The organism is Lysinibacillus sp. NPDC097231 (assembly GCF_044761885.1).
Lineage (GTDB): Bacteria > Bacillota > Bacilli > Bacillales_A > Planococcaceae > Lysinibacillus.
In genome coordinates, this window is sequence record NZ_JBIWDH010000030.1 from 1 (window position 1) to 57,671 (window position 57,671).

46 protein-coding genes, 3 pseudogenes and 1 riboswitch (1 of these 50 running past the window's edge) are annotated in these 57,671 nt (G+C 36.7%); of the genes and pseudogenes, 35 read left to right on the forward strand and 14 right to left on the reverse strand.

The genetic code is table 11. The annotated features are described in order from the left end of the window. Window positions 1-116: 116 nt before the first annotated feature. Window positions 117-560 carry a hypothetical protein gene (locus ACIQXF_RS16650; RefSeq protein WP_402784816.1) on the forward strand — a complete coding sequence of 148 codons (444 nt, stop codon included), beginning with the start codon at window positions 117-119 and terminating at the stop codon, window positions 558-560. Between the two features lie 625 nt (window positions 561-1,185). On the opposite strand, the gene ACIQXF_RS16655 is transcribed toward ACIQXF_RS16650, so the two are convergent. Continuing rightward, window positions 1,186-2,193 (reverse strand): sensor histidine kinase, encoded by a 1,008-nt coding sequence (locus tag ACIQXF_RS16655; protein ID WP_402784819.1) that lies wholly within the window; start codon window positions 2,191-2,193, stop codon window positions 1,186-1,188. Further along, the gene (locus ACIQXF_RS16660; protein WP_402784930.1) at window positions 2,190-2,852 is read right to left on the reverse strand and encodes a response regulator transcription factor; all 663 of its coding nucleotides are present in this window, start codon (window positions 2,850-2,852) and stop codon (window positions 2,190-2,192) included. The genes ACIQXF_RS16655 and ACIQXF_RS16660 overlap by 4 nt, the downstream gene beginning before the upstream one ends. Window positions 2,853-3,077: 225 nt before the next feature. Here ACIQXF_RS16660 and ACIQXF_RS16665 point away from each other — a divergent pair, with 225 nt between their 5' ends. From ACIQXF_RS16665 to ACIQXF_RS16675, 3 genes are read left to right on the forward strand one after another with little or no spacing between them, the layout of a single operon-like run. After that, window positions 3,078-3,845 (forward strand): ABC transporter ATP-binding protein, encoded by a 768-nt coding sequence (locus tag ACIQXF_RS16665; RefSeq protein ID WP_402784822.1) that lies wholly within the window; start codon window positions 3,078-3,080, stop codon window positions 3,843-3,845. Beyond that, the gene (locus ACIQXF_RS16670; RefSeq protein ID WP_402784825.1) at window positions 3,832-5,832 is read left to right on the forward strand and encodes an FtsX-like permease family protein; all 2,001 of its coding nucleotides are present in this window, start codon (window positions 3,832-3,834) and stop codon (window positions 5,830-5,832) included. Before ACIQXF_RS16665 ends, ACIQXF_RS16670 begins: the two co-directional genes overlap by 14 nt. Window positions 5,833-5,848: 16 nt before the next feature. Beyond that, window positions 5,849-5,992, forward strand: coding sequence for a hypothetical protein (locus ACIQXF_RS16675; protein ID WP_402784828.1), 144 nt, complete (start codon window positions 5,849-5,851; stop codon window positions 5,990-5,992). A gap of 217 nt (window positions 5,993-6,209) precedes the next feature. On the opposite strand, the gene ACIQXF_RS16680 is transcribed toward ACIQXF_RS16675, so the two are convergent. The 4 genes from ACIQXF_RS16680 to ACIQXF_RS16695 all read right to left on the reverse strand — a co-directional run bounded on the left by ACIQXF_RS16680 (window position 6,210) and on the right by ACIQXF_RS16695 (window position 10,264). Next, window positions 6,210-7,604, reverse strand: a complete 1,395-nt coding sequence (locus tag ACIQXF_RS16680; protein ID WP_402784831.1) for a nucleoside recognition domain-containing protein — start codon at window positions 7,602-7,604, stop codon at window positions 6,210-6,212. Next, window positions 7,576-8,301 (reverse strand): FeoB small GTPase domain-containing protein, encoded by a 726-nt coding sequence (locus tag ACIQXF_RS16685; protein WP_402784834.1) that lies wholly within the window; start codon window positions 8,299-8,301, stop codon window positions 7,576-7,578. Before ACIQXF_RS16685 ends, ACIQXF_RS16680 begins: the two co-directional genes overlap by 29 nt. After that, on the reverse strand, window positions 8,298-8,558 hold the full coding sequence (locus ACIQXF_RS16690; protein WP_402784837.1) for a FeoA family protein: 261 nt from the start codon (window positions 8,556-8,558) through the stop codon (window positions 8,298-8,300). Before ACIQXF_RS16690 ends, ACIQXF_RS16685 begins: the two co-directional genes overlap by 4 nt. Window positions 8,559-8,956: 398 nt before the next feature. Continuing rightward, window positions 8,957-10,264 (reverse strand): hypothetical protein, encoded by a 1,308-nt coding sequence (locus ACIQXF_RS16695; RefSeq protein WP_402784840.1) that lies wholly within the window; start codon window positions 10,262-10,264, stop codon window positions 8,957-8,959. A gap of 918 nt (window positions 10,265-11,182) precedes the next feature. Between ACIQXF_RS16695 and ACIQXF_RS16700 the strand changes: the two genes are divergently transcribed. The 4 genes from ACIQXF_RS16700 (at window position 11,183) to ACIQXF_RS16715 (ending at window position 18,932) form a co-directional block, all read left to right on the forward strand. Next, window positions 11,183-16,618: a DUF8202 domain-containing protein gene (locus ACIQXF_RS16700; RefSeq protein ID WP_402784843.1), complete on the forward strand. Its 5,436-nt coding sequence runs from the start codon at window positions 11,183-11,185 to the stop codon at window positions 16,616-16,618. Between the two features lie 197 nt (window positions 16,619-16,815). Then, window positions 16,816-17,229 carry a type VII toxin-antitoxin system MntA family adenylyltransferase antitoxin gene (gene mntA, locus ACIQXF_RS16705; protein WP_402784932.1) on the forward strand — a complete coding sequence of 138 codons (414 nt, stop codon included), beginning with the start codon at window positions 16,816-16,818 and terminating at the stop codon, window positions 17,227-17,229. Window positions 17,230-17,409: 180 nt separating this feature from the next. Further along, complete coding sequence (tnpA, locus tag ACIQXF_RS16710) at window positions 17,410-17,808, forward strand: IS200/IS605 family transposase (protein WP_402784846.1); 399 nt, start codon at window positions 17,410-17,412, stop codon at window positions 17,806-17,808. A gap of 11 nt (window positions 17,809-17,819) precedes the next feature. Beyond that, the gene (locus ACIQXF_RS16715) at window positions 17,820-18,932 is read left to right on the forward strand and encodes an RNA-guided endonuclease TnpB family protein (RefSeq protein ID WP_402784849.1); all 1,113 of its coding nucleotides are present in this window, start codon (window positions 17,820-17,822) and stop codon (window positions 18,930-18,932) included. Window positions 18,933-19,228: 296 nt separating this feature from the next. Here the strand turns inward: ACIQXF_RS16715 and ACIQXF_RS16720 are convergent, their stop codons facing one another. The 4 genes from ACIQXF_RS16720 to ACIQXF_RS16735 all read right to left on the reverse strand — a co-directional run bounded on the left by ACIQXF_RS16720 (window position 19,229) and on the right by ACIQXF_RS16735 (window position 22,292). Then, the gene (locus tag ACIQXF_RS16720; protein WP_402784934.1) at window positions 19,229-20,044 is read right to left on the reverse strand and encodes a histidine kinase; all 816 of its coding nucleotides are present in this window, start codon (window positions 20,042-20,044) and stop codon (window positions 19,229-19,231) included. 3 nt (window positions 20,045-20,047) lie between these two features. Beyond that, window positions 20,048-20,554, reverse strand: a complete 507-nt coding sequence (locus ACIQXF_RS16725) for an ATP-binding protein (protein WP_402784852.1) — start codon at window positions 20,552-20,554, stop codon at window positions 20,048-20,050. Next, complete coding sequence (locus ACIQXF_RS16730; protein WP_402784854.1) at window positions 20,539-21,243, reverse strand: sensor histidine kinase; 705 nt, start codon at window positions 21,241-21,243, stop codon at window positions 20,539-20,541. The genes ACIQXF_RS16725 and ACIQXF_RS16730 overlap by 16 nt, the downstream gene beginning before the upstream one ends. A 605-nt stretch (window positions 21,244-21,848) precedes the next feature. Beyond that, window positions 21,849-22,292, reverse strand: a complete 444-nt coding sequence (locus ACIQXF_RS16735) for a hypothetical protein (RefSeq protein WP_402784857.1) — start codon at window positions 22,290-22,292, stop codon at window positions 21,849-21,851. Between the two features lie 116 nt (window positions 22,293-22,408). On the opposite strand from ACIQXF_RS16735, the gene ACIQXF_RS16740 reads away from it, so the two are divergent. Continuing rightward, window positions 22,409-23,563: a response regulator gene (locus ACIQXF_RS16740; RefSeq protein WP_402784860.1), complete on the forward strand. Its 1,155-nt coding sequence runs from the start codon at window positions 22,409-22,411 to the stop codon at window positions 23,561-23,563. Between the two features lie 89 nt (window positions 23,564-23,652). Here ACIQXF_RS16740 and ACIQXF_RS16745 read toward each other — a convergent pair whose 3' ends face one another. Both ACIQXF_RS16745 and ACIQXF_RS16750 read right to left on the reverse strand, forming a co-directional pair. Continuing rightward, complete coding sequence (locus ACIQXF_RS16745) at window positions 23,653-25,245, reverse strand: S-layer protein (protein WP_402784863.1); 1,593 nt, start codon at window positions 25,243-25,245, stop codon at window positions 23,653-23,655. Between the two features lie 339 nt (window positions 25,246-25,584). Further along, window positions 25,585-25,686, reverse strand: a pseudogene (locus tag ACIQXF_RS16750) (methyl-accepting chemotaxis protein); the annotation flags it as partial. A gap of 125 nt (window positions 25,687-25,811) precedes the next feature. Here ACIQXF_RS16750 and ACIQXF_RS16755 point away from each other — a divergent pair. From ACIQXF_RS16755 to ACIQXF_RS16800, 10 genes are all read left to right on the forward strand, one after another. Then, window positions 25,812-26,048, forward strand: a complete 237-nt coding sequence (locus ACIQXF_RS16755) for a hypothetical protein (protein ID WP_402784866.1) — start codon at window positions 25,812-25,814, stop codon at window positions 26,046-26,048. A gap of 110 nt (window positions 26,049-26,158) precedes the next feature. After that, the gene (locus tag ACIQXF_RS16760; RefSeq protein WP_402784869.1) at window positions 26,159-27,088 is read left to right on the forward strand and encodes an AEC family transporter; all 930 of its coding nucleotides are present in this window, start codon (window positions 26,159-26,161) and stop codon (window positions 27,086-27,088) included. Window positions 27,089-27,217: 129 nt separating this feature from the next. After that, a riboswitch (TPP riboswitch) is annotated at window positions 27,218-27,332 on the forward strand. Window positions 27,333-27,557: 225 nt separating this feature from the next. Further along, the gene (thiC, locus tag ACIQXF_RS16765) at window positions 27,558-29,336 is read left to right on the forward strand and encodes a phosphomethylpyrimidine synthase ThiC (RefSeq protein ID WP_402784872.1); all 1,779 of its coding nucleotides are present in this window, start codon (window positions 27,558-27,560) and stop codon (window positions 29,334-29,336) included. Between the two features lie 293 nt (window positions 29,337-29,629). Then, window positions 29,630-31,213 (forward strand): ABC transporter substrate-binding protein, encoded by a 1,584-nt coding sequence (locus tag ACIQXF_RS16770; RefSeq protein ID WP_402784936.1) that lies wholly within the window; start codon window positions 29,630-29,632, stop codon window positions 31,211-31,213. 18 nt (window positions 31,214-31,231) lie between these two features. Beyond that, complete coding sequence (locus tag ACIQXF_RS16775; RefSeq protein ID WP_402784874.1) at window positions 31,232-32,485, forward strand: nitrogenase component 1; 1,254 nt, start codon at window positions 31,232-31,234, stop codon at window positions 32,483-32,485. After that, window positions 32,485-33,765 carry a nitrogenase component 1 gene (locus tag ACIQXF_RS16780; RefSeq protein WP_402784877.1) on the forward strand — a complete coding sequence of 427 codons (1,281 nt, stop codon included), beginning with the start codon at window positions 32,485-32,487 and terminating at the stop codon, window positions 33,763-33,765. The genes ACIQXF_RS16775 and ACIQXF_RS16780 overlap by 1 nt, the downstream gene beginning before the upstream one ends. 15 nt (window positions 33,766-33,780) lie before the next feature. Further along, window positions 33,781-34,542: a nucleotide-binding protein gene (locus ACIQXF_RS16785; RefSeq protein WP_402784879.1), complete on the forward strand. Its 762-nt coding sequence runs from the start codon at window positions 33,781-33,783 to the stop codon at window positions 34,540-34,542. 13 nt (window positions 34,543-34,555) lie between these two features. Then, window positions 34,556-35,500, forward strand: a complete 945-nt coding sequence (locus tag ACIQXF_RS16790; RefSeq protein ID WP_402784882.1) for an ABC transporter permease — start codon at window positions 34,556-34,558, stop codon at window positions 35,498-35,500. Continuing rightward, window positions 35,493-36,314, forward strand: coding sequence for an ABC transporter permease (locus ACIQXF_RS16795; RefSeq protein ID WP_402784885.1), 822 nt, complete (start codon window positions 35,493-35,495; stop codon window positions 36,312-36,314). The genes ACIQXF_RS16790 and ACIQXF_RS16795 overlap by 8 nt, the downstream gene beginning before the upstream one ends. A gap of 28 nt (window positions 36,315-36,342) precedes the next feature. After that, window positions 36,343-38,181, forward strand: a complete 1,839-nt coding sequence (locus tag ACIQXF_RS16800) for a dipeptide ABC transporter ATP-binding protein (RefSeq protein WP_402784888.1) — start codon at window positions 36,343-36,345, stop codon at window positions 38,179-38,181. Between the two features lie 170 nt (window positions 38,182-38,351). Here the strand turns inward: ACIQXF_RS16800 and ACIQXF_RS16805 are convergent, their stop codons facing one another. Together ACIQXF_RS16805 and ACIQXF_RS16810 are read right to left on the reverse strand one after the other, a co-directional pair. After that, on the reverse strand, window positions 38,352-39,857 hold the full coding sequence (locus tag ACIQXF_RS16805) for a catalase (protein ID WP_402784891.1): 1,506 nt from the start codon (window positions 39,855-39,857) through the stop codon (window positions 38,352-38,354). Window positions 39,858-40,376: 519 nt separating this feature from the next. Beyond that, on the reverse strand, window positions 40,377-41,831 hold the full coding sequence (locus tag ACIQXF_RS16810; RefSeq protein ID WP_402784894.1) for a helix-turn-helix domain-containing protein: 1,455 nt from the start codon (window positions 41,829-41,831) through the stop codon (window positions 40,377-40,379). Window positions 41,832-42,011: 180 nt separating this feature from the next. Between ACIQXF_RS16810 and ACIQXF_RS16815 the strand changes: the two genes are divergently transcribed. From ACIQXF_RS16815 to ACIQXF_RS16890, 16 genes and pseudogenes are all read left to right on the forward strand, one after another. Beyond that, window positions 42,012-42,152, forward strand: a complete 141-nt coding sequence (locus ACIQXF_RS16815; protein WP_402784897.1) for a hypothetical protein — start codon at window positions 42,012-42,014, stop codon at window positions 42,150-42,152. 25 nt (window positions 42,153-42,177) lie between these two features. Continuing rightward, window positions 42,178-43,692 carry a histidine ammonia-lyase gene (hutH, locus tag ACIQXF_RS16820; protein WP_402784900.1) on the forward strand — a complete coding sequence of 505 codons (1,515 nt, stop codon included), beginning with the start codon at window positions 42,178-42,180 and terminating at the stop codon, window positions 43,690-43,692. Window positions 43,693-43,997: 305 nt separating this feature from the next. Beyond that, the gene (gene hutU, locus ACIQXF_RS16825; protein ID WP_402784903.1) at window positions 43,998-45,668 is read left to right on the forward strand and encodes a urocanate hydratase; all 1,671 of its coding nucleotides are present in this window, start codon (window positions 43,998-44,000) and stop codon (window positions 45,666-45,668) included. Continuing rightward, window positions 45,665-46,936, forward strand: a complete 1,272-nt coding sequence (gene hutI, locus ACIQXF_RS16830) for an imidazolonepropionase (RefSeq protein WP_402784906.1) — start codon at window positions 45,665-45,667, stop codon at window positions 46,934-46,936. Before hutU ends, hutI begins: the two co-directional genes overlap by 4 nt. 196 nt (window positions 46,937-47,132) lie before the next feature. Then, the gene (locus tag ACIQXF_RS16835) at window positions 47,133-47,849 is read left to right on the forward strand and encodes a GntR family transcriptional regulator (protein WP_402784909.1); all 717 of its coding nucleotides are present in this window, start codon (window positions 47,133-47,135) and stop codon (window positions 47,847-47,849) included. A gap of 153 nt (window positions 47,850-48,002) precedes the next feature. After that, the gene (locus ACIQXF_RS16840; RefSeq protein ID WP_402784912.1) at window positions 48,003-48,779 is read left to right on the forward strand and encodes a transporter substrate-binding domain-containing protein; all 777 of its coding nucleotides are present in this window, start codon (window positions 48,003-48,005) and stop codon (window positions 48,777-48,779) included. A 29-nt stretch (window positions 48,780-48,808) separates the two neighbouring features. After that, window positions 48,809-49,465, forward strand: coding sequence for an amino acid ABC transporter permease (locus ACIQXF_RS16845; protein ID WP_402784915.1), 657 nt, complete (start codon window positions 48,809-48,811; stop codon window positions 49,463-49,465). Next, window positions 49,462-50,184, forward strand: a complete 723-nt coding sequence (locus ACIQXF_RS16850; protein ID WP_402784918.1) for an amino acid ABC transporter ATP-binding protein — start codon at window positions 49,462-49,464, stop codon at window positions 50,182-50,184. The genes ACIQXF_RS16845 and ACIQXF_RS16850 overlap by 4 nt, the downstream gene beginning before the upstream one ends. Window positions 50,185-50,293: 109 nt before the next feature. Next, a complete protein-coding gene (locus tag ACIQXF_RS16855) occupies window positions 50,294-51,280 on the forward strand; it encodes a hydroxyacid dehydrogenase (RefSeq protein ID WP_402784920.1) in 987 nt (328 codons plus the stop codon). Between the two features lie 21 nt (window positions 51,281-51,301). Beyond that, a complete protein-coding gene (gene dapA / locus ACIQXF_RS16860; RefSeq protein WP_402784922.1) occupies window positions 51,302-52,189 on the forward strand; it encodes a 4-hydroxy-tetrahydrodipicolinate synthase in 888 nt (295 codons plus the stop codon). A gap of 57 nt (window positions 52,190-52,246) precedes the next feature. After that, window positions 52,247-53,794: an L-glutamate gamma-semialdehyde dehydrogenase gene (pruA, locus tag ACIQXF_RS16865; RefSeq protein WP_402784924.1), complete on the forward strand. Its 1,548-nt coding sequence runs from the start codon at window positions 52,247-52,249 to the stop codon at window positions 53,792-53,794. A gap of 182 nt (window positions 53,795-53,976) precedes the next feature. Next, entirely contained in the window at window positions 53,977-54,777 is an 801-nt protein-coding gene (locus tag ACIQXF_RS16870; protein WP_402784926.1) for an NUDIX domain-containing protein, read from the forward strand. An 83-nt stretch (window positions 54,778-54,860) separates the two neighbouring features. Continuing rightward, a pseudogene (locus tag ACIQXF_RS16875) lies at window positions 54,861-55,414 on the forward strand (cysteine hydrolase family protein). Window positions 55,415-55,460: 46 nt separating this feature from the next. Continuing rightward, window positions 55,461-55,805 (forward strand): annotated as a pseudogene (locus ACIQXF_RS16880) (hypothetical protein). A 22-nt stretch (window positions 55,806-55,827) separates the two neighbouring features. After that, entirely contained in the window at window positions 55,828-56,442 is a 615-nt protein-coding gene (gene nadD, locus ACIQXF_RS16885; protein WP_402784928.1) for a nicotinate-nucleotide adenylyltransferase, read from the forward strand. A gap of 428 nt (window positions 56,443-56,870) precedes the next feature. After that, window positions 56,871-57,671, forward strand: the beginning of a protein-coding gene (locus tag ACIQXF_RS16890) for an SLC13 family permease (protein ID WP_402784938.1). Its footprint extends 1,053 nt past the window's final position; 801 of the gene's 1,854 nt are visible here — the first part of the coding sequence; it begins with the start codon at window positions 56,871-56,873; the stop codon falls past the right edge of the window.

Genomic DNA, 57,671 nt, shown 5'->3' on the forward strand with positions numbered 1-57,671 from the left:
TTTTGGCTACCGAAATGATGCCCATCTTTTCCTCCGTTTACGTTTGGAAACAGGTCATTGATTTTGTCATCCCCAGATTTTGGTGATGAGCCAAATATGTATATCAAAAATCTGGAGTGGCATTCAGATCAGCTACATTAATGGGGAATATATCGGTTGGGAATATCCATTCTTATCGAGAGCTTGAGTTTATGTACCAGCTTGCAAACGCAGGAGATGATGTGAAGTTCTACTATGCAGTTCGAGTAAACGTTGTTCCTGATGATTTAACGGCAGAAGAAATTATTTTTGCAGGTGAGCATGCTGACCAAATTGCTGCAGGACAAGCTGTTCCTGGCATTGCAAACGGTATTTCGGTTGCAGGCACTGGAGTACCTGAAAATTCATCGGATAACTCCCAAAGATCAATATTAACAACAAAGTCTACTAATGCGAATAAAGTATTTATGGAAGGAGACCGTATTTACTTTGCTACAGTCGATAAGTACGGTAATATTTCCCAAGGTGTGCTAGATACAGATGACCAGCAGAAATATATTAAAATTGTAAGAAAGCCTTAAATAGAGTGTAAGATATTCATAAAAGCACCAGTTCTTTTTATAGGACTGGTGTTTTTACATGCATTAACGGGTAGTAGATTTTCTGTACAAAAAGTGAAGTTGATAAAAGACTTCCAACTCAAAATTTAGCGAAAGTAAGAAACCACCTCTTTTCGATAAATATTCAATTTCTAACATAGCCAGGAATAAGACAGTTGCTAAACTAAAATTTGAAAATAATTTTAACTTAATGTATAAACCAAGATCTCTAGAAATACAAACAGCGTATAAAGATTTAATAGAATAGTTAAATAATGGAATATTTTGGAATTACAGAATTTATATATAGGAAAGAATGCGAAAGTCCTGAGGATATGATATTTCTAGTTTTTATTTTAAAATGGGAGAGTTTTTAGCTTTACTATATAGTTTTTCAGGAGGAAGATAATGTTATTGGATCCGGGTTTAGAACCTCTAATCTTATCATTAGGTCTTTTTATTATATCTATTACGTTTAATAGTGTGACTCTTTATTGAGTTAAGACGATAAGTGATTTTTAAAGAATTATTTAAAAGCATTATGATGTACTTATTAAAATTTTTTTCTTAATTTAATATAATATGTCATCGTTAATACTATATTGTTTTATTGAAATATTTTCAGTTTATCAGGGAAGTATATTTTCAATATAGTACCAATGTTTTCCTGAGAATCTACACCTATTTGTAACCCTAATTTTTGGGACAAAATTTTACAAATATACAAACCCATTCCGGTTGATTTAACATAGTTCCTTCCGTTAGTTCCTGTGAATCCTCGATTGAAAATTCTTTCAATATCAGCTGCTGCTATCCCTATACCGTTGTCTGATATTAACAATAAAGTACCGTTCTCGAGCTTCTTTGCAATAAAAGATATTTTTAGTGAACTATGTCGATACTTAATAGCATTATCTATTAACTGTTTTAAGATAAAAACGATCCACTTTGAATCAGATGTGACTTTCAAATCAAGGTTATCCTTATGTATGTTACCATTAGCACGAATAATACTTAGTGATAGTGATTTAATGGCTAAATCAACAACGGTTTCTAGAGTAAATGTTTCAATTCTATAATCCTGATTTAAAGTACTACTTCTTGCATAATATAAAGTTTGTTCAACATAACCTTCAATCTTTAATATTTCTTCTTGTATAAGGATATTTTCAGTCGTTTTATGATTGCTTAAAATTAACTTTAGAGCAGTAATAGGTGTTTTTATTTCATGCACCCATAATTCAATATAATCGTTATAATCACGTTGAGAATTTTTTAGTGAAAAAATACAATCGTTCATGTCTTTTGTTGCTTCTTTCAGGATGTTGTAGAATAGTTTTCCTGAGAAAAAGGGGGGTTCTTCTACAATATCTGCAATATATGTTTTTTCTTTTATTTGTTTTGAAATATTTTTTATCTCATCATAATATTTTTTTAATTGATAGTATTCAATACCTAATGGTATGAAGAAGAAAAAAAGGGAAATTAAATTAATTACTATTACTAAACTTCCATTTTCATTATACAAGTAGAAAATACAAGAAATGATAAGCAATGAAAGAAGGTGAAATAGTATTGATAACTGTTTTTCCTTTAGGAATTCGATTAAATTCATAATTGATAACCTTGTCCTCTCTTAGTTAGTAAGTACCTTTTCAAACCAATGGATTCCAATTTGCGTCTTAACCTCGAAATATTAACATTTAAAGTGTTTTCATCAACGAAATCACCATTCTGCCAAAGTTCATTCATTAATTCATCTCTAGAAACAACATTACCTTTATTCAACATTAGAAGACGAAGAATACATAATTCGTTCTTCGTAAGTTCTATTTCTACTTCGTTATAAATTGCCTTGCTTTTTAAAACTTCCAGAGTCAAATCTTTATACGTAAGAAGAATGCTTTTGGAAATTTCATATGTTCTTTTTAAAACAGATTGAATATGGGCCAAAAGAATTTGTAAATCATAGGGCTTTGTAATAAAGTCATCTGCACCTATTTGAAGACTTAATAGTTCATCGAAGGAAGTATCGCGGCTAGTCACTATAATAATGGGAACTGATGACGACTTACGAATCTCTCGACATACTTGGAAACCGTCTTTAAAAGGAAGGTTGAGGTCTAAAAGTATTAAATGAGGCATGCTTTTCAATGCATCTTCTTCGATGCTTGTAAAATCTTCACTGCTTATGCACTGATATCCATATCTAGATAGGAAATCAAAAAGTTCCTTTCTGATAATGGGATCATCTTCGATTATGAATATTTTCATCATACATTCTCCTCAGTAAAAATTCATTCTTCATGTTAATGATAACTCAATAACTGAATGTAATGCTATAAAATTACCCAATTAGGGGATATTATAGTGTGATATCAGAAAACTTACAAAACGGTAATAAAATGATATAAAGACCGATATTTCATAAATTTGTTTAATGTTAATCTAATAGTAAGTGATGGATAGGTAGTCCATAAAAGGGGGAGTTGGAGATAAGTGAATACAATATTAAGAGTTGAAAATATTGAAAAAGTATATGGGAATAAAGGAAATGTGACACATGCATTAAAAAATATTTCATTTGAGGTGCAAAAAGGTGATTTTATTGCCATCATGGGGCCAAGTGGAAGTGGCAAGTCGACCTTGCTTAATTGTATTTCAACCATAGATACTACAACAGCAGGTCATGTATATATAGATGGTGAAGATATTACAAAATTAAAGGGCAATAAATTATCAAAATTCAGAAGTGAAAAATTGGGGTTTGTTTTTCAGGAATATAATTTACTTGATACATTAACTGCATTTGAAAATGTGTCTTTGGCGTTATCTATAATCAATTATCCAGTAAGTAAAATTGAGTCCGAAGTCGATAGAATTGCCGCTGCATTAGATATAAAAGAAGTATTATACAAGTATCCATATCAAATGTCAGGAGGGCAACAACAACGAATTGCAGCAGCTAGAGCAATTGTAACTAGGCCTACTTTGTTATTAGCAGATGAGCCGACGGGAGCTCTTGATAGTAAGTCTGCAAAAATGTTATTAAAAAATTTAGAAATTTTAAATCAACAACAGGAAGCTACTACTTTAATGGTTACTCATGATGCTTATAATGCTAGTTTTTGTAGAAGAATTATTTTTCTAAAGGATGGTCAAATTTTTAATGAACTCATAAGAGGAAACGATGATCGTAGAACTTTCTTTAATCGGATTATGGAGGTTGTCGCACTGCTAGGAGGAAATATCAATGATGAATTTTAAATTGATATATAAAAATGTGCGCAGAAGTATTAAAGATTATGTTATTTATTTTCTGACTCTTGCTTTAGGTGTTAGCTTATTCTATGCTTTTAATTCAGTTTCATCTCAACCTGCTTTAAATGATTTAAATTATTCAATGGAGGTTTTTGGTGATGCGCTAGTTTTATATATAGGACTATTAACGAAATTTATTGCCATTATTTTTGCTTTCCTTATTATATATGCAAATCAATTTATAATGAAGCGAAGAAAAAAAGAGATGGGTGTCTATATGACATTGGGGATGAGCAAATGGCGGATATCCTCCATTTTTGTGGGTGAGACCTTTTTAGTAGGCTTATTTGCTTTAATTATTGGTCTTTGGCTAGGATTTTTAATGTCACAAGTAATTTCAATACTAGCTTTAAAAATGTTTGTAGGAAATGCTGTTGGATATAAACTATTGTTATCTATAGAAGCTATAAAAGAAACAATATTAAGCTTTTCTATTATTTTCATTATAGTGGCGCTCTTTAACACACGTAATATTATGAATATTAAACTTATCGATTTATTAATTGCAAATCGGAAAAATCAAGAATTAAAAGTACATAACAAATGGGTAACAGGTATTCTTTTCTTATTGGCGATTATTTCTATATTTTTTGGAGTGTTATTGTTATTTAAGTATGGGCTTGATAAGGATTGTCTAACGGGAATAGTATCCCTTCTTGGTGTAGGTATTGTTTTGTTTTATTATACAATTTCTGGCGTGATGATACTTTTAGTCAAAAAAAATAAGAAATTGTATTTTAGAGAGTTAAATTCATTTTTATTTCGACAATTTGGTAGTAAAATGCAAATAAATTTTCTCGTGATGAGTATCTTATGCGCATTACTGACTGCTTCACTTGTCGTACTAGGAACAGGATTTAGTGTTACGAGTTCAATGAATAAACAAGTTACCTCGGCAACTCCATTTGATCTTACAATTGCTCAACCGTATGACGATAACATAGGTATTCTAGAAAGAGCGGAACAAGATGGCATTCCACTTAAAGAAAATCTTAATGATTACGCTGAAATAATGTTATACAATACCGGTTTAACATACGGAGATTTGTTTAAAGGGCAGCAAATAGAACTATCTGACTTAGAACAAGAAATACTTATGTCGCAAGTTACTTTTATAACTGAAACAGATTACAATCAACAACTGGAATTATTAGGGGAAAGGCAGATTCAATTAGAGGAAAACAATTACATTATTAATGCAAGCTATGAACGTTTTATAAAGTATATACAGTATTTCCTCAACAATGTGGGGAAAGTTTCGATAGGAGACAATGAACTAATTCCTGCAGACAAAAATGTATTTGATAATATTATTTACTTAACAAATTCGACAATGGCAAATGATGTAGGGACAATAGTTGTACCAGATGAAATGGGCAGTTTAATGAATTCAGATAGTTTTTTACTAAATGGTATATTTTCCTCGCAAGAAATTGAGGGAAAGGTCTATAAAGTAATGAATAATAAATGGATTGAGAAATCTTTGGATGGAAGCATATATTATGTAACTAAAAGTGTGATACAAGACACATATTTCGGAGTATTTGGTGTAGTAGCTTTCATTTGCAGTTACCTAGGAATAATATTAATGATTGTCACCTTATCAATACTAGCATTACAACAACTAACAGAAACACAAGATAACAAGGAAAGATATATGACGTTATCAAAAATTGGTGCAGATAAAAAAATGATTAACAGGTTGTTATATAGACAAATTGGGTTTTATTTTATTTCACCTTTAATTTTGGCTAGTATATTATCAATATTTACTACTAAAGTCGTGTTGGAGAAATTAGAACCATTTTTTGAAATCTCAATTAAACAAAATATGTTTGTCAGCTTTGGAATTATACTATTACTTTATGCAATATATTTTATTGCGACTTATCAAAGTGCAAAACAAGTAATCGTAGACGGGAGACTTAAATAATGAAGGAGAAGATGAAATGACTGAATTATTAAGAAGTTTAGGATTATCAGAAGGGATTGCTGAAACTATAAAATGGTGGATACCATATCTAAGTTTTATAATGATAATTATTATCTTTACAGTCTTAATTAGAGTTATTCGTAAAAAGAAAAAAAGCTGAGAATGTAATGTTACGATAAAGTACACACGATTTATATAACCATATAGTACCCAGTCTATATTGGATACTATAGTAAGACGTCTCAAAAGTCCTTTGAGGCGTCCTCCTTTTTATAAAACATCCGATTAGATAGAGAAACGCTATTTTATTGAATACCTAATGTTTAATAAACGCAAACTTCATAGAAAAAAGAGGGATTTTTAATACAGCCCCTCTATCATACCCAACCAAACGCTCGAGCAATTGTCGCTGTTAGCCAAGTCACGCCAATAGCAATAACAGTTGGAATTAAAAACGACATAAATGTCCATTTCTTACTCTTTGTTTCCTTATAAATATTGACTAAAGTTGTTCCACAAGGGAAGTGTAGCAGAGAGAACAACATCATATTTAAAGCTGTTAGCCAAGTCCAGCCGTGGTCAATAAACACTTGCTTTAGCTTCGATAAATCTTCAATTTCTAACATAGCTCCTTGCGATAAATACGCCATAATCAGGATAGGAATAACAATTTCATTGGCTGGTAGCCCAAGAATAAAGGCAGCCATAATAAAGCCATCCATTCCAAGAGCCTGACCAAACGGTTCTAAAAAGTTTACAAAGTGCATGAGGATACTCGTATCGCCAATGTAAATATTGGCGAATACCCAAGTTAAAATTGAGGCTGGTGCTGCAACGATCACGGCTCTTTTTAATACATTCCATGCTTTATCAACACTTGCTCTGAAAATCGTATTCCAGAACTTTGGTCTTCGGAATGGTGGAAGCTCTAATGTGTAGTGAGTAGGGACACCCTTTAAAGCTGTTTTAGAAAGAACCCAGGAAACAGATAATGTCACAATGACGCCCAACAGGACAAATCCCATTAAAATGGCCGCTGTTACAAATGTACCTGTTGCACCTGAAAAACCAGTTACCATAAATAATGATGCTAATAAAATAAGTGTTGGCCATCTCCCGTTGCAGGGAACAAAGTTGTTCGTTAAGATAGCTAGCATTCTTTCGCGAGGAGATTCTATAATTCTCGTTGATAGAATAGCAGCAGCATTACAGCCAAAGCCCATCGCCATTGTTAACGATTGCTTCCCGTGACCACCTGCTCGTTTAAATAAGCGGTCCATGTTAAATGCGACGCGTGGTAGATAACCGTAGTTCTCTAGTAAAGCGAAAATCGGGAAGAAGATAGCCATTGGCGGTAACATAACACTAATAACCCAACCTGTACCTCTAAAAAGCCCAAGCACTAAAATACCATGTAGCCATTCTGGTGCGTGTATTGCTTCAAAAAGAATTGTTAGCTTACCTTCTAGATAGCCAAATAAGCTTGCTATCATATCTGATGGTACATTTGCGCCAGCAATAGTAATGTAAAAGACAGCCCCAAGCAAGAGAAGCATAATAGGGAATCCCCACAGGCGGGACGTGAAAATGTCATCTAATTTATCGGATCTGTACATTGCAGAGTTCTGCGATACTACTTTTTTACATAAAGATTTGCTTTTAGTATAAATATCGCTAACGATTTCATCTCGAATATCCTCATTCGAAACTTCTTTTACTTCAGCTAAAATGTCCTTTAATAAACTATGATTTAACACTGACTGGGACCCCATTTGTTATCACCTCGCGCTGTCTATTATTGTTATGATTTTGCAGTTTTAAGATCAATTCCTCATCACCGTCAAGTAAGCGAAGGGCAACCCATCTCGATGGATAGTCATCATTAAAATATCCTTTTAATTTCGGTTCTATCTTCGTAATGGCTTCCTCAATGTCTTTCGAATATGTCATACGATATGGAGTCGTAATAATCTGCCCGTTCACTAATTGACTTAATGTGTCCAGCAATTGATTAATCCCTTTTTTATTTCTTGCTGAAATTTTGACGACAGGGACACCTAACTCACGAGCCAACTTTTTTTCATCAATTCGGATACCCTTTTTTTCAGCTTCATCAATTAAATTGATACAGATAATAACATTATTAGTCATTTCTAATACTTGCAGTGCAAGATTTAAATTTCTTTCCAATGATGTTGCGTCAAGTACAACAATGGTTGCATCTGGTTGGTCAAAGATAATATAATCCCTTGCAACTTCTTCATCTGCTGAATTGGAAAATAGAGAATAGGTACCAGGTAAATCCACGAGTACATATTGTTCACCATTATGCTCAAAAGATCCTTCGGCATGAACAACCGTTTTTCCCGGCCAGTTCCCCGTATGCTGCTTTAATCCTGTTAATGTATTAAATAATGTGCTTTTACCAGTGTTTGGATTTCCTGCTAAGGCTATTTTATTTACTCTCACTTTGTATTCCCCCTCACAATTTCGCCCCAAATTTTAGAGCTTTCATCATTTCGCAATGCAATGGTCGTATTGCTTACTCGATAAGCAACAGGATCTCCTAAAGGACTTTTACGAAGAACAGAGATTTCTGCTCCTTTCACAAAGCCTAAATCTAGTAATCTTCTTCTTAAAGGACCCTCAATTTTAATCTCTTTTATTAAAAAACTATCTCCAAACGAACTTTCAGAAAGTGGTTTTAATGTTTTTTTTATGTGCATTTTTTATTCCTTTCATTAATAATCTTTCCTTATAATTAAAATGTTTCTCTGAGGAAACTTTATTAAAGCATATGCCTTGTTTATGACGATTGTCAATGGTTTTCAGAAATTTTCAGAAATTTTTTAATAAATGCGATAAAATATGGAAATGTGTTCTTTGTGTAAAATTCGGTCATTTGGACCAAAGAATGTTGTAAGAAGGGAAAAATCTTGTAGGGTAAAGTTGTCGATGTAAATGTATGAAATAGTCCGTATTATGATGTATTAATGTAAGTAGGATTTCGTTACAGGTGCCCTTAGAAACTTTATGCAATTACAGAGGATTGAGAGAAGTGGGCAGTTAAATGTACAATAAAAACCCTCTACAAGGTTGCAGAGGGTTAAGATTCTTCTCAGGGTTAATTTCTAACAATCTGGAATGTACCAGATGTAGTCGTTTGAATAAAAAGTCGATTTCCGCTTACTGTGTATTCAGCTGGCGTTCGCTTACCGCGTTCACCGATTTGGGTGATGGAGGAGTTGAATGGTAATTTCTCCATAATGATTTCCATATTCGCCTCGAAAATAACTGGTTCTTTATTTAAAGTTGCTTGGAAATTGATACGATTCCCTTTTTGAGTAATTTGAATATCCATTACACCAGAATCTTCATTAATTAGCGTACTTAGCGGTGGAATAATAACAGTCATGTTGGATTTTGTTGTTAAAACGAAACGTTCTGAGTTATTTTCAGAATCAGCAACATTAATTTTAGCTTTATAGGTATTTCCACTTTTAGTCATAGCCGTAGTTTTACCAGGTACAGCTGCCGTATCCGATAAAATTGGTGTTTTTGTTGCGTTTCCTTTAGTCGGTAGCTTATATTTTCCGTTTACATAGTCTACTAATGTCCAAACATTTGGTACAAGCTGCTGCTGAATAGGTGTTAAAGCTTCAAAAGCTGTTTTAGCTGCCTGTACATCTAGAGCAGTGGACGTTTTAGATGATAAAGCTGCAATAGCATTTTCTACTTCCTTAGCTGCTACCTTATCTTTTGCAACAAGCTGTTCAGCATCAAGTAACAACTGCTCGATTCCAAAAGGTAACGAGATGTTGTTTGAATATTTTCGTAAGACATTAAGCTCGGCTCTAGCCTCAGCTACATCTTTATGGAAGTTAATGCGAGACGAGTTTAACAATTTGATTTTATTGACCACTTTATCGGCAGAAGTATTTGGCAAGATAGAAGACGTCAATATTTTTTGCGTTTGTGCGCTCACAAAGGTTTTTTGTGCAGCATTCAATATATTATACAAATCTCTTGTTTCTAAGACATTTTGATAATAGTTAACAGAAGTAGAGTCAACAGAAGCCAATTTCTCTTCAATTTGTGCTGCAAGCTTACGATATGCGATTCTCGTCTGTTGATGATTTGACAGTGTTGCATAATTCGTCACGTATTGTTTTTCGGTTTCCGTCAATGCATTGTAGGCTTTAAGGGCTGCTTCTAAAGATGTTTGGAATGAAGCGGCTGTATTATTAATATTTGAAATAAGCTGAACAACATTCGCGACATTCGAGTTGTAAGTGTTCGCAACATTGTATATGTAAGCAGTATTTACATGTCCCGTGATATCAGCTGCTGATGCCGATGTAGTAGGCGCACTATAAATAAGCGAAGGAACAGCAACTAGTGCGAGTAATGCTAGTCTATTTTTGTTTTTCATAGTATGGGAAAACCTCCTATTGGAAAAGTTTGATGACGAATCATAGGGATTAATATCTTAAAATGAAATTTTTGTGCAGAAAATGCCAAATGACCTGTCTGAACGAGAATCTATCCCAAGATATGGTGATAAACCAATTTTATCATAGCTTAGGATTTTTTTATGTATATTTTGGGTGAATAGGTAGATAGGGTGTATGATTTTTTATCGATTGTGTGTCTTATGTACTTAAAGTGTAAAAAAACTAGCGGAAATTTAGTGATATAAACAGGTAATGTGTTGGCGAAGGAACAACGACATGCCTGTTTTTTTATTGCTTAAATTGAGTTCGTTTATGAATATTGCTGCAGTTGCAATGAAAGCTCCTCTGACAAATTATTGTTGTAAAGGTTTTGTATATGTCGATTTTCTATAGTTAAGTATGAGGGAATCTGTCGGAAAGACTGGAGTTCTTGTTGAAGAATTAAAGATGACGTTAACAAGAAGAGAGGATGAGTTGAAGAATTATATAAAATCCCATGAAACTTTTAAAAAGATTTAGAAGTAAGGAAGTAACAAAAGTGGTGAAACATTTTCACTAGATAAGGAATGCGTGCCTGCCTTGATTGATCAGACATACTACTGATAATCAGGCTACCCTTTAGAACTAAAAGTAGAAAGAAATTATTTTGAATGGTAAAGCTTATGGCGATTAATATGACGCTTTGAAAATGTAAAGATGTTCATATTTGGAGTAAGTAATTAAAAGAACAAGGTTGAAGGGAACCAGCAAATCGTTTTTCTTCGTCAAATGGATCACGCGCTAAAGTTAGAAGAAGTCGATAATTTCTCAATAAGAAAGTGGAATCACCTTATAAACGGGAAGAAATCTGTGAGTATGGAATTTCTATATGCTTTCGTTAGAAGGAGTGAACAAAGATGAAATTAAAATTTCAAAGAATGATATCTTTTTTTGTGGCAGTCGTTTTGATATTAACGATGATACCCTATCATCCTTTAGAAGTAAGAGCAGCGGATGCGCCAACACTTAATCTTGGTACCCCTGTTAAATTATCTGAAAAAGTCTATCAACTATCAGATGCTGAATTTGATAAATCAGGTGTCGTTAATGAAGTGGGCGGTTACTTTACCGTATCCGTAAATAATGGAGTAACAGCTGTTGGATCTCTTCCGAGCGGTATTACTGAGTTGACTAACGGCATAACAATTAGTGGTGTAGTTACAGATGAATCTACAGAAACCAATAGAGTATTTAATTTTTCAAGTGGAACCACTTATGAAAACATTCAAAATGTGATTCAAAATATGGTATTTACAAGTGATTTAGGAGTGACTCAACATGTTACAGTAACTGTAGTGCCAGGCGCACCATTGGAAAATGGAAAAACATCTATACGTACCTACAATGGACGTCATTTCGTATATGTGGAAAGATTGACTACAATGACTTTTAAAGATGCTGTAGAGATTGCAACGAGTAATAACGGTCATCTCGTAGAGCCTGCGAAAGATAAACCTGCGGAAATGTTAGATATCACCAAATTGTTTAAAGAATTTGCTACAAGCCCGTATAAAGACAACTGGAATTTTATTAGCTTTATAGGAGCGACTAAAACAACAGCACAAAATTGGGACAGTCCTAAAGGTACCAATACAAAGTATATATCAAACGGCGAGCTAACAGGTCTTGAGTCGACAAGCAACTATGTGTCTAATGGAGGCTATTCACATCTTACACTTCTATTAGACGAAATTAATAACAAAATAGGTTATTTAGGCGTTGAGAATACACATGGTGGCTCTAGTTCGTATAAAGATCCGGGGGTTATTGTCGAGTATAATTCAGGGGCCATTGAAATCATCACTGCTACTAAAGATTTAATACTTGTTGATAAAACAGCACTTAGCAATAAAATCACAGAAGTAGAAGATTTAACAAAAACAGACTACACGCCAAACAGCTGGACAGCATTACAAAACGAATTAGAAGCAGCGCTGGCTGTTTTCGATAACCCAAATGCCGAACAAGCAGAAGTTGATGCAGCATTAACGGCTTTAAATAATGCTAGACAAGCATTGCAACCATTTGAAGTAAAAACACCAGGCGGAATTGATTCAAATAAACTATCTTTATGGGTAAAAGCAGACAGTACAGCTACTGATGAAAATGTAACCGCATGGAAAGATGAAACAAATTCTAATCAATTTACAGCACAAGGAACACCAAAAATAGCACCTTCCAGCGTTAACTTTAATCCTTCTGTAACATTTGATGGTTACAGCTATTTTGAGGGTAAAACAAGCATCAAAATGGCAGAGGCATTTACTGTTGCAATGTGGAACGGGAATAAAAATGGTCCAACTGCGCAGAACACGAAAGGCACAATTATTTCAAGCATTGAAAGAAAAGTACCAGGGGATAATGCAATGTACTTTTTCTGGAACAAGAGCGATGAAAATAAGTTGTATGCAGGGGCATCACCATATAATTTAGTTCCTTCTCCAGTAGACAATGTCTATAATTTATGGAATGCTGCGCAAAGTGTCTATGAAAAGGATGGCGGCAGTATCGGCGGAACAGTGGGTAATAATCCAACCTTTACTGGGACTCCGCAAATTGGTAAGAGGAACAACTTTACGGGAGATACTGGTGTAGCTAACATTAACGGTAATATTGCTGAAATTATTACTTTAAATGGAAAAGCAGATGCTACTGAACGAAGCAAGGTAGATAGTTATTTAGCATTGAAGTATGGTATTACACTGAATAATGGTGCGAGCAATTACGTGGACACTAACAACAGCACAGTATGGACGATAGATACTACTTATAAAAACAATATAGCAGGTATTGCTCGTGATGATGCAGAAGGCTTATATCAAAAGCAAAGTCATAGTATCAATGCAGAAACACAGGTAGTGATTGGACTAGACACACTGGTCGATACGAATGCAGCGAATAACGGTACACTAACAGATAGGCAATACTTAGTCTGGGGCGACAATAACGCAACGTTAAAATTTACGAAGCAAATTGGCACTACAGATAAGAACCATAGTGAACGCATTTGGAAAGTGCAAAATACGGGTGACGTTGGCGAAGTAAATATTGCAATTCCTAAAAATACAGTTCCAATTAATCCAACTTTATTAGTTGGGGATAGCGATACTGACTTAACTAATGCTACACCATATACAATGGCAGAGGCCACATTTGCAGGTGATACGTATTATGTGGCAAAAGTATCGTTAACAAATGGACAATTCTTCACGTTTGCAGCGGATGTACCTGTACCACAAAGTGTAAAAGTAGAAGAAATCACAACAAATCAAAATCAAATTGTTGTTACCTTTGACAAAGCTGTTGAGTTAACAGCATCAAAAACAGCTGGATTTACTGTTACAGTTGAGGGTATACCTGTAACACTTACTGATGCAGATTTTAAAGTTGACCCAGCAGATTCTACAAAATTACTGATTACGTTACCATCAGGAATAGACATTACTGGTAAATCCGTAAAAGTCGAGTATAACGGACAAGGCAACTTAACGGGTACGAATAAGGTTCCAGTGAATGCATTCGATAAAGATATAACACTTGTTGATAAAACAAAACTACAACAAAAAGTAGATGAAGAAGGAACATTAACAGAAGGAAATTACACCCCAGCAAGTTGGAGTAAATATCAAGAAGAGTTAGTGAAAGCGCAAGCTGTATTAACGAGTCCAACGGCTACACAAGAAGAAGTAGATACAGCCTTAGCAGCATTAACAGCGGCACAGGGTTCGTTAAATCCGACATCACCAGTAGTAGATAAAACAAAACTACAACAAAAGGTAGATGAAGAAGGAACATTAACAGAAGAAAACTACACCCCAGCAAGTTGGAGTAAATATCAAGAAGAGTTAGTGAAAGCGCAAGCCGTATTAACGAGTCCAATGGCTACACAAGAAGAAGTAGATACAGCCTTAGCAGCATTAACAGCAGCACAGGGTTCATTAGTTCCAACATCACCAGTAGTAGACAAAACAAAGCTACAACAAAAAGTAGATGAAGAAGGAACATTAACAGAAGGAAATTACACCCCAGCAAGTTGGAGTAAATATCAAGAAGAGTTAGTGAAAGCGCAAGCCGTATTAACGGATCCAGCTGCCACACAAGAAGAAGTAGATGAAGCCTTAGCAGCATTAACAGCGGCACAGGGTGCGTTAGTTCCAACATCACCAGTAGTAGATAAAACAAAGCTACAACAAAAAGTAGATGAAGAAGGAACACTAACAGAAGGAAACTACACTCCAGCAAGTTGGAATAAATATCAAGAAGAGTTAGTGAAAGCGCAAGCCGTATTAACGGATCCAGCTGCCACACAAGAAGAAGTAGATGAAGCCTTAGCAGCATTAACAGCGGCACAGGGTGCGTTAGTTCCAACATCACCAGTAGTAGATAAAACAAAGCTACAACAAAAAGTAGATGAAGAAGGAACACTAACAGAAGGAAACTACACTCCAGCAAGTTGGAATAAATATCAAGAAGAGTTAGTGAAAGCGCAAGCCGTATTAACGGATCCAGCTGCCACACAAGAAGAAGTAGATGAGGCATTAGCAACATTAACAGCGACTCAAAATGCACTTGTTAAGAAACCTACGGCACCAACATCAGGTCTAGGCTCACTGATTCCGTCAACAGGTGCATTAAATCCAAGCTTCTCATCAGAAGTGACAAATTATACAATGAACGTTGGTTATGCAACATCACAACTATCATTCTTGGCAACACCAAGCAATCCAGGTGCCACTGTGACGATGACAGTGAATGGACAAGTTGTGACAAATGGTCTTGTCCCACTCCAAATTGGTGCGAATACCGTGGTTATTACAGTTCAAGATGGTACAGGAGTCAAGCAATATACGATTACAGTTTATCGTGCCGCTGATAGCTCAAATGGTTCAGGGGGTGGAGGTACGTGGACCCCAGCTCCAACACCAACACCGCCAACAACGACTGAAACTGGTACAACAACAACGAAAATCCAAGTGGCATTAGAAATTGATGGCAACAACCCACTAGAAAAAACAACGGTGGAAATTGAGCGCACAAAGCATGCCAATGGTGAAATCACAGATTTCGTAGCTTTAACAGAAGTGAATGCGAGGGAAGCTGTAGAAAAAGCGAAACAAATTGGCAATAACATTGTTCGTATTGTCATTCCAGATATCAATGATGAAGTAGATAAAGTAACGGTAGAAATTCCGAAGCAATCTCTACAATTATTACGTGACAATGGTTTATCATTAGAAATTGCGACAGAGAATGGACTGATTGCAATTCCACTCAGCTCGATGGACGGCGTGAATGATAACTTCTACTTCCGCCTAGTACCTGTCAAGAAGGAAAGTGAGCGTAAGGCAATCGAAGAACGCGCTAGAGTGGAAAAGGTTGTCCGTGAGACACTTCAAAGCAATGATGTACGTGTGGTAGCTCGTCCAATGACGATTGAAACAAATATGCCAAGTCGTCCTGTACAAGTGACACTACCATTAAGAGGCGTGAAGGTGCCATCAGCGGCAGCGGAGCGTCAAGAATTCTTAAAGCAACTAGCGGTGTTTATTGAACATTCAGATGGCGAGAAAAAAGTGGTATTCCCTGAAGTCGTGACAATGGCGAACGGTGAGCTTGGTCTACGCTTCACAGTGGAGAAGTTTAGTACATTTACAATTATCCAATTCGAGAACACAACGGTTGACGGAGAACACGAAGCGTATATTAAAGGCTTCCAAGACGGCACTTTTGGTCCAGAGAAAAATGTAACACGTGCACAAGTAGCCATAATGATGGCTCGTATTTTAGGATATACAGAAGGACAAACAGTGAACAAAGCACCATTTAAGGACGTGGCAAAAGATCATAGTGTTGCAGGAGCGATTGCCTTTGTCAAAGAACAAGGCATTATGTATGGTGATGAACATGGAAACTTCCATGCAAGCCAAAATATCACGCGTGCTGAAATGGCGGCCGTGGTGGCCAACTACAAGCAGCTTTCTGTAGAGCAAGGTGGCATCACGTTTAAGGATACAAAAGGCCATTGGGCACAATGGATTATTGAAGCGAATCGCGCGGCAGGCATCATTAACGGTCTTCAGGACGGTAGCTTTGGACCAAATGCGTACCTAACTCGCGCGCAAGCCGTTGTAATGATGAACCGTATGTTTGAACGTGGTCCATTAAACGGCGTGGCAACACCAAGTTTCACAGATGTGAAAGCAACACACTGGGCATTCAAGGAAATTGAGGAAGCGGCAAAATCACATTCGTACTTTATCGACGAAAATGATAATGAGCAGCTTTTAAAATAACAAATAGCAAAGCAGGCTAGGGAAATCCTTAGCCTGCTTTTTAAATAGAGATGGATAGAACCTTCAAAGTGGCGGATAGAATCTTCGAACTGAGGGATTAGAATGTCCGAAATGAAGGAAAGATCCATCAAACTAACGGATAGAACCCTCAAACAAGGGGTAGAGTTTGTTATAATGATTCAAAGAAGAGAGTGGGGGTGTTTGATTTGCAGAAAAACTGGCAGAAGGTAGTTGTGGAAAAGTTAGCATCAGCTGTTAACCCAGCCTTTGTTATTGTTTTTGGTTCATATGCGCAGGGTTTGGCACGGGGAGATAGTGATTTAGATATTGCGTATTTTGCAGAAAAACAGCTTCCGGCTTATGAACGTTTTTTATTAGCAGGAGAGATTGCATCGTCTTGTAATGTAGATGTTGATTTGGTTGATATTAAAACTGTTGATACGGTGTTTGCAGCACAAATTTTCTCAAGCGGTATTGTCATTGATCTCCAAGATGAAAACACCTTTGTCAAAGAACGTATGAAGGCCCTATCAATGTATGTGACGTTAAATGAACAACGTGCGGAAACTCTGAAGGCAATTGAAGAAAGAGGTAGTGTCTATGGTGAATAATGACGTTGTTTTAACGAATTTCCTGAAAGAATTCTCCTTCCTCAAGCGTGTGCAGGGTGATAGCCCAACGGTAGGTGGGAGATGAATTTCAGTTTAGCGTAGCCAAAAAAGCACTTATTTGTGCTTTTTATTTCGCCCATGATATAATCAGTCTTATAAAGTATAAAGGTTGGTATATCAATGAAATTAGATAGTAATAATCATTCAGTATTCTTATTGTGTTATCATCTTGTATTGGTTGTTAAGTACAGAAGAAATGTGTTTGATGATGATATGTCAGACTATGCAAAAGACATGTTTGTACGATTATCTGAGAATTACAATATAACATTGATAGAGTGGAATCATGATGTTGACCATGTACATATCTTGTTCAAGGCACATCCTAATACTGAATTGACAAAATTCATTAATGCTTTCAAGAGTGCAAGTTCTCGACTGATAAAAAAAGACTTTCCACAAGTAAAAACTAAACTTTGGAAAGAGATGTTTTGGTCAAGAAGTTTTTGTTTACTAACTACTGGTGGCTCACCAATCGAGGTAGTAAAGGAATATATTGAAAATCAAGGTGAAAAGTGAGGTGAAATGATATGACAAAGCATAATAAAGCATATAAATTTCGTTTGTATCCAACAGAAGAACAAGCATATCTGATGCATAAAACCTTCGGGTGTGTACGCTTCGTGTATAACAAAATGTTGGCTGAACGTAAAGAAGTGTATGAGAAATATAAAGGTGATAAGGAACAGTTAAATAAACAAAAGTTTCCAACGCCAGCAAAGTACAAAGCAGAGTTTGAATGGTTAAAAGAAGTTGATTCATTAGCTTTGGCAAATGCTCAACTAAACTTGCAAACTGCCTATAAAAAATTCTTTAGTGGTCAAAATGATTTCCCAACATTCAAAAGTAAAAAAGATAGAAATTCTTATACAACGAATGTCGTAAACGGAAATATTACATTGCTAAATGGTCATATCAAATTACCAAAACTGAAAATGGTACGTATCAAACAACATAGAGAAATACCACAAAACCATATTATAAAATCATGTACGATCTCCATGACACCTACTGGTAAATACTATGTGTCCATCTTGACTGAATACGAAAAAGAAATTGTGCAAAAAGAAGTAGAAACAGTTGTTGGATTAGACTTTGCAATGGATGGATTATATGTTAGTTCAGAGGATGAGAAAGCCAATTATCCTAAGTTCTATCGTAAAATGTTAGACCAATTAGCAAAGGAACAACGAATATTATCAAGACGTACTAAAGGCTCAGAACGTTGGAACAAACAACGTATTCGTGTAGCTAAGTTACATGAGAAAATAGCGAATCAACGTAAGAACTTCCTTCATCATAAGTCTAAAGAGTTAGTTGCCAATTTCGATGTAGTAGCTATTGAAGACCTAAACATGAAAGGGATGTCCCAAGCACTAAACTTTGGAAAGAGTGTCGCTGACAATGGTTGGGGCATGTTCATTTCTTTTTTAGCTTATAAACTACAAGAGCAAGGCAAACAGCTTATGAAAATAGACAAATGGTTTCCTTCTACAAAAACATGTAGCAGTTGTGGAAGGGTGAAAGATATATCATTGTCTGAACGTGTATATTCTTGTATATGCGGTGTACATCTCGATAGAGATTATAACTCAGCTATTAATATCAAAAATGAAGCAATACGCTTATTAGCGTTGGTATAAATGACAGTAAAAAACCTTTGGAACAAGGGAGTTAGCTCGGCTGTCTTAGGACTAATTCGTTAGCTATCAAAAGTAATGACTAACCGAGAAGCCCCCACTTCAAGTAAGCTCATAAGAGCTACTAAGTGGTGGGTAGTTCACGGCCTATACAGCAGCAATATTGCTTATATAACGAAGAGACAACTGGCTATAGAGATTTATGCCTGTTGTTTTTAGTTTGTAAAAACCGATAGAATCGCCGAACTGACGGATAGAATCCTCAAAACGACGGATAGCCCTCGAAAATCGCCTTAACCTTATTTTTTAGGAATCGGGAATGAAATGGTCGTGCCTTGTCCAACCACACTTTCTATGGTTAATTCCACGCCAAATAGTTGGTTGAGACGCTGTTCGGTATTGACGAGACCCACGCTTGTTTTTTCTTTTGGATCAGTGTTATCAAAGCCAACGCCATTATCGGAAATGGTTATGTTAAAGTGTTGCTCAGTCTCTACAATGCGAATTGTCACGGTTCCGCCTCCGCGTTGAGGTAAAATGCCATGTTGGACAGCGTTTTCGTCAAGTGTCTGTATGGACAGTGGCGGGATGGATAACTCTATATTTTCAGGAATGTCCCATATTACTTGAACTCTATCACCAAAGCGTATTTGCTCGATGGCTATGTAGGAGCGAACGAGCTTTAATTCATAGTCGATTGGTACGACTAAATCGGCATTTTGGAAATCGAAGCTCATTTGTAGATAGTTACTAAAGGCTAGCAGTAACTCCTCCATTTGTGTATCATCTACACCATGCAGAGATATAATCGAGCTAAGTGTATTAAAGAAAAAGTGAGGCTGAATTTGTGCTTGTAGCCATGCTGCCTCGATGCGCAGACGTTCCTCACTAGATTGCTTTACACGAACGAGCGCATTGACCCTAGATTTAAGCTCCACATATTCCATTGGCTTTTTAACATAGTCATTAGCCCCGCTTAAGAAGGCAATTTGTATATCCTCTCTTTGCTGTCGAGCCGTTAAGAATAGTATTGGTAGCTCGGAAATAGAGAATTGCTCTCGAATCCGTTTCGCTAATTCATAGCCTGACATATGCGGCATCATAATGTCAGAAATGACTTAATCAAAGTTGCCTTCCTGTAGTTTTTCTAAAGCCTCCGCTCCACTTAATGCCGTTTCAATGTCGTAAGGCTCAGTAGATAGTACATTGGTAAGTACCTGCAAGTTCACAGCGTCATCATCAACAATTAGTAACCGCGAATGACTAGTCACGAGGGAACCCTTTTCGGTAGCAGTAATTTCACCTTCAAATTTGGAAAGATTGCTTAGTAATGAAGCGTACTTTGAAAGAGAAGCGTCATTCTCAACGTTTAACTTGGTTTCATTTACCGCGAGATCTTTAGCTATCGGTAGCGAGAAAGTAAATGTCGAGCCTTTGCCAACAGTAGATGACAGCGACATTATGCCTCCATGTAAGGTAACGAGTTCCTGGCAAATACTTAAACCTAGTCCTAGTCCACCACCCATTGACGTCATGCTCGAATCAATTTGCTCATAGGGCTCAAATATTTTTTCTTGCATATATTTATCAATGCCTATACCTGTATCTGTTACCGAGATATACATTTTTTTTCAACCATTTCGGCGTCTATTGTAATGGACCCTTTTTCAGTAAATTTAATAGCATTATGAATTAAGTTTGTAAAGATTTGAATAAGCCGAGTTTCGTCTGCTAAGACAGGAGGTAAATCTTTAGAAATGTTTATGATTAGCTCTACAGGCTTTCCTTTTAGCATAAAAAGAAACATGTTTTTTACACCACTTGCCAGATTATAGACATTAATGGGCTTTGGCTGTAAGCGAAGTGTTTTTTCTTTTAGCTGTACTAAATCAAGCAAATCATCCAGCATGTATGACATATGATTCCCGATTGTCAGAAGCAGCTTTAAATCGTCATTATTCTTCTCTTCAAGATGTTGATCCTGCTTGACCAAGAGTGTTTGTGCAATACTCATCATGCCATGCAGTGGATTGCGAAGCTCATGAGAGGTATTCGCAAGAAAATCGTCCTTAGTATGAATCTCTTTTTGCAGCTTCACCGAGAGCCTTTCAGTTTGCAACGTCGTTTGGAAATATTGAGTAAACCAGTAAGCTGATAGAGCCGTGATCCCTATTAGTAAGTCAAATGGGTAATGGCTATAAGGTAATGTAGAACTTTGTCGTAAGGAAAAGAATAACGAATTAGTTGCTACAGCAGTGCCTGTTAATAATAAAAATACAACGCCCTTTTGCCCTTTAATTACTATTATCAGCATGAAGATGGTTATAATGATAGGAGAAACAATAAAAAGTATTGTGAATAATTTTAGTACTAAAAATATACTCGATAGGAGCTAGTACTATAAATATTAAATAAGCTATACATAGCATTGGAACAACGTTTAAAATTTTGGGTTTTGAATATTCCTTCACCAATTCTCGTAGAAATAAAACGAAAAAAACATGGTGCTTATATACGAAAAAAAATATATTTTGTTTGCCCAAATCCAATTAATAGGTAAGTAAATATATAGAATTTTATTACTTGAAACTAAAACAGTCATACAAGTAAAAATAATATTCATTGCAAAATAAAAAAGTGACTTACTTCGAATGCCTATACCAAAAAGTAAAACTGTGAAAAGTAGATAAAACATAAAGACCAGACAAACGGCAATTTGCGTTGCGATGGAAAAGAATTTCGATTGCTCCATTGAATGCAAATCACCAAGTATAATTTCTTTTGTAAAGCCACCCTCTATATAACGATTTGTTTGAACGCCTTGTATGATAATCTCACTTTTACTAGATTCTAGCGTGAAATAATGGGTGATAGGTCTACCTATAGGGGCAGTTTGTTCATTATCTAATGCAATGTTTCCTAGACCGCCGATAAGCTGCCCATCAATATATAGCTCATACGGAGACAGTCCTTCAGGTATTGTAATGCATATAGCTGTGGCTTTTCATGATATTTCAAAATGGTTAAACGATAAGAACCGAAATGAACATCACCTTGTTTCTTAATATATTTATTCCAGGATTCCAGTTGACTGGAAAAGGTTCTGTGCCCATTTTGTGAAGATAGGTTTTCTGAAATGAGTAGGGTATTAGGATACAACTCCCATTCCCCTTGTAGTTTAATTTTAAAATCATTGCTTGTATTTATAGCTCTTAAATCAATAGTACCTTGTTTTGCAGGAACTCCTTCTGGCACATTTATCAAATCGATCCAGGTAAACCGAAGTAAAGTAAGCAAGCAAAAGAATAAACTAGCAATCAGAAAAATCTTTAAATTTTTGGAGAGAATTTTCTTTTTTATCATAGAGGATAGTTTTCGACAAATTCATCAAAACTCCTTCAAAAGTAACGGTTTTTTATCAAAGGTTTAAAAAATAGAACGATATTAATAGTATGACTAGTTTTTAAGGAGGGGATGTTATGAAAATTGTGATAGTAGATGATGAACATTTACCATTAACGAGACTAAAAACCTTACTTGAAAAAAGTAATGTCCCGGAGATTAACGTAATTGGAGAATACACAGAATCTCTAGAAGTAATTGCCCAAATTCAAACTCTACAACCCGATGTTGTATTTTTAGATATTGTAATGCCTGGTATGGACGGCCTTGCACTCGGTGAAAAGATTCAAGAGCTATTGCCAAACGTGGAACTAGTTTTTACCACAGGCTTTGACCAATATGCTATAGACGCTTTCAATTTGCATGCTATAGATTATCTACTAAAGCCTGTGCAAAAGATACGTTTACAGAAAACATTGGAAAGACTGCAACGGATTACCGAAAAGAATCAGCCAAACAAGACTAAGCAAAAGATGATTCAGGTGTTAGGGGATCTGAAGGTGGTTACGCCTAATGGTGATGGGCAATTAATGAAATGGCGTACATCGAAAGCAAAAGAGTTGTTTGCTTATATGCTTAGCCATCGCAATGAAATGATTTATCGAGATACCATTTTGGAGCTATTTTGGCCAGAATCTGATATGGATAAGGCCTCCAAGCAGCTTTACACAGCTATTTATACCATCCGTCAAACTTTGAAAAATTATGGGTTAGAAGGAATGAAAATCTCAAGTCCTTTGCTGAATTCAGGCTATAAATTATTGGTAGAAGACGTGGTAATCGATGTAGAACAATGGCTAGAACAATTAAAGTCTTTGCCTCCACTTGGACAGGGTACAATAGAGGCGCATGAGCATGTATTCCAAGCCTATACAGGCGATTATTTGGGTGATAGCGATTATTTATGGTCAGAAAGTGAAAGAGAAAGACTAAGACGTTTATGGTTACACCATGCGCAGCAATTAAGTGAATATTATATTGAACATGAAAACTATCTTGCTGCTGTGAAGGTGCAAGAAAAGGTTCAGTCATATTTCCCTGATGAGGAAGAAAGTTATTTTACCTTGATGAAGCTCTATAATTTACAGAACAATGCTGCTGCTGTGGAGGAGCAATATTGGCTATTAAATAAAATGCTACAGGAGCATATAGCCGTGAAGCCAAGTGAGGAAATTAAAAAATGGTATCGAAACTGGAGTAAAATGAACGTAATTTCACAAGTGAATATTTAAAATTGAAAGGGACTCCTTATTATTAAGCTGAGTCCCTTTTAATAATAGTACTTTCCTTAGTCAAATAATATGTTATTACACTCACTGATTTAATAATTATATTGGTAATAGTTAATAGCATCATTTAATTTGTCAATAGCGTTAGTCACATCGTATTGTGTCGAATAATAATTATCTACAATACTTTGAGCTGAATTAATAGCTGAATAGAAAGTATCTTTAACTGATTGGCTCTTGTAAGTATCTTGAGGATTATATAGATTCCAAGCATAATTAATTAAGTCTGATAATTGAGTTTTATCACCATAATATCCATTATAACCATAACCATACTTCTGAGCATTCTTGTAAGTCGATATAGCATTGTTTAAATTATTCATAGCATTGGCAATATCGTTTTGAGTAGAGTAGGTATTATTCACAACTGATTGAGCAGATGAAACAGCCGAAGCTAAAGCATTTTTCTCTGATTCAGTTGTCCATGGTGTGTTATATGGTACGTTGTAACCATCCCAAGATACTGTTACATACTGAACAGAATAGATAAGTGATTGAAGTGAAGACTTATCACCATAACCATATTTCGTTCCAGTTTTTTGAGCAGCTTGATAAACTGCTAATGCAGTTTTGTACTGTGTAATGGCATTGTCCACTTGCGCCTGTGAAGCGTTGGCGTTATTAGCTATTGCTCTTGAGCTAATTACTACATTTTCGAATGCTGTACGCTCAGCTTGTGTTGTCCATTTCTCTGTTGCTAAAGTGTCATTTCCATAAATAGACACGGCAACGTAAGGAGGTGATGCGATTAATTTGCTTAGTTCTGTTTTATTCGAGACAGGTAGAGTTACAGATGCTGATTTATCATCCACTTGTACATTGTTAACTATATGTCCTGAATCTAATGCCACCTTTTCCCCACTCTTGACAATTATTTGCTCAATTTTACCATCTCCGTACAGGCTAAAATCATCTTCCACATCGATTGTCAGCTTATCAATATTGGCTGCCGCTTCAAATGCAGCAACTTTACCTTCTACAATGACTTTAGAAATCGTTTGGTTGGAAGTCACATTTACTTTCGTACGGTTCAAATTAATTGTTGAGGATTTAACGTCTTGTAAAGAAACATATAACCAATTTACTTTTCCCGCCAAAGTCTTGAATGTGATTGACTCATCAACAGCTACGTCATCAAGCGTAATCTCTTTTTTTACTCGATTCGTTACGATAAGTTCACCTTCAATATTGACATTCTGAACTTCCATATAATCCGCATTTACAGTTAGATTTCCTGAAATATCTGCGTCTCCGCCGTTAAAATATACGGCTTTTTTGCTCGTGCCAGCTTTATTTAATGTTAGTGCTGTAACGCTCGTAATTTCACCGTTCTTTACCACAATTGTAGCTTGAGCATTCGTTAATGCAGTGATATTCGATGTTTTAAAGAGGGGCTTCAGCGACTTATTGATTCTGAATGAACCATTGGATGTACGTACCATATCTTTAGTGATATTTGTAATCGTAACTGTTTGCCCCAAAGGTACTTTTGTTTTGGCTGCAGCTACTTGAATTGAGTGGTTTACAGAAGAATCACCAGAGGCGGCATTTGCAGGTAGCACTGGCAATACCAAAGTGGCTGTCATAGCAGTTGCCATAAAAGTCGATAACGCTTTCTTTTTCATTTAAGTCACTCCAATCATAGTATTTAATAGATAATATAACATATATTTCAATATATTAGTATACGAAGGGATGTTTTACTATATATCCATAAAGCAAATGAATCATTAGTCCTTTTCTCGGAACGTCTTGTTTATGTAATGAAATGCTTAAAATTACTCATAAATAAGTAAAATTCTGCATTATTCGATAATTATGTTGTTGTGATACATTAGTCCATCCATTATGATTTTTTTATAAAACGGGGGTGTTATAATGGGAAAACCTAGGGGTGTTGCTTTGAAGTTATCTTCCCTTATTATAGGATTATTTTTAGTGTTATTTCTTGTTTATACTATGATAATAACTTCTGTTTCATTTTTGGATTGCTCTGCTAACTTTCGTACTTCCTCGGCAACTACAGAAAAACCTTTCCCATGTTCACCCGCGCGAGCAGCTTCTATAAATTTCTCTTCTACTTTTTTGAGTTAAATCACCTTTGCTGCAGATTTAAGAGAGGCGCGTAAAAATGAGCTTTCTCGTTCTATTGCGGTATCAATCAATATGTTAATGACTAAACTTTCTTCTATTGCTAGAGCGTAAAAATCAAGCTATTATGGCGATTCAAAATATATCTGCAATATCGGAGGAGACGGCAGCGTCTGCTGAACAAGTAAGTGCATCTGCTATAGATCAACAAGCAGAGCTACAAAAGGTGGCAGAATCCATCGATAACATGGAAAAGACTTACAAGAGGTTGTTAATCGATTTAAGCTTGCTTAATACAAGAATGACTACCAACCAGATATGTAAATATGAAAGGTAGCCTTTTTTTCTGCAAATTTGTGGGATTACTATTTCTAATAGGCAATCATGAGGTGCATTGACCAAGTAGATAAACAGCACTACTATAGGAAAGGAGAGGGGGACATTACCATGATGTATCTCGGAATGATTTTCTTTCAGATTGTCGCTCCTATTTTAGTGCTACTTGTACTTGGCGCAATTCTTCAAAAAAAATTCCGTTTTAATTTAAAGGCACTTTCGCAACTTATTACATACTGTTTTATGCCAGCAGCAGTTTTTGTGAATTTGTATGAAACGAGTATAGAACTATCGGTGCTTGGGGAAGTTGCATTGTTTATCCTCCTCTTTATTGGTAGCCAAATGATGCTTAGTCACTTTGTAGCGAGGGCATTAGGTCTAGTGAGAACGGAGGCAGCAGTGTTTAAAAATAGCGTTGTCCTCATAAATTCCGGCAATTACGGTATTCCAGTCGCACAAATGATTTTTGTGACACAGCCAATTGGTGTAGCCATTCAGGTTATTCTAGTGATATTTCAAAATATGACCACGTATACATACGGCTTGTACAATTTAATTTCTTCAACAAAGTCAGGCATGGCAATCGTAAAAGATTTTCTCAAAATGCCTATTATTCATGCGCTTATTATTGGTGTAGCTCTGAACTACTTTGATATCACTGTACCTCAGTTTATTAAAATTCCGATAGATCATGTGGCAGACGGTTTTATCGCTATAGCATTAATAACATTAGGTGCACAACTATCACAGCTTGAAATCAAATCTATGTTCAATAAAACGGTATTCATTAGCTGTTTTACACGATTAATCATAGGGCCAGCTGTAGCTTTACTTATTATTTTTGTACTTGGCCTAGACGGTGTCGTAGCACAATCCCTTTTTATAGCCAGTGCCTTTCCGACATCGCGAAATAGCTCTAGTCTTGCATTAGAATATGACGTAGAATCGGCAACAGCTGCACAAACAGTATTGTTTTCAACGATTGTGAGCTGCATCACAGTGACAATTGTTATTTACGTAGCGGAACTGTTGTTTACCTAACAGCTAGACGCCCTCAGGAAACGCCTAGACGGAACGGAAATCAACCACACGTTATGATGATAAGACAAAAATTATCAAATGAAGCTTCCATCCCTTAGTAATATCTGCTACACTAGCATCAAACTAAATAGCATTAACTAGGGGAGTCTGATGAGTCAGGCTGAGAGGGAAACGCTTAGAGGTTTCTTGACCCTTTGGACCTGATCTGGCTCATACCAGCGTGGGAAAGTTAACCATTGTTGCAATCTATATTATTTGCGATAACTATACTTTTACATTGATAGCCGGATCCAAAATTTTTTGGATTCGGCTTTTATTTTTTAATCTGTAGGTGTCAAACAGATAAAACCTCCGAACGCGTTGTTTATCTGTGCGAAAGCGAAGCGACAGCAAAAGAAAATTGATTTTTGTTGGAGTGAGCTAGATTCGGTCCTTGTATGAAATTTTCTATAAGGGAGAGAAGTAGGTCATGACAACAGTTAACGAAAAGAATATTACAATTATGTCGAGCTTTGATGGTAGCAAAAAGGTTTATGTAGAGGGATCGAGACCTGATATTTTAGTACCAATGCGTGAAATTACATTAAGTCCGACGACAGGCAGCTTTGGGGAAGAGAAAAATGCGCCAGTTCGTGTTTATGATACGAGTGGTCCATACACTGATCCTGCATATATGGTGGACATTACAAAAGGATTGCCTGCCTTATGTAGTGCATGGATCAGTGAGCGGGATGATGTTGAAGAATACGAAGGTCGTACCATCAAGCCAGAAGATAATGGATTCCGCAATGCTGATGATCCACGTATTAAAGAAAATGTTTTTCCGGATTTATCTAGAAAGCCTTTGCGTGCGAAGAGAGGTAGAAATGTAACACAGCTTCACTATGCAAGAAAGGGAATTATTACTCCGGAAATGGAATTTGTAGCCATTCGTGAAAATATGGACCCTGAATTTGTGCGCTCAGAAATCGCGGCAGGGCGTGCTATTTTGCCTTCTAATATTAATCATCCTGAGGCCGAGCCGATGATTATTGGACGCAACTTCCACGTGAAAATTAACGCCAACATTGGGAATTCTGCTGTATCATCCTCTATTGCGGAAGAGGTAGAAAAAATGACGTGGGCAACACGTTGGGGTGCCGATAACATTATGGATTTGTCGACTGGTAAGCATATTCATACGACACGTGAATGGATTATCCGAAATGCCGCAGTGCCAGTAGGAACAGTACCTATTTATCAAGCGTTAGAAAAAGTAAATGGTGTGGCAGAGGACTTAACGTGGGAAGTGTATCGTGATACGTTGATTGAGCAGGCCGAGCAAGGTGTTGATTACTTCACGATTCATGCAGGGGTATTACTGCGTTATATACCATTAACTGCTAATCGTGTAACAGGTATAGTGTCTCGTGGAGGCTCAATTATGGCACAGTGGTGCTTATATCATCATCAAGAGAGCTTTTTATATACACATTTTGAAGAAATCTGCGAAATTATGAAAACATATGATGTTGCCTTTTCTTTAGGTGATGGTTTACGTCCAGGTTCCATTGCAGATGCAAATGATGAGGCACAGTTTGCGGAACTGGAAACGCTAGGGGAATTAACACAAATTGCTTGGAAGCATGATGTACAGGTGATGGTAGAGGGACCAGGGCATGTGCCAATGCATCTTATTAAAGAAAATATGGACAAGCAGTTAGAGGTATGTAAGGAAGCTCCTTTCTATACATTAGGGCCACTGACAACAGATATTGCTCCCGGTTATGACCATATTACATCAGCCATTGGTGCTGCAATGATCGGTTGGTTTGGTACAGCAATGCTGTGCTATGTAACGCCTAAAGAGCATCTGGGGTTACCAAATCGTGAGGATGTTCGTGTTGGGGTTATTACGTATAAAATTGCTGCTCACGCGGCAGATTTAGCGAAAGGGCATCCAGGAGCACAGCAGCGTGACGATGCACTATCTAAGGCACGCTTTGAATTCCGCTGGCGCGATCAATTCAATCTATCCCTAGATCCAGAGCGTGCAGTGGAATATCACGATGAAACATTGCCTGCAGAGGGAGCGAAAACGGCACACTTCTGTTCAATGTGTGGACCTAAGTTTTGTAGTATGAGAATCTCACAGGATATTCGCAATTATGCAAAGGAAAGAGACTTAAATACGACTGAAGCGATTCACCAAGGCATGCAGGAAAAGGCAAAAGAATTTAAGAAGGCAGGCAGTCAGATTTATAAATAATTCAAGTGAAGGCTTGTGTCTATCAAATTAGGCACAAGTCTTATTTTATTTGGTCGTAAAAATTTGGGCTTGGATATTAATAATAAGTTGAAAATTAAATTTTAGTTAGGTTTTTTACCATGTATTTGAAAAAATCCTTACATTTTGCTCCACCTTCACCATATCAAAACTTCACAAGAATCTCACTCTATATTCACTGAAAATTCTTTCTTTTTTCGTTATTCTCACACAACTAATTGATAATATTCAAATAGCTTCAAAAATATATTGAGGAGATGATGATTTTGAGATCAGTGAAAAAGCAATTTTTTCTACTTGCTACATTAATTTGTTTAACTTTTATTATAGCAGCATGTGGCAATGATGAAAAAGCAGTAGAGAAGAAAGAAAAAGCTAATGAACCAAGCAATGTGAATATTGCATTAGGTCATGCTTTAGATTATTTAGGGTTAGATCCTTATGCTAATGGTCGCGAAAATACAACGTTAAAGACGGTAGTTTTTGAATCCTTGGCGTTAGAGACATCATCTGGCCAATTTGAAAGTGCACTAGCTGAAAATTGGGAGGTTAGTGAAGATGCAAAAGTGTGGACGTTTTATTTAAAGAAGGATATTAAATTCCACGATGATACATTATTTACAAGTGATGCAGTTGTTCAAGCGTTTAATCGTTATATGCAAAATAAAGAGTTGTCTAGAAGGTTAGGTATTGAAAAAGTAGAAGCTACTGATGATTATACAGTCGTATTCACATTAACTAGACCATCGGCAACATTTTTAACAGTTGTAGGCTCTTATCAAACTGCCATTCCTAGCCCAACCGGTTTTGATGCAGAAGGGAAATTTGTAGAAGCTATTGGTACAGGACCATATAAAGTACAAAGTAGTACTAAAGAAAGAATTGAATTTGTAGCTAATGGAAATCATTGGCGTGGAAAGCCGGATATTGATAACTTAAATGTCATTTATATTTCGGATGCTTCAACAATGATTTTGGCACTTGAATCGGGGGAAGTAGATTTGATTGGTGCTGATGGTTACGGGATTTCCTTTTCTGAAATTGAGCGATTAAAAGGAAATGAAAATTTAAAAGTAGTGATTAATGAAGACGCTAGTTCGATGGAATGGATTGGGTTCAATTTATACAAAGGTCCATTAAGTGATAAAAATTTGCGGGAAGCGCTAAATTATTCGATTAATCGACAGGAAATTATTGACTATGTCTATGAAGGCTATGCAACTACTGCAAAAGGTCCAATTGGATTTAATGATTCTATCCCATGGGTAGATACATCGATTGAAGGCTATACATATGATTTAGCTGTAGCTGAAGGATTATTTAAAAAAGCAGGTTATACAGAGAAAAATGAAGAGGGCTATTTTGTAAAGGATGGTCAAGCCTTGGAGTTAACGTTTGTTACCAAATCAGATAGAACGTGGAAACCTGTTAGTGAAATACTACAAAATCAATTAAAAGATGTTGGAGTTAAGGTGAATCTTGAAGTGCGTGGAGATGATATTGTACGTGATTTAGTGAAGAAGGGTGAGTACGATTTAGTATCACTAGGTAGTATGGGTAAAAGTAATGCTGATCCGTATTATTTCTTCCAATATTACTTTACGAGTACAGGTACAAATTCAATTATTAGCGATAGTCCTAAGTTAGATCAATTAGTTCGAAATGTTGTTATGACGATTGATCATGAAAAGCGGGCACAGATTTATAACGATATTCAACAAGAAGTAATGATGAACATACCAGGTGCTTTTTTAGTTCATCCATCTAGAGTAACAATTATGGATAATAAATATGATAATTGGAAATTCGCAGGCACGATGGATCCACTTCGTTTCGTATATGCGTTAACAAAAAAATAGTGAAAGGGTGGTAATTGTATGAGTTTAGTAGCTCCAAATCAGGTATTTAAAACTCGTAAAGCAACGCAGTATCCAGGTGCACATTGTGGATTATTTGAAGTATCTATGCAAGCCCCTTTTTTTCCAAGTAGCGTAGCACTGGTTCTTTCACCACCTTCATGTTCTTATCATGCACGTGTGGCTTCTGGGCGTCGGCAGCTCTCTTTTAATAGTAATGGAAATAATATTTATTCTTTAAATTTAACACAGGAAGATATGGTTTTTGGTGTAGATCTGGCCGTAGAGGAAGCGATTGAAGAACTAGCGAAGAGCTTAAACCCTGAAATTATCTTTTTAGTGTCTACTTGTACGCCAGAAATTATTGGATTTGATGCGACCGTTTTAAATCTAGTGAAAGAAAGAATCCATTCTAAAGTTTTAGTAGTAAAAACAAATGGTTATGCATGCTTACATCACCAAAAAGGTAAAAGTGAGTTTTTGTTGTCGGTTGTTGAATTAATGAAACCATTAGAAAAGAAAAAGAAGCATGTGAACATTATTGGACTACGTTCGCTTCGTTGGCGAGAGTGTGAGCTAGTTCAGCTTCTTGAAAAGGTAGGGGTGACAATTAATGCAGTCTTACCAGGAGCAGAAAGTCTTGCACAAATTGAAAGCGCTTCACAAGCTGAATTAAATATTTTAATTGGTCGGGGTACACTTCAATTAGCAGAAGCGATGAGTGAAAAATTCGATATTCCATATGTTGAATATGAACAAACATATAATACTCAAAAAATTCTAGAAAATTATGAGAGAATTGCTGCTGCGTTAGAGGTAAATTTATCAGAAGACCTTAAGCAACTACTTGATAAGCATAATGAAAAAGTAGAAACAGCAAGAAATAAATTAAAGGGAATTTCTTTTGGGATAGGTACTGTAGAAGGAAATAATATAGAGGCTGTTAATTTCTACACAAAGGTAGGAATGAAACCACTTTTTTTACAGACAAGAGAAAAAGTCGAAGATAATAATCCTTACATGAAGGAATTAAAACAAATGGGCATCGAGTTTCCCATTGTCAATCAATTCTATGGTCCAGACTTAAAAAGTCTTGTTCAACGTTTTAAACCACAAATATTTATCGGTCATGCATTAGGTGAGATGTTAGAGGCTGAAAATGTAGCGCATAGTCACCCGATGACATCAGAAAATGGCCCAGGATTTATAGCATTTAACCAAGAACTAGATAACATTATTAATCTTGTAGAATGCCATGTGAAGGGGGAATTCTGATGAGTAGAATTTCATCTGCATTTCTCCCAACGAATCAATATTTAGGGGCTATCTGGTCCTTAGCAGGTATTCGCGATTTGTATGTTATTAATCATGGTCCAGCAGGTTGCAATTTTTTCGAATTTGCAGCGGGAGATAAAAAAACGAAGGCACGACTATATAACCGTTTTGGCACAACGACGGTTGAACAAGAAGATATTGCCTTAAGTGGCGGTGAAGAGAAACTTAAGAAGTCTTTACAAGAGATAGCGGCGCTTGAGGAGTGTGCGGTGATTGCTGTTATTTCTAATCCAGTTTCTTCTTTGATTGGCGTAGATATTGATGCGGTAGTAACTGAAATGGGCGAGGCTATTCAAAAGCCAATTTTAGCATTTGATAATATGTCTTGGAAAGAAGGGGCAGAGGCAGGAATTGAAAAAACGTTATATACATTACTTGAACGATTTTGTCCTGCTACTAAGGAAGCAATAATTCCTAAGAAAAAAAACATAAATATTATTGGCCCTGTAATAAATACATTTAAATGGGGTGCGAATGAAAAAGAACTACGTAGAATCTTTCAATTACTAGGTTATGACATTAATGTTGTATTTCCATATGAAGCCACAACGAAAAAGATTGCTGAAATGTCATGTGCAAGCTTAAATATTGTGACACGTGCATCTGGTTTAAAGTCAGCGCAATATTTGCGGGAACATTTTGATATTCCATTTATTTATGGGTTGCCTTGGGGACAAAAACATTCACTTCAGTGGATTGAGGAAGTTTCAAAAATATTAAATATAAAAGTACCGAGAGAGTTTTTTGAAAATGAAGAAATGATTTCTATGCATCATTATATGGAGCAAGTGACGGCAGGTGCCTATTATCAAAATGATTGGAGAACAGTAATAGCGTGTCCTTCTGAAATGGCTGTTGGCTTTGTTCAACTTGTAAGAGAAGAATGGAATTTACCAGTAGTAGCAATTCGTCTTACAACTATACCGATGTTAGATGAAATCGAAAAACTACGTGAATTTGGAGTGGACGACATATACGTGTTGCCAAGTGAGTTTGAATGGAAAGCAGTATTAAATAAAACTAATCCTCTTATTTTATTTGGAAGCATCGAAGAAACAACATTGATGAAATCTTCTCCAATCCATATGCGTATTAATGAGCCGGCTTATGATACATTTGACTTTTTTGACGGCTCGCCAATTATAGGCTTTAAAGGTTTTCAAGCATTGACGGAGCAATTGTTAAATCAAATTAGCATGTATTCTATATTAAAGAGTTAATGGAGGGTTTGACATATGACAACAGATAAAAAGCCATTAAAACGTATTGCCTTTTACGGGAAAGGTGGTATTGGTAAGTCAACCATTTCAGCAAACTTAACAGCTGCTTTAAGTGAACGAGGCTTAAAAGTATTGCAAATCGGTTGTGATCCGAAAGCAGATTCAACGATGTTTTTAACTCGTGAAAAGGTTCCAACAGTGTTGAATGTTCTTAAAGAAAAAAAGGATAATATAGAGTTATCGGATTTTGTGAAAGAGGGTTACAACGGGGTTTTATGTATTGAGGTTGGTGGACCAACGCCAGGAATAGGGTGTGCAGGACAAGGAATTATTGCAGCATTTCAGAAAATGAAAGAACTTAAGGCTATTGAGATCTATCAACCGGATGTTGTCATTTACGATGTATTAGGCGACGTTGTATGTGGTGGTTTTGCAGTGCCACTTCGTGATGGGTATGCTGAGGATGTATATATTGTAAGTTCAGGGGAACGTATGTCATTGTTTGCGGCTTATAATATTTCACAGGCGGTTCATAATTTCCGAAACCGTGGTTATGCAAAGTTGAAGGGTCTTGTATTTAACTCTAAGGGGGGAAGTTCTGAAGACCAACGAGTACGAGAAGCATTGGAGGAAATCGAAACAGACCTAGTATATAAATTCCCTCGTGATCCAATTGTACAAAAATGTGAAAAAGAGAATCTAACAGTAATCGAAGGTGCACCAGATTCTGATTTAGCCAATGAGTATAGAAGATTGGCGGAAATTGTTATGGGCTAATGGAGGGATGTTAATGTCCATTATTATCAAAAGAATAATCATTCTACCATTTATGTTACTGATTATTTCGTTTTTTACGTTTTTTTTAACTAGTATTATTCCGGGGGATATTGCGGAAAATATTATTGCAAAAAATGGAGGACAGCCAACGCTTGAGTCCATACTAGATAAACAAGAAGAATTAGGGCTTAGTGAACCTTTATTAGGTCAATATTTTGAGTGGTTAATGTCAGCGTTACAGTTTGATTTGGGGATTTCCTGGATTACGAAAGAGCCCGTTGTTCAATCCTTACTCACCAAAGTGTGGCCAACAATAATTTTGACGGGTTCTGCAATGATTATTGGAATTGCTGTGTCTGTCATCTTGGGCACTTTAGCAGCTTATTATAAAGATACAATTATAGACAAAGTAATTCTGACATTTTCATTACTTTTAAGCTGTATTCCAGATTTTTTATTAGCGTTTGTACTTTTATATCTGTTTGCCTATACGTGGCAACTTGTTCCACTTTTTGGTTACGGGACGATTGGGCACTTAATTTTACCCGCCTGTATTTTAGGGATGGGATTGGGAGCTGGTAAAGCGAGAATTTTAAGAGCGAGCCTATTAGAAGTTCAAAATAGTCAATATATAGTGATGGCTCGTTCTAAAGGGTTATCTAGTAAAAGAGTTTTATTTAAGCATGCTCTTCGAAATGCATTAATTCCTTTTACAACCTCACTTGGAGCAAGTATAGCATTTTTAATTGGCGGGACTGTTATTATTGAAAGTATTTTTAATTGGCCAGGTCTTGGGAAATTAGCGCTACAAGCAATTAGTAATCGCGATATTCCATTAATGCAAGGTTATGTTTTGTTGATGGCAGTTATTACCATTGTAATTAATTTAATAGTTGATTTAGTGTATATGCTGCTTGATCCTCGAGTGAAAGTGAACGGAGTGAAAATGCTTGACTAAATTAAAGAATAATATTGGATTCTATATTATTGGAAGTATACTGATTGTTTTATTTTGTTTTGCTATTTTTGCTGAATTTATTATGCCTTATGATCCTAATGTAGGTATATTAGCAGATCGCTTTTCACACCCCAATTCTACTTATTGGTTAGGAACGGATCATTTAGGACGTGATGTGTTTTCTAGAATTATTTATGGAGCAAGGACGACTGTCTTAATTGCTTTAACAATTACAATAGGTTGCTTTATTATTGGTTCGATATTTGGAGTGGTGGCTGGATATTTTGGTGGGACAATAGATAATATATTAATGCGATTAGTAGAAATTATTTCAGCCTTTCCCAGTCGGATTTTAGCGCTTGCCGTTGTTGGAATTATTGGGCCTGGTATTGTTAATTTGATGGTGGCCATGATTTTAACTTGGTGGGTCGGTTTTGCAAGAATTGTCCGTGGAGTGACATTAGCAGTGAGGGAAAATGAGTATGTAATGGCAGCAAAACTTTATGGTGTTCCAACTTGGCAGATTTTATATAAACATATTATTCCTAATACAATACCACAATTATTAGTGGTGATGGCATTGAATATGAGTTGGATGATGACGGCTCTAGCTGGTTTTTCGTTACTCGGCTTAGGAATTGAGCCGCCATTTGCTGAGTGGGGGATGATGATTAGTGAGGCAAGACCTTACATGAGAGACCATACTTATTTGTTATTATTTCCAGGGTTAGCAATTATGTTGGCGGTTACAGCTTTTACAATATTAGGGGAAAAATTAAGAGATGCGTATGACCCAAATCAGTTAAATGGATAGAGAGTATATTGTAGTAGGAGTGTTGAGGATGGAACAATCAATGCTTGAGGTGAAGAATTTAACAATTTGTTATCAGAATGATAAAGAGCAGTTTGATGTAGTGAGAAATCTTTCATTTTCAATACCAAAAGGGAGGACCCTATCAATCGTTGGGGAATCAGGTTCTGGAAAAACGGTTACGGCTTTGTCTATCTCTGGATTATTACCTCTAAATGGGCAAGTGCGTTTTGGCGAAATATTGTTGAATGGGGAATCTTTGCTCAATAAAACAGAGTCGGAGTGGAACCACATAAGGGCTAAGAAAATTTCAATGGTTTTTCAGGATCCGATGACTGCATTGAATCCAGTAATGACTATATATAGTCAATTGGCAGAGGCTTTTGTAGTTAGTAAAAATCATCATTTCTCTAAAAAGGAATTGGAAGCTATCTGCATAGATTTGTTGGAAAAGGTAGGACTAAATGAAGCGCCTATTCGTTTAAAGCAGTACCCTCATGAATTAAGTGGAGGTATGCGACAACGAGTAATGATTGCCATAGCATTAGCAAGTGAGCCAGATTTATTGATTGCTGATGAACCTACAACGGCTTTAGATAGTACAGTAAAGAAGCAAATATTAGATTTGTTAATCGAGTTAAAAGAAAAAGTGAAATTAACAATCTTATTAATTACTCATGATTTAAGTGAGACATTAAGACTGGCAGATGATATTTTGGTTATGTATGCTGGAAAAGCTGTAGAATATGGTAGCATTGAAAATATAATTAATTTACCAAAACATCCCTATACGCAAGCTCTTTTAAAGGCCATACCAAATATAGATGCAAATAAGGATGAAAAGTTATTTGCTTTAGAAGGCCAGCCGCCTAATTTAAGATGTTTACCATCTGGCTGCTCATTTCATCCACGTTGTAAATTGGCAAATGACCGCTGTCGCAATGTAGAACCCGTATATAAAGAGTATAAAGAGTATAACGACCGAAAAGTAGTTTGCTTTATGGAGGATGATAGGCTTGATTCTTTATTAAATGAAAAAATAGCCACAAAAAAGTTGGCGCGTTTAGAAATTGATTTGAAAAAGCCTGTTTTTGAAGCGAAGCATATAACGAAACAATTTAAGTATGGCAATATATTTAATAAAAAAGCGTTTAATGTGGTGGATAATGTTAGTTTTCAGTTGTATAAAGGAGAGGTACTGGCGATAGTAGGAGAGAGTGGGGCTGGTAAATCTACTTTATGGCAAACGTTATTTGGCATACATAAACAGACTGCTGGAGATATTTACTTTTTAAATCTGCCAGTAAAAAATAAAAAACATTTTTATCAAATGCATGGTCAAGTTGGGTTTGTGTTTCAAAATTCATATTCAAGTTTAAATCCTAAAATGCCGATAGAGGAGTTATTAAAAGAACCACTTCGAATTAACAATTGGCCTGCGAAAGATCGTAATCGGCGAATAGAGGAATTGTTACAATTAGTAGGACTACCATTAGAATTAAAAAAAGTGTACCCACATCAAATGAGTGGAGGGCAAAGACAGCGGGTATCAATTGCAAGAGCTATTGCTAACAACCCTAAATTACTAGTTTTAGATGAACCCGTATCAGCATTAGATGTTTCGATTCAAGCGCAAATTATTAATTTATTGATGGAATTACGACAATCACTTCAAATAAGCATGATTTTCATTTCACATGATTTAGCGTTAACACGATATATTGCGGATCGAATTGTAGTCATGCATCAAGGGAAAATCGTAGAGTTAGGCTATTGCGAAGAAGTAATAAATCATCCGAAGCAGCCTTATACTAAAACACTTATTGATGCCGCGAAATTAGGAAGTAATAAAGTGATTTTAAGAAAATAGAGTGCTAGATACCACCTCATAGCCAACTTTTCTGGAAGCATTTGGTATTTCTATCCTATATATCAAAAAAGCATGAAAGAGTGAAGAATTCATTCACTCCTAACATGCTTTTTTATTTTGGGGTGGTGACCCTCTAAAAGTTGGACTGGATATCAATAATAAATTGAAAATTAAACGTTAGTTGGTTGTTTTACGTATGGGTTTGTAAGATCCGCGCCTTCTAATGAAAGACCCATAGCTTTTGCTACACCTTCACCATATGCTGGATCTGCTAAATAGCAGTGAAGGATGTGGCGGCGCTTGATGAACTCTTCAACAGATGCCATATCGTTTGCCGTATTCTCGAAAAGGCGTTGTTGTTCTTCTGCAGACATTAGACGGAATAGTTTACCTGGCTGCTCGAAGTAGTTATTGTCGTCTTCGCGGAAGTCATGGATACCTGCATTACCATCAATACGTAATTCAGGCTCTTTATAGTCTAAGTTATGCTCCCATTCACCATAGCTATTTGGTTCATAGCCTAGTGTTGAACCAAGGTTACCATCGAAACGCATTGCGCCATCGCGGTGGAAAGTACGGAATGGGCATTTTGGTGCGTTTACAGGAAGCATATAGTGGTTTACGCCTAAGCGATAGCGTTGTGCATCTGCATATGCAAAAATACGGCCTTGTAACATTTTATCTGGAGAGAAGCTAACTCCAGGAACAATGTTAGATGGTGCAAATGCTGCTTGCTCAACTTCTGCAAAGTAGTTGTCTGGGTTTTTATTTAACTCGAATTCACCAACAGGAATTAATGGGAAGTCTTTTTTATACCATACTTTTGTTAAATCAAATGGGTTATATGGTAGCTCACGAGCTTGTTCTTCCGTCATTACCTGAATGTACATTTTCCATTTAGGGAAATCGCCTTTTTCAATTGCCTCATATAGATCGCGTTGTGAAGACTCGCGATCATTACCGACTACCTCAGTAGCCTCAGCACCTGTTAAGTTTTTAATGCCTTGCTCTGTACGGAAGTGGAATTTAACCCATACGCGCTCGTTTTCAGCATTAATGAAACTATAAGTGTGGGAACCGAAGCCATGCATATTGCGGTAACCAGATGGAATACCACGGTCAGACATAACAATTGTTACTTGGTGGAGTGCTTCTGGTAATGAAGTCCAGAAATCCCAATTTGAATTAGCGTTTTTCATATTTGTACGTGGGTCACGTTTTACTACGTGATTTAAATCTGTAAAGTGTAATGGGTCACGGAAGAAGAATACAGGTGTATTGTTACCAACTAAATCCCAGTTGCCTTCTTCTGTATAGAATTTAAGGGCAAAGCCTCGAATATCGCGCTCAGCATCTGCAGCACCACGTTCACCTGCGACCGTGGAGAAGCGTGCAAACATTTCTGTTTTCTTCCCAACCTCTGAGAAGATTTTTGCTTTTGTATATTGAGTAATATCATGCGTTACAGTAAAAGTACCGAATGCACCTGAACCTTTAGCGTGCATACGACGTTCAGGGATAACTTCACGGTTGAAGTTCGCTAATTTTTCAACTAGCCATACATCTTGAAGTAATAGAGGACCTCGAGAACCTGCTGACATTGAGTCATGGTTACTTACTACTGGAGCACCACCTGCTGTTGTAAAACGACGGCTACGATCATTTGCATTTGTCATATAGTTTACCTCCTGAAAAAATTGTGAGTCAAACTCTTCGTTTATAACTATAGCAAATATAAAATAGAATTGCTAGTACATTATAATAATTATTGTTAAAGAATTTTTATATTAAGATATAAACTATAAATATATGTGGGGATTAAGAAGTTTATGAATAGTTTTTACCACAAATTTAGCTATTCAAAACATTTTATCCTCATTCAGCAGAAGACTCCCATCTCAATAGGTGATGAGATGAATGCAAATGTGATTCCTTTTCAGTAGGTGTTCAAACACCTACTGAAATAGAGGAACTCAGTCTAAGAACGCCACGTCCTGTGGCAGAGTGACCAACATCACGTTGGCCCAAAGCCTCCGGACGCAATTACGCCAAGGCGAAATTGATAAGAGTTAATTTGAAATAAGTTATAGTAAATTGTTGGCTCGAATACTAAATAGAATGAAAGAGAATTCCTGCATCTTATCCATTTGAATTGAAAATTAAGTGTGCTAAATGAAAATTGAACACTATACTTTTTAAGATTTACGATAACGATTAGGCGTTATTCCTATTTGCTGTTTAAAAATTTTAATAAAATAATTTGGATCTTCAAACCCATTTAATTGTGCAACTTCGCTAATAGCAAAATCTGTGTCTAAAAGCATTTTCGTGGCATTATGAATTCGAACTTGCTGTAGGTAGCGTTTAAAAGGCAGGCCTTGCTTCTTTGAAAAAATCGCACTTAAATAATTGGGACTAATTCCTAATTTATGGGCAACGAAGGGTAAAGATAACCCGCTATCCTGAAATTGTTGATCGATATTTTCTATTGCCAGTTCTACATAGTCAGCTCTTTTCGCCAGTCGTGCCTCACGAGCCAATTCAATAAGTCTTTGTGTAAATGAAATGATGCCATTTAGAATGGTATAAAATATAGGATGCTCGATAATTAAGTGAAAAAGTTGACGATAACTTTGCTCAATGGCGGCTTTCTCATGTAGTTTATACTTCAGCATGAAGCGGCGAATTTGCGCCAAAACACTTGTTAGATGGATGCGTAAGTCATCTTGCTCGTAATAAATTCCTTCATTAGATAGCCGATATAAAAATGCTTTGACGGCCTCAAGATTTCCTTCCTCCAAACTACTTATTAGTAATTGTTGTTCCTCTGGCGTTAATAAAGGGTCGAAGGGCTGAGCTTCGAATTGTTTGCTTGCGTAAAAAATATGCCCGAAGCCCTCGTAAAAGCTTTGGTGAAGAGCACGTTTCGTTAAGGTATACATATTCTTTAAGGTTGTAGGTTCCCCATCATAAATCCCGATATTTAAAGAGCTATTGCTTGTTAGACGCCATTCTTTCATAAGTGTACGCACATCTTTTTCTACGATTTTTACATCGTTCGTTTGAAATAAGCAGACGATTCTATCAGATAATGGATAGACTTGCATATGGTAGTGAATAGGTGTTTGCTGGAGCCAATTGTATAGCTTATCCAATGTTTCGGGATGCTCAGGCTCGATCATTGTAAAATGTATGTCTGTCTCTATGGAGGGAGTCGTACTGTCTAAAAATAATCGATAGTAAAAGGATTCATCTGTTGCCTCCTCATAAGCATCATTTACCTGTGGTGTGCGAAGAGATATAGCCGTAAGTTTTTGCTTTAATACTTCTAAGTCAATTGGTTTTACAAAAAGATGTGCTACCTGTAATTCAATGGCCTTTAATGCATTTTTAAATAATGGCTCTGTTGTCATTGCTAGGATCGCACCAGAATACTTTTGAAAAACGCGATAAAGAACAGTTAATCGATTATTAGGAAATAAATCAATATTGAGTAGTATCACTTCAGGTTCAAATTGCTGAATAATTTTAGGTGCCTCTGTAATACTGGTACACATTTCAATCAGGACATCCCCAGGAAAATACGTATGTAAAAACCATTGAATACCTGAAAGTTCAGCGGGGTCTCGATCTATTAATAACAGCCTCATTACAATCAGCCTTTCTTAAAATAATCTAGTTTCGTAAAAAAATACGATTATATTATTAAAAATAACATAAGAATCTGAAAAAAATAATGTTTTGTATATTAAAATTCTCTATTTTCTGAAAAAGGTAGTTAGTACAATGTAAATAGAGTAATTGCTATTTAATCTTCATTCAGCAAATGTGTGTTAAGTGCGAAAGTGGAGCGACAGCAACAAATGTGTACTGTGCGAAAGCAAAGCGACAGCAACAAATGTGTACTGTGCGAAAGCGAAGCGACAGCAACAATTACGAAGACAAAATGGATTAAAAGCATTTTTACATAGCCATAAAGAAATAGGGGGATGTCATATGAAGTCAATCATCGAGCTTGATGGCAGCACATTAACAAGACAGCAAATTGAGGAAATCGTTAAGGGGAATGCTGAAGTTGCACTTTCTGCAGACAGTGTAGAGCGTATCCGTTTAAGTAGAGAACGAATTGAAAAGCGTTTAGCTGAAGGGCAAACGATTTATGGTGTAAATACAGGATTTGGAAAGTTGAGTAACATAAAGATTGAAGAGGAAGATATTGAACTTTTACAGTTAAATTTATTGCGCTCAGATGCAACAGGTGTGGGCGAACCGTTCCCAACAGATGTTGTACGTGCAATGATGGTTTTACGTGCCAATGCTTTAGCGCGTGGTTTTTCAGGCGTTCGTCAGGAAACAGTGCAACTATTATTGGAATTTATTAATAAAGGTGTACATCCAATTGTACCGTCACAAGGCTCAGTTGGAGCAAGTGGGGATTTAGCGCCATTATCACATTTGGCTTTAGTGCTTGTTGGAGAAGGTAAGGCTGAGTTTAATGGAGAGGTTATGAGTGGTAGTATGGCATTACAGGAAGTTGGACTTACGCCTGTCCGACTCCAAGCCAAGGAAGGGCTAGCACTAGTTAATGGTACTCAAGCGATGACAGGTATTGGTGTTTTGACAGTGAACGAGGCTGAGCGCATCGGGCTTGCGGCAGATATGGCGGCAAGTTTAACACTAGAGGCATTGAAGGGTATTACATCGGCGTTTGATCCAGCACTTTTAGCAGTAAGACCACATCCGGAATTAGAACTTGTAGGCGGACGAATTCGTAAGTGGCTTGATGGAAGTAAACGTGTAACGAAGCAGGGTGAGTTACGCATGCAGGATGCTTATTCACTTCGCTGTATCCCACAGGTACATGGTGCATCTTGGCAGTCATTCTTCTACGCCAAGGACCGAGTGCAAACAGAAATGAATGCAACGACAGATAATCCGATTGTTTTAGAAAATGGTGAGGTATTATCTGGTGGCCATTTCCATGGTCAACCAATTGCATTAGCAATGGATTTCTTAAAAATTGGCGTTTGTGAGTGGGCTAATATTTCAGAGCGTCGTACAGAGCGTATGGTTAATCCGCAACTTAATGAAGGTTTGCCACCATTTTTAGCGACAAACCCTGGTATTGAATGTGGACTAATGATTGCTCAATATACAGCGGCTTCTATCGTATCTGAAAACAAAGTATTGGCACATCCTTCGAGTGTGGATTCTATTCCAACATCGGGTAACCAAGAAGATCATGTGAGCATGGGGACAACATCAGCTCGCCAAGTCCGTCAAATTGTTCACAATGCTGCACGAGTAATAGCGATAGAAATGATTTGTGCATCACAGGCTATTCATTTAGATAAGGCAGAAGAGCAGTTATCTCCAACAACACGAAAGTATTTAGAAAAAGTGCGTGAATTTTGTCCGCCACTGTTAGCGGATCAACCAATTGGCGATGAAATTGAAGCGCTTGCAAAGTATTTATTAACGAGCGATGTTCTATTAAATGAGTATATGTAAGTCTTATTGCGATAACTTAGCTAAAGCAAATCCCAAAAAACTCCTCAACTTGTGAACTAGAGATTCTATCGGGAAAAGTTCAAACGTAAGGGGAAAAGGATGGAATTTCAGCAACGAGAGCTGGGGCAAGATTCGGAATTTCGAGTCTCCCCCGCTATGAAGACGGTTGTCTATAATTTAGTCGGAATATTCAACTTTTTATATTTGGAATTCCATTAACACTTATTTGGTTTTAGCGTGTCGTATTTTCTTTAATCATCGTAACACCAATAGCATTTTTACTATTTTAAAGGAGCGTGTTTTTTATGGTATTCAAAACGAGCATTCGTGCACCACGTGGGAATGAACTAACTTGTAAGGGCTGGACACAGGAAGCGGCAATGCGTATGTTAATGAACAATTTAGATCCGGAAGTAGCTGAAAATCCAGATGAGCTAATTGTCTATGGGGGAATCGGTAAGGCAGCGCGTAATTGGGAGTGCTACGAGCAAATTATTGCTTCATTAAAAGAATTAGAGAATGATGAAACCCTTCTTATTCAATCAGGGAAGCCAGTAGCTGTATTCCGCACACATGAACATGCACCGCGCGTGTTAATTGCGAATTCTAATTTAGTACCAGCGTGGGCAAATTGGGAGCATTTTTATGAGTTAGAGGACCGCGATTTAATGATGTATGGTCAAATGACGGCTGGTAGCTGGATTTATATTGGTGCACAAGGGATTTTACAAGGAACGTATCTATCATTTGTAGAAGCAGGTAAAAAAGTATTTGGCACAGCCGATTTACGCGGTAAATTCATCCTGACAGGTGGTATGGGTGGTATGAGTGGTGCACAGCCTTTAGCTGGAAAAATGGCTGGCGCTGTAATTTTAGTAGTCGAAGTGGATCGTGCCCGAATTGAACGCAAAATAAAAGAAGGCTACTGTGATTATATTGTGGAGACAGTAGATGAAGCAATTGAGTTAGTCAATAAACTACGAGACAAAAAAGAGCCTGCATCGATTGGTCTTGTTGGCAACTGTGCAGACGTTAATCGTGAGCTATTGAATCGAGGAATTATCCCTGATTTTGTAACAGATCAAACATCTGCGCATGATCCGATTAATGGCTATGTCCCGAATGGTATGACATTTTTGGAAGCACTAGAACTGCGTAAAACAGATGTGAAAACATATGAGCAAAAAGCAAAAGAAACTATGGCCGAGCATGTCCGTACAATGCTTGAATTCCAACAGGCGGGCGCAGAAGTATTTGATTATGGTAATAATATCCGTGCTTATGCCAAAGAGATGGGCGTAACCAATGCCTTTGATTTCCCAGGCTTTGTGCCAGCATATATTCGTCCATTATTCTGTGAGGGCAAAGGACCATTTCGCTGGGCGGCACTTTCAGGCAATCCTGAGGATATTTATAAAACAGATGCACTTGCAATAAAAATGTTTGCTGAAGATGAAGGTCTTGTGAATTGGATTGATATGGCGCAAAAAATGGTTAAATGGCAGGGGTTACCGGCACGAATTTGCTGGCTAGGCTATGGCGATCGACATCGCTTTGCATTGAAGGTTAATGAAATGGTTGCCAATGGTGAGCTATCAGGGCCGATTGTCTTTGGGCGAGATCATCTAGACTCAGGCTCTGTTGCATCGCCAAATCGTGAAACGGAGGGTATGATGGATGGCTCTGATGCAGTATCAGACTGGCCAATTTTAAATGCACTTGTCAATACAGCGAGTGGTGCAAGCTGGGTAAGTGTTCATCACGGTGGTGGTGTAGGTATGGGCTATTCTCAGCACGCAGGCCAAGTGTTAGTAGCAGATGGATCAGCACTTGCTGCAGAGAAAATTGCAAGAGTGTTAATTTCTGATCCAGGAATGGGCGTTGCGCGTCATGTAGATGCTGGCTATGACATTGCGATTCAAACAGCGAAAAACAAAGGTGTGCATATACCAATGTTAAAGGATGATGTGAAGTGACCATTTTAATCAAAAATGCCAATGAAGTCATTACATTAAAAAGTAATGCCCAAGGACCGCGCACGAAGGAACAAATGCGAGAGATTGCGGTTGTTGAAAATGGTAGTGTCCTTATAAAGGAAGATCGTATTATAGCTGTTGGGGCTTTTGAACAGCTGGCAGTAGATTTCCCTGATTTAGTCAAGAAAGCAGATACTATTGATGCTTCTGGTAAGATTGTGATGCCAGGTTTGGTGGATTGTCATACGCATTTAGTTCATGGTGGGACGCGCGAGCAAGAGTTTAATATGCGACTTAATGGTTCTACCTACATGGAAATTATGAATGCAGGTGGTGGAATTCACGCAACAACAAAGCTTACACGAGAAACTAGCTTTGAAGATTTATATGCAAAGACGCTGCAGCACTTAGATGTGTTTTTAAAGCATGGTGTGACAACAGTTGAAGCAAAATCAGGCTATGGCTTGGATTGGGAAACGGAAATGAAACAGCTAGAGGTAGCAAGAAAATTACAAGCAACTCATGATGTTGATGTCGTTAGTACTTTTATGGGAGCACATGCAGTACCGCAAGACTATAAGGGCCGTGAAGATGAATTCGTTGCGATTGTGATTCATGACATGCTACCAAAAGTAGCGGAGCTAAAACTGGCTGAATTTAATGATGTATTTTGTGAAAAAGGCGTCTTTACACCAGAGCAATCACAGCGTATTTTAGAGGCTGGAAAAGCACTTGGTTTAACGCCAAAAATTCATGCTGATGAAATTGAGCCGTATAAGGGGGCAGAGCTTGCTGCAGAGGTTGGAGCAATTTCAGCAGAGCATTTGTTGGTTGCTTCTGATGAGGGTATTCAAAGAATGGCAAAAGCGGGTACGATTGCTGTATTATTGCCTGGAACTGCATTCTTCTTACGTGCACCATTTGCAAGGGGGCGTCTAATGATCGATGAAGGGGTACCTGTAGCGATATCCACAGATTTTAATCCTGGATCATCACCAACAATGAGTCTACCATTTATTATGAATTTAGCTTGTATGCATATGGGCATGACGCTGGAGGAAGTACTAACAGCGACAACGATTAATGCCGCATACGCACTTAATCGAGGCGAACAAATTGGTTCACTTGAGGCAGAAAAACAAGCTGATGTTGTTATTTTAGATGTTGCTAACTACAAACAACTACAATATTTCTATGGCATGAATCATACAAATACTGTTATTAAAAAAGGGCGAATTGTTGTGCGAAATGGTATTCTTTCAAATTAACCTTTTTACAAATAAGATAATATTTTAATCCCTTCAGTTTTTTTATGAGGGGATTTTTTAATGATTATAATTAAACAATAATTATTTACTATACTATGTTAGTAATACTAAGTACTTTTTAAATATACTTAGTATTATAAGTATTTGTAAAAATAATGAATTATAGGGTATTATATTCTAAAAAGAAATGGGGTAGATGACAATTCAAACGAAACCAGCCTATCAGAAAATTTATGACACAATTAAGCAAGAAATAGCAGAGGGCAAATATCTTGTTGGTGATATTTTACCTTCGGAGGCAGAGCTAGAAAAAATATTCAAGGTAAGCCGTACGCCAGTGAGAAATGCGCTAAAGCAGCTTGAAAATGACAAAATAATTCATAGAGTGCAAGGGAAGGGGTCTTTTGTCAGCAACCAACAACCAAAACAAACTTGGACTAGTATGTCAGGTTTTAGAAACCATTATTCAAATGATTGGGAAAAAATATCTGTTCGGACTATTGAAATTAAAGAGGTGGTCAATCCACACTTTGCTAAGCTGTTAAAACTAGAAGAGGATACAGAACTCATTTATTTAAAAAGAATTCGATATTTGAACAATCAACCAATGTTTTTCTTAGAGCACTATATCCGACCGGTAATATGCTCTGAGATTTATCAAGAAAATACAGCGATTTCTTCCGTGCAACAACTATTAAAAGAGCAATCAAATATCGATATTGTTGAGGTGGAGGATGAAATAGAAGCTGTTATTGCGACTCCTTATATTGCAGGTGCTTTGCAAATACCAGATACATCTGCTGTGTTAAGAGGGACGAGAATATCTTATGCAGAAAATAAGGTTCCTATGGATTTAAATATTTTCTATATAAATACGGATAATTGGAAGTACTATTCTTATTTCAGATACTAAAAAGCATCCCATTTGATATTGATAAAATATAGATCTATTTTTTATGATACTTAGTATTATAAGTTATTGACATCCTCAGTACTATAATTTATTATTTAATTATTCGCTATTATCAGAATTAATAAAATAAATGCGAGTGAAGGGGATGAAGTAATGTATAAGATGAAAAGATTGTTATTTTTACTGGGGACTATTGGGGTGTTGTCCATAATTCTTGTGGGGTGTAGCAATAGCAACTCTGATGCAGGTACTGGTGGTGTCGAAAAAGTAAGCGTAGCTGCTTTAAATAACTATCCGCCTCTTATTTTTAAACAGGATGGTAAATTAACTGGCTTTGAATATGATTTATTGCAAGCGGTTGCAGAAAAGGAAAATTTAGAGCTGGAATTTAAAGAGATGAAATTTGATGGTTTTATTCCAGGCTTACAATCTAATCAGGTAGATATCGCTTCCTCGCTATTAATACGTGAAGAACGCAAGGAAGTTGTAGATTTCTCAGAGATCTTTTTAAATTCTGGATTAGTGCTTGCTGTAGCAAATGATAGTTCCATCCAATCCTTCGAAGATTTAAAAGGAAAAACAATTGTTGCTACACAAGGTTCTACAACATTTGAAAAGGCAAAGGAATTAGCAGATAAATATGGTGGAAAAGCAAAGCCTCTAAAAGAAACAGATGCTCTGTATTTAGATGTAGAAAATGGAAATGCAGATGCGCTTGTGCTTAACTCTCCAACAGTTGAGTATCGTTTAGCGGTAGATGGTGACAATGTAAAGTTCCGAATTGTTGGAGAGCATATGACAGTCGATGAGCATGCATTCGCTGTTAAAAAAGGGAACAAAGAGTTAGCAGATAAGATTAATGCTGGTTTAAAAACAGTTAAGAAAAATGGGGAATATGACAAAATCCATGAAAAATGGTTTGGTAAATAAACATAGTTAATGTGAAGTGAGGTGTTTTAATGGAAACAACATTCAAAGTTATGACAGATGCACTGCCTTATCTTCTGCAAGGGTTATATATGACGCTATTAATATCCATTTTATCAATAATTTTCTCATTTATAATTGGGCTAATTGCATGTTTTATGAGAATGTCAAAGTATGCCATTTTACGATATCCTGCAGCAATATATGTTAATCTGATTCGCGGAACACCAATACTAATTCAAATATTATTTATTTACTTTGGTGCACCAACAGCTTTGGATATACATCTTTCGGCTTTTACAGCAGGACTGATTGCCATAAGCTTTAATATTGGAGCTTATAATACAGAGATTTTCCGTGGAGGAATTGAATCAATTGGTAAGGGACAAATGGAAGCAGGAAGGTCCTTAGGTTTCTCATATGCTCAAACAATGGCTTTAATCATTTTACCACAGGCTGTACGACGTATGATTCCGTCATTTGTGAACCAATTAACGCACGCAATTAAGGATACATCAATGCTGTCAGTTATTGGAATAGCTGAATTAACAATGGTTGGACAATCCATCTATGCTATGAATTTTAGATCCTTTGAAATATTAACGATGGTAGGATTATTCTACTTTATCACCATTTATACTGTTTCCCTTATTTCTGCTAAGATGGAACGGAGGTTTGTTATTACATGATAAAGGTTAATAGTCTATCTAAATCCTTTGGAGATTTACAAGTTCTAAAAAATATTAGCACAGAGATTGCAGCTAAAGAGGTTGTTTGTATTATAGGCTCATCTGGTTCTGGTAAAAGTACATTTTTAAGATGCCTGAACCTATTAGAAGAACCGAGTGGTGGCGAAATTATTATAGAAGGCGAAAATATTTTAGATAAAACCGTTGATATTAACAAACTTCGTCAAAAAATGGGGATGGTTTTCCAGCAATTTAACCTATTTCCGCAAAAAACGGTTATTGAAAATATTACATTAGCACCAATAAGACTCAAAAAGAAAACAAAAGTGGAAGTTGAAAAACAAGCGATGGAGCTGTTAAAAAAAGTAGGTTTAGCAGAGAAAGCAACCGCTTATCCCTCTAATTTATCGGGTGGACAACAACAGCGTGTTGCTATTGCGAGAGCATTAGCAATGGAGCCACATGTAATGCTATTTGATGAGCCAACGTCTGCACTGGACCCAGAAATGGTTGGAGAGGTTTTACGGGTTATGAAACAATTAGCACAAGAAGGGATGACAATGGTCATTGTCACACACGAAATGGGATTTGCCCGTGAAGTAGCTGATCGAGTTATTTATATTGACGGTGGTAATATAGTAGAAGAAGGAGATCCAAGAGATATATTCACAAACCCATCTCATGAAAGAACAAAAGCATTTTTATCAAAAGTATTATAAAAACTAATGGAGTCTTTCTGTTGCTAAACAAAGGCTCCCATTCTCCAAATTTTTTTACAACAACTTAGTATACTAAGTATTACAAATATATTTTCGGAGGAGGAATTACATGACAAAAACAGTCTTATTAATTGAACCAACGATTCGACCGAATGGTGTTGAGTACTTGACCAATCATTTTAATGTAGTGTTGGCACCAAATGGCTCAGAGGCTACCCTTATAGACTTTATAAACAAACATCAAGCCCACGCCGTCATTGTTAGAACAGAAAAAATTACAAGAAATATTTTAGAAAGCTGCCCCTCCCTTGAAGTTGTGGGAATGCATGGGGTCGGGCTAGATAATATAGATGTTCCAAGTGCAACAGAAAATGGAATAGTCGTATTGAATGCACCGTCAAGTAATTACACTTCTGTTGCAGAGCATGCGATGATGTCTATTTTAGCTTTAAGTAGAAACTTAAATATTAGTGATTCTAAAGTCAGAATTAATGAATGGCATTATAGAGAATCGTATTTTCCTATGGAAGTGAACGGGAAGACGCTTTTAATCGTAGGAATGGGAAGGGTCGGACAGGATTTAGCTAAAAAAGCAAGAGCATTTAATATGAATGTTTTAGGATTTGATCCATTTGTTACAGAATCAGAGATGCAGCTACATGGTGTTGTTAAAATGGATGACTTAAATATGTGTCTTCCAATATGTGATTTTATCTCTTTACATGCACCACTAACGAAAAGCACATATCATTTATTTTCTGCAAAGCAATTTGAGTTAATGAAAGTTTCAGCATTTGTTATTAATTTAGGGAGAGGCTCATTGATAAATGAACAAGCATTATATAGCGCATTAGTTACTAAAAAAATAGCTGGTGCAGCGTTAGATGTTTTAGAGCAAGAGCCTCCAAATAGTGATAACCCTCTTCTTGCATTGGAGAATGTGATTTTCACACCGCATTTTGGTGGCGATACATTAGAGGCAAAAGATAGATGCTCTGAATCTATAACACACGAAATTAGTGTTGTGTTAAAAGGGAAAATACCAAGAAATATAGTAAATCCACAAGCATTAGGTAATGCAAAGGCTTATAAATAATATTTAAAGGAGATTATTAAAATGGGGTTTAATGGAATTATGACTGCGTTAGTAACACCTTTACATCCGGGTGGGTCTGTTGATCAACAAAGCTTCGCAAATTTAATCGAGGATCAGCTAAATAATAATATTCATTCTTTGCTTGTATTAGGTGGAACAGGAGAATATGCTGCTCTCAATATGGAACAACGAAAAATTGCTATTGATGTTGCATTAAGAACTGTCAATGGTCGTGTGCCGGTAGTAGTAGGCTTGCTTTCTCCAGGATTAGGCGACAATGTGGAATTAGGTAGCTATGCAAAACAAGCTGGTGCTGACGCTGTAATGATTGTGACACCATATTATGTAAGTCCAACAAAACAAGGATTTATCGAATACTATGAAGCGATTGATAAATGTTTAGAGATGCCAATTATCCTTTATAACATTCCTTATAAAACAGGCATTCACTTGGCTAATGATACAGTAAAAGAGATTGTTGAAAATGTACCAAATGTAGTTGGAATGAAAGTTTGCTCAGATAATATAGGTGATGTTCTTGAGCTACTTCAAACTGTTGGTGATAAAATTTCCGTTCTTTGTGGAGAGGACTTCAGAGCGGTGTCCTCATTTATTGCAGGAGCACCAGGGGCTATAACAGCTAGCTCAAATCTTATTCCAGAAGTATGGGTGAAGATTTATGACTTAGTTCAAGAGAAAAACTATGATGAGGCAGTAGAGCTGCATAAAAAGTTTTTCCCATTAATGAAGACGCTATATAAAGAAGGAAATCCAGGACCTCTAAAAACCGCATTAAATTTAGTCGGTATACCTGTTGGTTCAGTATCAGTGCCGTTAGTAGATGCTTCATCTAGTATTGAAGCAGAGCTTAAAAATACATTAACAGAGCTGGTTGTACCAGTAAGATAAGGATAATAATTTTTTTTAGCTCAATATGTTGAGTGGATAACAATATTGGAGGTATATATGGTAGTAGCATATAAGCATGAGCCGTTTACTGATTTTAGTGTAGAAGCTAATCGATTAGATTATTTTAATGCTTTACAAACCGTTGAAGGGTACTTAGGGCAAGATTACGATTTAGTGATTGGTGGCGAGCGAATTACCACAGAGGATAAGATTATTTCCTACAATCCTTCCAATAAAAGAGAAGTGATTGGACGTGTATCGAAGGCGAACAAAGAGCTAGCTGAGAAAGCTATGCAGGTAGCTGTTCAAGCATTTAAAACGTGGAAAAAAGTGAAACCTGAGTTTCGCGCAGATGTTTTATTTAAGGCTGCGGCAATTATTCGTCGACGAAAGCATGAATTTTCAGCATTGTTAACAAAGGAAGCAGGTAAGCCATGGAAGGAGGCAGATGCAGACACAGCTGAAGCCATTGATTTCTTGGAGTATTATGGTCGTCAAATGCTTTTAATTAAAGACGGCTCACCTGTTCAAAGTCGTCCAAATGAATTTAATCGTTATAACTATATTCCATTAGGGGTAGGGATTATTATCTCTCCATGGAACTTCCCATTTGCGATTATGGCTGGAACAACAGTTGCAGCAATTGTGACAGGTAATACAGTATTATTGAAGCCAGCTTCCACTACTCCGGTGATTGCTGCTAAATTCGTTGAAGTGATGGAAGAAGCAGGTCTTCCTAAAGGTGTTCTTAACTTCGTCCCAGGAAGCGGCTCAGAAGTGGGGGATTATCTGGTCGACCATAAAGACACACGATTTATAAGCTTTACAGGTTCACGTGATGTTGGCCTCCGTATTTTTGAACGTGCTTCAAAAGTTCGTAAGGGGCAAATTTGGATAAAGCGTGTGATTGCAGAAATGGGTGGAAAGGACACAATTGTTGTTGATAAAGAAGCAGATCTAGAATTAGCAGCGACTTCGATAGTATCCTCTGCGTTTGGCTTCTCTGGTCAAAAATGTTCTGCGTGTTCTCGTGCAGTTATTGTAGAAGATGTATATGATCAAGTTCTTGAACGTGTGGTAGCATTAACCAATGAATTGACTCAAGGTGATCCAACTGACTATACAAACTACATGGCAACTGTAATTGATCAGAATGCCTATAATAAAATCATGGATTATATTGAGATTGGTAAGCAGGAAGGAAGGCTGTTGACAGGTGGAGAAGGGGACGATTCTATCGGTTACTTTATTCAGCCAACCGTATTTGCTGACCTTTCTCCAGAGGCAAGGATTATGAAGGAAGAAATTTTTGGACCAGTAGTCGGCTTTACGAAGGCGAAGGATTTTGATCATGCAATTGAAATTGCTAACAATACAGAATATGGCTTAACGGGTGCAGTGATTACAAATAACCGTGGGCATATAGAAAAGGCTCGTGAAGAATTCCATGTCGGAAATCTTTACTTCAACCGTGGTTGTACGGGCGCTATTGTTGGATATCAGCCGTTTGGTGGATTTAATATGTCAGGAACAGACTCCAAGGCTGGTGGTCCGGATTATTTACTTCTTCATATGCAGGCAAAAACAAGCTCAGAAATGCTTTAATAGCAAGGCTTTATAATAACATTGCATAAACCAACCAATTGTCGATGATTATATAGGCAACTGGTTGGTTAATTTTAGTTAAAAAAGAGTTGCAATTATTAGTGTTAACAAGTATTATTTTATTAAATAGTAATTACGGAATTACAAATTACTTAAATTGTTTTAATAAAGGAGTTTTTTCAATGACAAAATTCCGTAGTGAAGAAGAAGTGATTGCAAACTACGATTCCTCAAAATATCAAACACCTGATGGCTATAGAGCGGATATTGCTATTTTTACAATTGTCTCAGAAAAAAAAGAAGAAAAAGCACCGCCGAATATGACGCTAAAGATTATGCTCATCAAGCGTGCAGCAAAGGATGCTGAAGGAAATCCAAATGTCGAAGGAGGCAAATGGGCACTTCCAGGAGGATTTATAGATGCTAGTCAGAAGGAAACAGCCTATATTGCTGCGAAAAGGGAGTTAAAAGAAGAGACAAATGTAGAGGGTCTACATATACAACATTTTGGTGTATACGATGGAATTGATCGAGATCCTCGCGGTTGGATGATTTCAAATGCCTTTTACGCCATTGTTCCAGAAATATTTATTGAGCAACGACAGGCAAATGATGATGCCGCTGAGGTGGAGCTATTTGATATAGAGGAGGTATTTACTCTTCAACTAGCATTTGATCATCGTCAAATTATTATCGATGCATTGGCATTTATTAAAAGAGATATGATACAAACAACAGTTGCTAAAAATTTTTTACCACAGGAATTTACTCTGTCTGAATTACAGCGAGTACTCCTGACAGTCGGAGAGGATTCCCGAATTTCCAATGATTCTGTATTCTTTACAAAGGTACCAAAACTACCTTTTATCGAAAGGGTATTGGATGAGGAAGGGAAGCCGAAGAAGACAAAACGTAATTCTTTCAGACCTTCACAACTATATACATTTAATGATTTTGAAATTGTTGAGTCCATTTACCATTAGGAAAGATTCGTCTTTCCTGTTTATTTTAATGAAAGTAATTTGTAATTTAAGTATTACTAATTAATTTTAAATGGAGTGATAAAATGATGAAAAAGCTAGCATTAATTAATATTGATTACACAGTGGATTTTGTTGCAACAGATGGAGCTTTAACTTGTGAAGAGCTTGGACAACTGCTTGAGCAGGCAAATGTTGACTTAACAACAGAAATTATCAGGAATGGCGAGTTTACTGTATTTGCTATAGATGTTCATGAAGAAGGGGATGTTTATCATCCAGAAGCAAAGCTATTTCCGCCTCATAATATTCGCAATACAAAAGGTAGAGATTTATATGGAGCTTTAAAAGCGTTATACGAATCAAATAAAGAGCGGGACTATGTTTATTATCTCGATAAAACGCGCTACTCTGCCTTCGCAGGGACCGATTTGGAGTTGAAATTACGTGAAAGAGACATCACTGAACTTCATTTAATTGGGGTTTGTACAGATATCTGTGTTCTTCATACAGCAGTAGATGCTTATAATAAAGCTTCGACATTGTGATTCATAAAAATGCTGTGGCATCTTTTAATCAATCAGGGCATGAGTGGACGTTAAGTCATTTCGAGCAAACACTTGGTGCTACTATTATTTGACCTAAAAGAATGGAGGAAAAACATGAAATATGCAGACGATAGCCTCATGTTACACACGGAATTATATCAAATTAGTATGGTTCAAACCTATTGGCAAGATGGTGTTCATCAACGTAAAGCTGTTTTTGAGCTATACTTTAGAAAACTTCCATTTGGCAATGGTTATGCGATATTCGCTGGCTTAAAAAAGTGATAGAGTTTATAAATAATATTGGATTCTGACATTCAATATTTGCGAGAAGAGCGGAAATATCCAGAGAAGTTTCTACAATACATACAGGATCTTAGGTTTACAGGAACTATTAAGGGGATGAGGGAAGGTGAGCTAGTTTTTGCCAATGAGCCAATCCTACGAATAGAGGCAACATTGGCAGAAGCTGATACTAGATAGAAAGTGACAGGAGGAAGATACGATGGCGAGAATAGGTATATATGGTTCATCCTTTGATCCGATTACCAATGTTCATCTTTGGACAGCTAGCACAGTCGCACACCGCTGTAAATTAGATAAGGTTATTTTTTTACCTTGCTCGAATAAACGAAGGGATAAAACAATAAAGACAGAGGATACTCATCGCTGGAATATGTTACAACTAGCGATTGCCAAGGATGATCGCTTTATTGCAGATGCCTATGAAATGAATCAAGAAGGCTGGAATATTTACACATATGACACCATGAAATATTTTAGAGAAAAGCATCCAGAGAATGAAGTTCATTTTATTATGGGCGCCGATTTATTAGTAGATATTGGTGCGGGATTATGGAAAAAGAGTGACGCATTAGTTGCTGAAAATAAATTTATTGTAATGGCGAGGCATGGAGTTGATATGCTTTCAACGATTAGTCGTTCTCCGATTTTGAGGAATCATGATGATGGAAGATTCCATTTAATGGACAAAGGCTTAGCGATGGAAATTAGCTCTAGCTATATTCGAGAAGAATTTGCAATGGGTGGGGAACCAAAGTATTTATTGCCTGACGCTTGCTATAACTACATTAAAGAGCATGGTCTTTATAAAAAATAAACGGAATGCCCCGCCATTTTCCATGTTGTGAGGATCTCGAAATTGTCTCGTTTTTTTCTGTCTTTTATAGAAATGCTGGAGTGTGGATTAATTCCACACTTATTTTTATTTTGAAAAGATGGTGAATTTTATCATATATAATTCTAGGTAAGATATAATAAAAGTGAAACTTAATCAGTGGGGGTTTTCTTCACCCCGCTGATTATTAGTCTTCATCAATCGGGCATTTACGGGCAGTATCTTAATTACATCTTAAATTAGGAGTCTTGTACCCGATGCCTCGCTTCGCTTTTGGTTCAGATAAATTACTGCCTGGTAATGCGAGGTAAATATTGTGGTACCTAAGAGGTAAGGTGTCACAATGGCTAGAGTTTTGATTTTGGTATCATCTCTAGTCGATCGCAATGATTAATGTTAGAAAGGAATTCTTGGATGTGCAGCTTACATTAACATTTCTTATTTTAGGAGTAACAATTTTTGTGTTTGTGACCAATAAAATACGAGCAGATCTCGTGGCAATTGTGTCACTTCTAGCATTTGTCATGACAGATATTTTAACGCCAACTGAGGCACTCGCTGGTTTCTCTAACTCTGTAGTTTTAATGATTGCAGGGCTATTTGTCGTGGGAGCGGGAATTTTACGTACGGGACTTGCGGGGATGGCGGGGCAGTTGCTGCTGAAATGGTCAGGTAATAGTGAACTTAAATTATTTGTGTTATTGCTCATTATTGTGGGCTCTGTCGGTGCATTTATGAGTAATACAGGTACTGTAGCTTTGATGATGCCAATCGTTGTGAGTATAGCGATTAGTATGAAGGTAAGCCCGTCAAAGTTCTTACTACCACTATCATACGTTGCAAGTCTTTCTGGGCTTATGACACTTATTGCCTCTCCGACAAATTTAATTGTCAGTCAGTTATTGGTTGATCGTGGTTATGAAAAGCTGGGCTTTTTCGAAGTGACACCCATTGGTATTGTTGGGATGATTGCAGGTATTACCTATTTAGTACTAGTTCGAAATATACTATTACCAAATGATAAAAACCGTACACAATCTAGTTCCGGCTATAAACTTTCTCCAAAGAAGATTATTAAACAATATGATTTGAACAATCGTTTGTTCAAAGTTTTTGTTCCGGAGGATTCACATATCATTGACACATCATTGGCAGAATTAAAACTCCCAGCCAAATATGCGCTCTGTATGATGAAAATTCATCGGAAATCA

Excerpts from the sequence above, each read along its gene's own strand:
- ACIQXF_RS16725 (WP_402784852.1), bottom strand. The coding sequence starts at position 20,554 with ATGTATATCTCGGTAACAGATACAGGTATAGGCATTGATAAATATATG.
- hutH (WP_402784900.1), top strand. The coding sequence starts at position 42,178 with ATGAAGTCAATCATCGAGCTTGATGGCAGCACATTAACAAGACAGCAA.
- ACIQXF_RS16845 (WP_402784915.1), top strand. The coding sequence starts at position 48,809 with ATGGAAACAACATTCAAAGTTATGACAGATGCACTGCCTTATCTTCTG.
- dapA (WP_402784922.1), top strand. The coding sequence starts at position 51,302 with ATGGGGTTTAATGGAATTATGACTGCGTTAGTAACACCTTTACATCCG.
- ACIQXF_RS16675 (WP_402784828.1), top strand. The coding sequence starts at position 5,849 with ATGACTGAATTATTAAGAAGTTTAGGATTATCAGAAGGGATTGCTGAA.
- ACIQXF_RS16735 (WP_402784857.1), bottom strand. The coding sequence starts at position 22,292 with ATGATAAAAAAGAAAATTCTCTCCAAAAATTTAAAGATTTTTCTGATT.
- ACIQXF_RS16655 (WP_402784819.1), bottom strand. The coding sequence starts at position 2,193 with ATGAATTTAATCGAATTCCTAAAGGAAAAACAGTTATCAATACTATTT.
- thiC (WP_402784872.1), top strand. The coding sequence starts at position 27,558 with ATGACAACAGTTAACGAAAAGAATATTACAATTATGTCGAGCTTTGAT.
- ACIQXF_RS16870 (WP_402784926.1), top strand. The coding sequence starts at position 53,977 with ATGACAAAATTCCGTAGTGAAGAAGAAGTGATTGCAAACTACGATTCC.
- ACIQXF_RS16790 (WP_402784882.1), top strand. The coding sequence starts at position 34,556 with ATGTCCATTATTATCAAAAGAATAATCATTCTACCATTTATGTTACTG.
- ACIQXF_RS16760 (WP_402784869.1), top strand. The coding sequence starts at position 26,159 with ATGATGTATCTCGGAATGATTTTCTTTCAGATTGTCGCTCCTATTTTA.
- ACIQXF_RS16740 (WP_402784860.1), top strand. The coding sequence starts at position 22,409 with ATGAAAATTGTGATAGTAGATGATGAACATTTACCATTAACGAGACTA.
- ACIQXF_RS16700 (WP_402784843.1), top strand. The coding sequence starts at position 11,183 with ATGAAATTAAAATTTCAAAGAATGATATCTTTTTTTGTGGCAGTCGTT.
- ACIQXF_RS16805 (WP_402784891.1), bottom strand. The coding sequence starts at position 39,857 with ATGACAAATGCAAATGATCGTAGCCGTCGTTTTACAACAGCAGGTGGT.
- pruA (WP_402784924.1), top strand. The coding sequence starts at position 52,247 with ATGGTAGTAGCATATAAGCATGAGCCGTTTACTGATTTTAGTGTAGAA.
- ACIQXF_RS16780 (WP_402784877.1), top strand. The coding sequence starts at position 32,485 with ATGAGTAGAATTTCATCTGCATTTCTCCCAACGAATCAATATTTAGGG.
- ACIQXF_RS16660 (WP_402784930.1), bottom strand. The coding sequence starts at position 2,852 with ATGAAAATATTCATAATCGAAGATGATCCCATTATCAGAAAGGAACTT.
- ACIQXF_RS16785 (WP_402784879.1), top strand. The coding sequence starts at position 33,781 with ATGACAACAGATAAAAAGCCATTAAAACGTATTGCCTTTTACGGGAAA.
- ACIQXF_RS16715 (WP_402784849.1), top strand. The coding sequence starts at position 17,820 with ATGACAAAGCATAATAAAGCATATAAATTTCGTTTGTATCCAACAGAA.
- ACIQXF_RS16680 (WP_402784831.1), bottom strand. The coding sequence starts at position 7,604 with ATGGGGTCCCAGTCAGTGTTAAATCATAGTTTATTAAAGGACATTTTA.
- ACIQXF_RS16730 (WP_402784854.1), bottom strand. The coding sequence starts at position 21,243 with ATGCTGATAATAGTAATTAAAGGGCAAAAGGGCGTTGTATTTTTATTA.
- ACIQXF_RS16695 (WP_402784840.1), bottom strand. The coding sequence starts at position 10,264 with ATGAAAAACAAAAATAGACTAGCATTACTCGCACTAGTTGCTGTTCCT.
- ACIQXF_RS16840 (WP_402784912.1), top strand. The coding sequence starts at position 48,003 with ATGTATAAGATGAAAAGATTGTTATTTTTACTGGGGACTATTGGGGTG.
- ACIQXF_RS16670 (WP_402784825.1), top strand. The coding sequence starts at position 3,832 with ATGATGAATTTTAAATTGATATATAAAAATGTGCGCAGAAGTATTAAA.
- ACIQXF_RS16855 (WP_402784920.1), top strand. The coding sequence starts at position 50,294 with ATGACAAAAACAGTCTTATTAATTGAACCAACGATTCGACCGAATGGT.
- ACIQXF_RS16775 (WP_402784874.1), top strand. The coding sequence starts at position 31,232 with ATGAGTTTAGTAGCTCCAAATCAGGTATTTAAAACTCGTAAAGCAACG.
- hutU (WP_402784903.1), top strand. The coding sequence starts at position 43,998 with ATGGTATTCAAAACGAGCATTCGTGCACCACGTGGGAATGAACTAACT.
- ACIQXF_RS16745 (WP_402784863.1), bottom strand. The coding sequence starts at position 25,245 with ATGAAAAAGAAAGCGTTATCGACTTTTATGGCAACTGCTATGACAGCC.
- nadD (WP_402784928.1), top strand. The coding sequence starts at position 55,828 with ATGGCGAGAATAGGTATATATGGTTCATCCTTTGATCCGATTACCAAT.
- ACIQXF_RS16690 (WP_402784837.1), bottom strand. The coding sequence starts at position 8,558 with ATGCACATAAAAAAAACATTAAAACCACTTTCTGAAAGTTCGTTTGGA.
- tnpA (WP_402784846.1), top strand. The coding sequence starts at position 17,410 with ATGAAATTAGATAGTAATAATCATTCAGTATTCTTATTGTGTTATCAT.
- ACIQXF_RS16800 (WP_402784888.1), top strand. The coding sequence starts at position 36,343 with ATGGAACAATCAATGCTTGAGGTGAAGAATTTAACAATTTGTTATCAG.
- ACIQXF_RS16850 (WP_402784918.1), top strand. The coding sequence starts at position 49,462 with ATGATAAAGGTTAATAGTCTATCTAAATCCTTTGGAGATTTACAAGTT.
- ACIQXF_RS16810 (WP_402784894.1), bottom strand. The coding sequence starts at position 41,831 with ATGAGGCTGTTATTAATAGATCGAGACCCCGCTGAACTTTCAGGTATT.
- ACIQXF_RS16835 (WP_402784909.1), top strand. The coding sequence starts at position 47,133 with ATGACAATTCAAACGAAACCAGCCTATCAGAAAATTTATGACACAATT.